This is a genomic window from Bradyrhizobium sp. A5, from assembly GCF_042076515.1.
Taxonomy (GTDB): Bacteria; Pseudomonadota; Alphaproteobacteria; order Rhizobiales; family Xanthobacteraceae; genus Bradyrhizobium; species Bradyrhizobium cosmicum.
The window spans coordinates 2601193-2657691 of record NZ_CP148990.1 but is presented as its reverse complement, the minus strand read 5'-3'; the positions used below and the strand labels follow the sequence as shown (position 1 = coordinate 2657691).

The following is a 56499-nucleotide window of genomic DNA, read 5'->3' as shown; positions in this document are numbered from 1 at the left end:
GCTTTAATTGCATTCGTTGCGACGAGCGCGTTCAGCGCAACCAGTGCCAACGCGGCGCAGTTCCGAACCTATGGCTGCGATACCGCCTTCTTCGAGGGCTGCGGTGTCCTGATCGAGATGCCGACCTCGCCTGGCAGAAGCCGCCCCAGTGTCATCCATCATGACACCTCGCCCGCCTACATGAAGCAGGCCGATCCGCGCTACAGCTCGTCGATGCGTGATGCCGGGGGCGGTGGTGGCGGAGGTGGTGGTGGCGGCGGCGGCGGCGGAGGAGGTCGCTGAGCCCACCTGAGAATTGAAATGAGCATGCCGCCGGTGCAACCCGGCGGCATGCTTCCTGTCTACGCAGTCAGGCTGCAGCTCAGCCCCGATGTTTCTTCTTGGGCTTCTTCCCCGGCGCGCCCTTCCCGGCCCACGGCGTGACTGACGGCTCTGCGTGTCCCGGCTTGTTCTTGTGCTTCTTTTTCTTCGCGAAAGAAGGAGCAGCCTCGAATTTCGGCGCGCGCTCGCCGTGCGCCTTGCCGCGTGGCTTGAATTCGCTCACCTCGCGCGGGCGATCGTCGCGGCGTTCGCGATGATCGCCCTCGTCGCTCTCGCGCCGAGGCGTGTGCGGCCGCTTCTCGGAAGGCGCCGGGCGCTGCGGCGCATCCGCCATCGCCTCGAGGCGGATATTGTCTTCCTTGTCCGGGCGCTTGATCTTGGCGGCGAAGGACTCCGCGACGCGCTCGGATATCTCGAACTCGGTCGTCATGTCCATGATTTTGATGGCGCCGATGTCGCCCTTGTCGATGCCGCCACGACGGCAGATCATCGGCAGCAGCCAGCGCGCTTCCGCATTCTTCCTTCGGCCGATGTTAGCGCGGAACCAGACGCTGCCATCCGCCATGCCGTGTTTCGACGACGATTTTCCGGATTTGGGCCGAGGCCTTTCGGGGCGATCATCGCCGCGCGAATTGCGGGCGTCGTCGCGCGGAGTCCGATCGTCGCGCGGCGTGCGGACATTGTCGCGACCGCGGTCCTCGCGCGGCCGGCTGCTTCGCTCGCCGGGATCGATGATGTCTTCGGGGGACGGCAACCGTGCGCGATAGAGCCGCGCCAGCGCGGCTGCGATATCCTCGGCCGACCGCTCGGCGAGCAACGCTTGCGCCAGCACCAGATCGTCGGCGGTCGTCTCCTCGGTGAACAGCACGTCCTTCATGCGCGCGTGATCGAGCTTGCGGATTTCGTCCGCCTGAGGCGCCGTGCCCCAGACCGCGTCGATGCCCGACAGATTGAGCAGCAGCTCCGCGCGCCGGCGGCGGGCGGGCACGACGATGAGGACGCTTGTCCCCTTGCGGCCCGCGCGCCCGGTGCGGCCGGAGCGATGCTGCATGACCTCGGCATCGTTGGGCAGATCGGCATGGATGACGAGATCGAGGCTCGGCAGGTCGATGCCGCGGGCGGCGACGTCGGTCGCCACGCAGACCCGGGCGCGCCCGTCGCGCAACGACTGCAGCGCCGTGGTTCGCTCGTTCTGCGTCAATTCGCCCGAGAGAGCGACGACGGAGAAACCGCGCTCCAGCAGCGCCGCCTGCAAATGCCTGACGCCGTCGCGGGTGCTGCAAAACACCAGCGCGCTCGGCGACTCATAGAAGCGGAGCACGTTGACGACGGCGTGCTCGACATCACCGGGGGCGACCCGGATGGCGCGATACTCGATGTCGGCGTGACCGCCTTCGTCACCCGCGACCTCGATCCGGAACGCCTGCTGCTGATACTGCTTGGCCAGCGCAACGATGCCGCGCGGAAACGTCGCCGAGAACAGCAGCGTCCGGCGTGTCTCCGGCGTGGTCTTGAGGATGAATTCCATGTCCTCGCGAAAGCCGAGATTGAGCATCTCGTCGGCCTCGTCGAGGACGACCACCTTCAATTCCGAGATGTCGAGACGGTTGCGGCGCAAATGATCGCACAGGCGGCCGGGCGTCCCGACGACGATGTGCGCGCCGGCTGCAAGCTCGCGCTGCTCGCGCCGCGGATCCATGCCGCCGACGCAGGAGACGACGCGTCCGTCCGCATGTTCATACAGCCACGCAAGTTCACGCTGAACCTGCAAGGCAAGCTCGCGGGTCGGCGCCACGATCAGGGCGAGCGGTGCGCCCGCCCGCTCGAACCGCTCGGCGTCGCCGAGCAGATCCTTGGCCATGGCGAGCCCGTAAGCGAGGGTCTTGCCGGAGCCGGTCTGGGCCGAGACCAGCAGGTCACGGTCGGCGGCCTCGCCGGTGAGCACGGCGAGTTGAACGGGGGTCGGACGGTCGTAGTTGCGCTCGGCCAAAGCTCGGGCGAGCGGCGGACTCATGGTCGGGAAAGACACGGGATAAACCTTGGTTGGTCCAGGCGCGGAACGTCGAGCCGCGCGACCTGAAGCTGCGTAGGCGGCAAAATGGTCCAGCCGCACGCGTGGTGATTTGATTTGGACGCTCTTTACGCCAAGCGCGGGCAAATCACCATGCCTATGATGCATGGCCTCGACGCCATCGAGAATAAGCTTACCGCCGGCCCGACCCACTACATCCAGCGTTTTCGGGGCCGTTTGCTGCATATAGCCGGATTTGGGGCCGAAGCGGAGGAATTTCGCGGCCAACCGGTCGCTTACAGCCCGCTCTCAGATCTCCGCGTAGATCTCCAGCAGATTGCCGTCTGGGTCACGAAAGAACAGCGTCCGATGTCCAAAGGACTGGTTCGTCGGCGGCGACAGCAGCGCAATGCCGTGCCGGACGAGCTCGTCGGCGCACGCATCGACTTCGGCTGCGGACACCTTGAAGGCCAGCTGCAGCGAGGCGCTGCCGGCCGGCGTCGGCACATCGGCCCCGGTTCGGCCCGGCTTGGCCAGCGCTAGGGTGTTGCCGCCCAGGCCATACTCGATCCAGTTCGGCGAGAGCTCGCGCAGCAACGGAAAGGCGAGAACGTACTCGTAAAAGCGGCGCATCGCCGCCATGTCGCGCACGAAGATGACGGTGTAGTCGATCGCGCGGATCGCGTTGAAGGGGGAACGGGCCCGCCGGGTTGGTTCGCTTGTTTCGTCCGTCATCGTGTCATTGATTCCATTGGCGTGACGCGTAGCCCGCATGAGCGTAGCGACATGCGGGAGAACTCCATCCGCGATGTCCCGGATGTCGCTGTGCTCATCCGGGCTGCGGACCACTTTAACGCAGCAAACCGCCACTATAACGCAGCTCGTAGAGCGGTGCGTCATCCTCTCGGCCGATGGTCTCGACGCCGTGAAAACGATCGAGCGCGCCTTGGACCTCGTTGCGGTAGACCATCCCAGCCTGCTCGAACAGGCGCGGTCCCCGATAAGGCTGCTCGACGCTCACGCCCAGCAGCGCCTGGCGCAGGAATTTGTAGATCGCAAGGAAGGTGACCCGGTCCGTGATGTCCGCGCGGGCGCCGCCGCTGTAGCTCATCGACCAGAGGACGCGGTCATCTCGCGACACGGTCTCCTGCCCGACGAAAAATCCCATCCCGAAATAGATATCGCGGTAGACGTAGGGCGCCGCGCGATGCTCGAGCTGTTTTGAGCCGGCGAGCAGCGGCGTGGCCACGGTGGCGTCGTCGTCCAGGCCGGCATAAGTGCGCCGCTTGGCTTCGACCAGGAACGCCGCGAGATCGTGCGGAATGGACGACACCATCTACTCCACCAGCTCCGGCCACGGCACAATCGTCGACTTCACCGTCTTCATTGCCATCGCATCCCTCACCGCCTGCGCGACGCCCGCATCGGTGAACGGATAGATCGTCTGCATCTTCAGCCACGGATATTTGTCACGCGTGCGGTAGAGCATCTCGACGCCGAGCGGCAGATCGTTGGCGGTAAAACCCCAGGAGCCGAGCAAGTTGAGGTCCTTGGTGCAGATGCGGTGCCATGACGTCTCGATCGAGCCGGCATCGGTGAATTGGCCCATCTCGACATAGGTGCCGCCGTCGCGCAGCATCTCGATGCCTTCGGGGCCAGCCGAGGGGTGGCCCGAGCAGTCCATCACCAGATCGGCGCCGAAGCCGCCGACGATCTCGCGGACACGCGCGATGCGCTGCTGCGGCGATTTCAGCTCCTCGATGTTCACCGTCGCCTCCGCGCCGAACTCGCGCGCAAGCTTGAGCCGCGGCTCCTCCGGCGCACCGACGCAGATCACGCGCCCTGCCCCCATCTCCTTCGCGGCTGCGACCGCTAGAATGCCGATCGGGCCCGAGCCCTGAATCACCACCGTGTCGCCCCAGGAAAAGCCGCCGGCGCGGCTGGCGCGGTTGAAGGCGCGGATGCAGGAGGTGAGCGGCTCCGACAGCGCGCCGAGCCGCAGCGACATGTCGTCGGGCAACTTGTAGATCTTGGTGCCCGGCAGCATGTCGAGATCGACATAGACATATTCGGCCCAGCCGCCCCACATGTGCGGCGCCTTGTCGAAGCCGAGATAGCGGCCGTAATAGACCGGCGTCAGGCATTTGTTGGCGGTTTGCGGATAATGGATGCAGTAATAGCAACGGCCGCACGGCATCAGCGGCGGGATCATCACTTTTGATCCAACCTTGAGCGGCTTGCTCATGAAGTCCTCGGTGAATTCGTCGCCGCATTCGACGATGATGCCGCCGAGCTCGTGGCCGAGCGTGAGCGGCCACGGCAGCGGCTTCGGCCAGTGACCTCTAAGGATGTGCAGATCGGTGCCACAGACGCCGCACGCGCCGATCTTGATCAGCGCGGCCTTGCGGCCGACCTTCGGCCACGGCACGGTGCGGATGACGGGCTCCGAGCCCGGCCCTGCGTGGGTGCAGACGCGGATCTGGTCCATGGCTGTTTCCTCGATGCCCGTCTGTTATGATGGCGGTGCGGGCTGAGGCGAAGCGTATGTGAGATGCGCAGTGCTGCCAAGGTGCGCCCTTGTAGCTGCTACGGGCGCTTGCGGCTCATCCTTCGAGGCTCGCTTCGCTCGCACCTCAGGATGACGGTGGAGTGTGTGGCGGCGGCGCATGGCTGATCTCCAAGCCCACCCAAATGCCTTGAGCGTCAACAGTTGAGCGTGTACGGACGGCTCAAGTCCTTTCAGGTGCCCCTTTGAACCCCCTTCCACAAAATCCCGCCGCTGCGTCCGGCTCGTTCGCGGCGATGAAGTCGGTGCCGTACCGCCTCCAGTTCATCGCCTACGTGCTGGCGATGATGGCCGACAATATCGAGCATGTGATCAGCTACTGGGTGGTGTTCCAGAAATTCCATTCGCCGACGCTGGGAGGGTTTGCCGTGCTGTCGCACTGGCTGCCGTTCCTTTTGTTCTCGGTCGCGGTCGGCGGGCTCGCCGACCGGTTCGACCCGCGCCGCATCATCCAGTGCGGCATGCTGCTGTTCATCGCGGCTTCGGCGGGCTGGGGCTTTTTCTTCATCACCGATACGATCGAGATGTGGCACGCCATGCTGCTGCTGGTGATCCACGGCTGCGCCGGCGTGCTGTGGCAGACGCCGAACCAGCTGCTGCTCTACGACCTCGTCGGCCCCGCCGATTTGCCGAGCGCGGTGCGGCTCAATGCGATGGCGCGCTATCTCGGCATCCTGGTCGGGCCGGCGGTCGGCGGCATCATCATGCTGACGCTTGGCACCTCGCACGGCATCATCTTCAACACGCTGTTCTACCTGCCGATGCTGATCTGGCTGTTCTGGGCGCCGGTGCGCGACAACAGCATCGCCATCAGGCGCTTCGCCGTGCGCGGCCTTGCCGACATCGTGCTGACCATCCGCTCGATCGGCACCCAGCCGGTGCTAACGGCGATGACCTGGCTTGCCGGCCTCACCTCCTTCATGATCGGCAACGCCTATCACGCGCAGATGCCGGGCTTTGCCGGCGATCTCGGCCATGGCGATCCCGGCGTCTCCTACAGCGTGCTGCTGGCGGCGGATGCCGGCGGCGCCCTGCTCGCCGGCCTCGCGCTGGAATCCTGGGGACGGCTGAAGGGCACGCCGCGCACCGCGATCACGCTCGCGATGCTGTGGAGCGTGGCGCTGCTTGGTTTCGCGTCGGTGCGGATCTATCCGGTTGCAATCGTGTTGCTGTTCTTCGCGGGCTTCTTCGAGCTGTCGTTTAACACCATGGCGCAGGCGCTGGTGCAGCTGAACGCGCCACACGACATTCGCGGCCGTGTCGTCGGGCTTTATAATATGGCCGGGCTCGGCATGCGGGCCTTCAGCGGCATCACCGTCGGGGTGTTCGGCGCGGCGATCGGCATTCACTGGTCGCTGGGGCTGTCGGCCGCCGTTCTGCTGGCGCTGCTGCTGTGGTTGTATCGTCGGGGAGCAGGCCTGGCCGGCCCGGTCTCGGCGCGCTGATCGTGCCAGACCGCCTGCCTGCCCGCCCCTTGATGTGGCTTTTCGCGCGTATTGCGTCTGTCCGTCATCGCCGCGCCCAATCCTAACGCGGCATTAACCCTGTACACCCTAGGGTCGTCCCGGACTCCGCCCGGGCGGGGGGTCGGGTGTTGAAAATGGCGTTGGCTAACAAAAAATTTCTTCCGGCCGCCGAGGAACGTCGGCGCTTCCAGCGGGTGAAAGTCCACCTGCTCGGCCGCTACATGCTGCCGGACCGCCGGGAATTCCCGTGCCAGGTGATCAACATGTCACCGGGCGGGCTTGCATTGCTCGCCCCCGGCATCGGCAATGTCGGCGACCGCGTGGTCGCCTATCTCGATCATATCGGCCGCGTCGAGGGCAAGATCACCCGGATCATCGACAATGGCTTCGCCATGACGGTCGGGGCGACGCCGCGCAAGCGCGACAAGCTCGCGGCACAGCTGACCTGGCTCGCCAACCGCGACATCCTCAATCTGCCGGAAGACCGCCGCCACGACCGTATCGTGCCGCGCAACCCGATCGCGGTGCTCACGCTCGAGGACGGCACCAAGATGACATGCCGCATTATCGACCTCTCGCTGTCCGGAGCCGCCATTGCCGCGGAGAACCGTCCGCCGCTGAAATCGACGGTTTTGCTCGGCCGGGTCCAGGGCCGCGTGGTCCGAAACCTCGAAGACGGCTTCGCGCTGGAGTTCTTGCACTCGCAGCCGATCGAGACACTCGAAGAGAGCGTTACCGCGCGGTAAAGCGCAAGAACGTCAAAACCACAGGATTTCCAGCCTCGAAGGCGGCCTCCGCGATGCCGATGCCGCCTTTTTTATGCCTGGTGGCGGGCCCCGCGCGCGTTAACGCGGGGCCCTTTGCGTGCGAAAATCGCGGTTCCGCCAGCGTTTCCGCGTTAACTCCTAAAATTTGAATCAATTGCAGTCATGTCAAATTTTATGCGTATTTGAATCAAGTATAGATCGTATTCGCCGCTCCTTTTACTTGTATTCGACTCGACTTGACTTGGCTGACTTAGCGGCAGCTCAAAAGCTCCATGCGCATTGTGGTCCCAACAAGAAACGGGGGCTGCAATGTTGGACTTCAGGGGACAGGGGAAGGGCTTGGCGCTGGCCGTCATGCTCTTCGGGATCGGCGCGACAGCGCAGGCCGGTGAAAGCCGCCTGCTCTACGCGAGCCTCGGCGACACCACGCGTGCGCCGATCGGCTGGGTCGAGTTCTGTGCGGACAATGCCGCGCAGTGCCAGGGCACACCGACGCAGCCGCGCGACATCGTGATGTCGCAGGCCGCATGGCGCGACCTCGTCAAGGTCAATCGCTGGGTCAACGAGACCGTCAAGCCTTTGACCGACCAGGAGCACTGGGGCGTGATCGAGAAGTGGTCGCTGCCGACCGACGGTTACGGCGACTGTGAAGACTACGTGTTGTTGAAGCGCAAGATGCTGATCGATGCCGGATGGCCGCGCGAGGCCCTGCTCATCACCGTCGTGCGCGACAAGAAGGGCGAAGGGCACGCGGTGCTGACGGTGAAGACCGACAAGGGCGAGTTCGTTCTCGACAATCAGAACGAGAGCGTCGTTGCCTGGACGGAGACCGGCTACCGCTTCGTCAAGCGCCAGTCACAGAGCGATCCCAACGTCTGGGTCTCGCTGGGCGATACCAGGCCGGCGGTTTCCACCGCCAGCGCAAGAGATCAGTAGGAACGAGACAACAGGTTACGCGACCCGGTCACATCCCCACCCCTCCCCGTCCCAGACCGGTTCGCGCGCGGCCAGGCTTCCCCCAAAGCCTGGCCGCAACTTTTTTGTGGATGCGCGGTCAGCCCTGTGACGACCACGGCACGCGCGCGGCGGTGAAATCGCGCCATGTGCCTCGCAAGGCAGGCTGCACACCCACCGATGCGCGCGCCTGCCAGCCAGCGATCGCCGCCGCCGCGATGGCGCTGTCAGGCCCGGCGACGAGCCCGTCGAGCAACGATGCCGTGACCGCCATGTCGTTGAAGGCGCCGAGTTCCTCCTGCAAAGCGGCAAGCCGGCGCGAGAATTTCCTCGCGGACTTGCGATCGGCGAACAGCGGCAGCAGGAACTCGCTGAGATAGCGCAGCCGCTTGGTCGCGAGCCGCACCCGGTGCAGCTCCGCCGCCGGAAGCGACTTGAAGCGGCGGCCGCGCTTGAGCACCTTCGCGTATTGCTCCGACAGGATGCGCTGCGCGAAGTTGACGGCGGGCTCGGAGAGCTGGCCGAGATCTTCGGCGGCAACGTCGTTGCGCCAGCCCCGCGTCTCGATCCATCCGCCGAGGCCGATCAGGAACATGGCGCAGCGGCGATCGCCGAGCGCATCATGCGCCTTGCGATAGGCATCGGACTGTCGACTGGCCGCGGCCCGGCCGAGCGCATCGAAGCCGGCGACCGCAGGACAGGCTCTTGCGATCGTCGGCAAGGTTTCGAGCTGGAACACGTCCCAGTCACGCGCGGCGGAGAGGTCCTGCGCCAGCCATTTGGCTTCCGATCGCAGCGCGTCGAGATTGCTCAGTGCACCCACCGATCGCATCAGATCGAGCGCCGATCGCAGCCGGCGCAGCGAAACACGCAGTTGATGCACGCCTTCCGGATTGCGGCCATCCTCGGCCGCAGGCAGTGACTGCAGCAGATGGAGGAAGCAGGAGCGCAGGATCGTCGAGAAGGCCTCATCGAGCGTCACGGACGGATCAAGGCGAAGCTTGCCCGGACGGCGGGCCGATGGCGGCGTATCGGCAGCGAGGTCGAAGCCACGCGCCGACTTGGTCCGGATCGACGGTTTCAGCGCCCCGTGCTCCGCCAGCCGCAACGCGATCTCGTAGATCGTGCTGGCGCTGCCGCTCTTCAATTCGAGCTCGATCTCGCTCACCGGCACGGAGCGATCGCCGGCGGTCAGCACGCCGTGGTCGAAGGCGATCTCGACGCTGCCCGCCGGGAGGTCGATCATCCGCGCGTGACGATGGACGTCGGCCGTGAAGACGGCTTCGAGCGGCTGCGTTTCAAGACGACCGCGAAGCTTCTCCGGAATGAAGGGCATCGCCAAAGCGAGATCGGGCGCGAGCGAGGCAACGCTCGCCTCCCACTCGCCGCGGCGCAACGGATCATCGGCAACGTCGGTCTTCACGGTCTGCACGAAGCGCGCGCCGCTCTGGCGCACGCGCAGGCTCAGACCGTTGCGCCGCAGCGCGCGGTCCGGCGTGTCGTAGTAGACGGACTTGAGATGTTTTCGCGAGCCCTTGTTGCGCGCGTTGCTCGCGATGACGGGCGCGGCGTTGAAATGTGCCATGCGATCGGCATCGACGAGAAGCTTGAGCTCGATTTCACCGGCGGGCCGCGCGGCGGCGTTCGACCGGGCCTTCTCAGGTGCAGCCGGCGCATCTTGCGATGGCGTCTGATCAACCACGGCACTCTCGAGGATCGCAGATTCCGCGTCAGATTCGGCCGGTTCAATCTGCCTGAGGAAGCCGGCGACGACTTGCGTCCTCTTGTTGTCCCTGGCGACAAGGTTCCCTTCCGGCGCGCTCTGGGTTTTGCGAGCCGGGCTTGCGTCTGATTTCAGCATTTCTGGTGACATGACAGTTCAATGACAGAGCCACATCCTATAGCCGGTGCGGCCGGCAAGGAATAGTCACGTTACGCCGCGGCGTATCATCGTCCACATGCGACACGTCGGCAGCAAACCTCGAAGCGGACTGTCATAATTCGGCTCGGCGTTACGGATAAAATTGCGGCGACCTGCAGCAAGTGATCGAATTACCAGCGAATCTTGCCGTTCTCGAAGCCGAGATGAATGCGTCAGCGAGTTTGACACATGCTAGCCGAGAAATTCTTTCTGGTTCTGGAGACGCTTAGAAGTCACGCCTCCGATGACAGACCAGAAATTGTGACAAGCCCGGTTGTCACAAGTCCTGTGCCACCTCCTGCGGTCCCGAAGGCCGAGTCGGGTTTGCGGCGCGCGGAGGAACGGCACCAAGCCTGATCCAAGAGATCGCAACGAGCACGCGACGCGATCACGCGCCCAGCACGTCCGCGAGCCGCAACTCGTCGGCGGCGGGAGCCTTCAGGAACAGCTCGGCCTCGATCTCGCGAAGATGCGACAGCATTTGCGCGCGTGCAGCCTGCTTGTCGCGCTTGCGGATCGCGCTGACGATGCTGGCATGATGATCGGTGCCGCAGGCCGGCGTGTCGTGACGGCGGTAGAGCAGGATGATGAGCGAGGAGCGCGCGATCAGCTCTTTCAGGAAGCCAAGATAGATGCTGTGGCCGCTCATCTCGGCGACGAGACGATGAAACTCGCCGGAGAGCCGGACCGAGGCGCGCGCGTCGCCGCGCAGCTCGGCGTCGCGCTCCTCGGTGAGATGGCGCTGGAGCCGATCGATCCAGGCCGGCGATACCGCGTCGACGGCATGGTCGACGATGGCGGGCTCGATCAGGCGGCGCGCCTCGAACACTTCGCGGGCATCGGCCGGCGTCGGCCGCGCCACGAAGGCGCCGCGGTTCTTCTCGATGTGGACGATGCCCTCGTGCGTCAGCTGCTGCAGCGCCGTGCGGACCAGCGTGCGGCTCGCGCCATAGATTTCACCGATCTCGTCCTCGCCGAGCTTGGTGCCCGGCAGCAGGCGATGCTCGAGGATCGCCGCGGTCACGCCTTCCCTGATCCGGCTGACGCGATCGCTCACGTCTGGGGCTTCGGATTTCGGTCGGGTCTTGGCGGCCATCAGTTTGAGAGGTTGGGTTTGAGGGCTCGATCGGCGAAGATCGCGCCGAATGTTAGTCGACGAGCTGTATCCAATCACAGGCGAAACATTATACAATCTGCGCCCGTTTTGTGTGCAGACCAGTGCTGACGCGGCAAGCCGCCTCGATGCGCCGGATTCGATCTAACAATCTGACTCCGCTTCACAGTTTTGGAATTTCAGCGGCCAAGGACGGTTGGCACGGACCTTGCGGAGAGAGGCGGGACGCATCGCCCTCGCCTCGGACACGCCATGGCCACTCCCGCCGCCCTCGAACTGGTCGCCGTCACCAAGCGCTACGATACGACGCTGGCGGTCGACACCGTCAATTTGAAGATTCCAGCCGGCACCTATTGCTGCCTGCTCGGCCCCTCCGGCTGCGGCAAGACCTCGACCCTGCGCATGATCGCGGGCCACGAGGCGGTCAGCGAGGGCGACATCATCCTCGGCGCGCAGAACGTCACCGATCTCGAGCCCGCCGAGCGCGGCACGGCGATGATGTTCCAGTCCTACGCCCTGTTTCCGCACCTGACGGTGCTCGACAACGTCGCGTTTGCCCTGAAAATGCGCGGCGTCGATCGCGCGACGAGGCACAAGCGCGCCGGCGAATTGCTCGAGCTGGTGGCGATGACGCCCTATGCGGCCCGGCTCCCGGCGCAGCTCTCCGGCGGCCAGCAGCAGCGCGTGGCGCTCGCCCGCGCGCTGATCACCGAGCCGCAGATCCTGCTGCTGGACGAACCGCTCTCCGCGCTCGACCCGTTCCTGCGGGTGAAGATGCGCGGCGAGCTGAAGCGGCTGCAGCGCGAGCTCGGCATCAGCTTCATCCAGGTCACCCACGGCCAGGAAGAGGCGATGGCCCTCGCCGACCACATCGTGGTAATGAACCAAGGCAGGATCGAGCAGCAGGGTACCGCGCGCGAGATCTTCCACCACCCCCGCACCGAATTCGTGGCGCGCTTCATCGGCGGCCACAACGTCCTCAGCGACGCCGGCAAACTCATCGCCGTGCGCGCCGATCAGCTCGGCATCGTGCCGTTCGTTGACGGCGCGTATGGCGCACCGGCGCTGCTGACCCAGACCGAGTACCAGGGCTCCTATATCGCCGTCTCGCTCACGCTGGACGACGGCACCGCCCTGTTCTCCCACCTCCCCGAGGCCGCTTTCGACGTTCACCCGTTCCGTCCGGGCGACCGCGTGCTGGCCACCTGGGATCCCGCCAAGGCGCAGCGCCTGCAATAGCGCCGTCATCTTAGAAAATGCGCAACACAGAGGAGTGAGCGATATGACCGAGACGACCAAGACGACCGGCGTCAGCCGCCGCACGCTATTGAAGAGCACTGCGGGTCTCGCTGGCCTCGCCGCCGGCTCCGGCGCGATCACCGGCTTTCCCTATGTTAAGTCGGCGGAGACCAAGGTGCTGCGCTATCTCGGCACCGCCGTGAACGAGGGCGACGACATCTCCAAGCAGTGCCTGAAGGACACCGGCATCAAGATCGAATACATCACCGCGACCACCGACGATGTCACCAAGCGCGTGATGACCCAGCCGAACTCCTTCGACGTGCTGGACACCGAATATTTCTCGCTGAAGAAGATCGTACCGTCGGGCAACATCCTTGCGCTCGATGCCAGGAAGATCAAGGAGTTCGGCAACATCACGCCCGTCTTCACCAAGGGTGAGACGCCCGGCGGCAAGAAGATCGGTGGCCAGGGCACCGCGCCCTGGAAGGTGCTCTATCTAGAAGGCAAGGACTCCAAGAAGTTCGCGACGTCGGCGACCGAATTCGTCACGCTGATCCCGACGGTCTACAACGCCGACACGCTCGGCATCCGCCCCGACCTGATCAAGCGTCCGATCAGCTCGTGGTCGGAACTGCTCAATCCTGAATTCAAGGGCAAGGCCTCGATCCTCAACATTCCCTCGATCGGCATCATGGATGCCGCGATGGTCGTGGAAGCCTCCGGCAAGTACAAATATGCCGACAAGGGCAACATGACCAAGGAAGAGATCGATCTCACCATGAAGGTGATGACCGAAGCCAAGAAGGCCGGCCAGTTCCGCGCGTTCTGGAAGGATTTTAATGAGAGCGTCAACCTGATGGCATCAGGTGAAACTGTCATTCAGTCGATGTGGTCGCCCGCGGTGACGAAAGTGCGCTCGATGGGGATTCCCTGCACCTTCCAGCCGCTCAAGGAAGGCTACCGCTCCTGGGCCTCGGGCTTCTGCGTCTCCAAGGGCGTGTCGGGTCCGAAGCTCGAATGGGCCTATGAGTTCGTCAACTGGTTCCTGTCTGGCTATGCCGGCGCCTATCTCAACCGCCAAGGCTACTACTCCGCCGTGCTCTCGACCGCGAAGGCGCACATGGAGCCCTACGAGTGGGCGTACTGGATGGAAGGCAAGCCCGCCGAGAAGGACATCAAGGCGCCCGACGGCTCGCTGCTGGAGAAGGCCGGCGCCGTGCGTGACGGCGGATCCTACGAGGACCGCATGGGCGGCGTCGCCTGCTGGAACGCCGTGATGGACGAGAACGACTACATGGTCCGCAAGTGGAATGAGTTCATTGCGGCGTGATGGACATGTCGGAAGAAGTTCTGCAACAGGCATCCCCGGGATTGATCCCGGGGTCGGGCACGGCGCGCGCCGCAAAGCCGACGCACCTGTCGCCATCCATCATCTCCTGGCTCCAGTCCGGGCCGATGATGCTGGTGTTTCTCGCCTTCTTCCTCATTCCGCTCGTCTTCGTCATCATCGTCTCCTTCTGGGACTACAACGAATACCAGCTGTTGCCGGCTTTCTCCGGCCGCGGCTACACCGATACATTCGAGGGCTGCATCGACAAGCTGCCCGAGCTCTGCACGATCGGCCGTACCTATGTGATGACGCTGAAGCTGTGCTTCATGGTCTGGGCCATCACCCTCTTCATCGGCTTCTGGGTCGCCTACTTCCTCGCCTTCCACGTCAAGTCCAAGACCTGGCAGATGGGATTGTCGCTGCTCTGCACGATCCCGTTCTGGACCTCCAACGTGATCCGCATGATCGCCTGGATCCCGCTGCTGGGGCGCAACGGCCTCGTAAACTCAGGACTGGTCAAGAGCGGATTGATCAACCAGCCGCTGGAATGGCTGCTGTTCTCCGAATTCTCCGTGGTGCTGGCGCTGGTCCACCTCTTCACATTCTTCATGGTGGTGCCGATCTTCAATTCGATGGTGCGCATCGACAAGTCGCTGATCGAGGCCGCCTACGACGCCGGCGCGACCGGCTTCCAGACGCTGGTCAACGTCATCATTCCACTCGCAAAACCAGGCATCGTGATCGGCTCGATCTTCGTCATCACCATCGTGATGGGCGACTTCATCACCATCGGCGTGATGGGCGGCCAGCAGATCGCGGCCGCGGGCAAGATCATCGAGACGCGGGTGAACGCGCTGCAATTCCCGGCCGCAGCCGCCAACGCCGTGATCCTGCTCGCCATCACCTTCCTGATCATCTCCATGATGTCGCGCATCGTCGACATCAAGAAGGAGCTCTAGAGCATGAAGGAAGGACGCCCGCGCTCGTTCTACGTGCTCGCGATCTTCTTCGCGGCCTATGTGCTGTTCCTCTACGGGCCGATGATCGCGATCTATGTGCTGTCGTTCCAGGGACCGCAGGGCGGCCTCACCTTCCCGATGAACGGCGTGTCGACGTTCTGGATCGCCAAACTGTTCCAGGGCACCGGCATCGTCGATCTCGGCGCGGCGTTCCGACGCTCGCTGCTGCTCGGCATCATCGTGATGATCGTCACCGTCGTGCTGTCGGTCGCCGCCGGCATGGCCTTCCGCCGCAAGTTCAGGGCGCAGAGCATCCTGTTCTACTCGGCGATAGCGAGCCTGATCGTGCCCTCGATCATCACGTCGCTCGGCATCTCGCTCGAATTCCGCATCATCGACGACCTGATCAAGGCGCACTGGAACGAAAATTTCGAGACCTCGATGGGCCTGCTCACCTCGGGCCTCGGCGCGCATCTGACCTGGACGCTGCCGTTCGGCCTTCTCATCATGTTCGCGATCTTCAACCGCTTCGACCCTCGGCTCGAGGAAGCCGCGCGCGATCTCGGCGCGACGCCGTGGCAGGCCTTCCGTGATGTCGTGCTGCCGATCATCCTGCCCTCGGTGATCGGTATCGGCCTGTTCGGCTTCACGCTGTCCTGGGACGAGCTCGCGCGCTCCAGCCAGGCGATCGGGGCCGTGAATACATTGCCGCTGGATCTGCAGGGCCTCACCACCACCGTGACGAACCCCGACATCTATGCGCTCGGCACCGTGATTTCGGCCGTCTCGTTCACGGTGATCACGCTTGCGCTCGGCACCATCCACGTGCTGAACAAGCGGCAGGCGGCCAAAGGCTCGGACGCCGGCAAGGGACTTGTCTGATCGCGATGCGACTTCACGTCGTCAATCCCAACACCACCGCGTCGATGACGGCGAAGATCGCCGCTGCGGCGCGTAGCGTCGCGCTGCCCGACACCGTGATCGACGCGCGCCAGCCTGCGATGGGCCCGGTCTCGATCGAGGGCTTTTACGACGAGGCCTTTGCCGTCCCCGGCATGCTCGGCTGCATCCGTGACGCCGACCGCGACGGCGCGGACGCCCACATCATCGCCTGCTTCGACGACACCGGCCTCGATGCCGCACGCGCCGCCGCGAAGGCGCCGGTGATCGGCATTGGCGAGGCCGGCTTCCACATGGCGAGCCTGATCGCAGCGCGCTTTGCGGTGGTGACCACGCTCGGGGTCTCCGTCGTGCCGATCGAGCATAATCTGCGGAAATACGGTCTTGCCGAGCGCTGCGCCCGCGTCCGCGCCGCCGACGTCCCGGTGCTCGCGCTCGAGGAGCGCAACACCGATGCGCTCGCAAAGATCTCCGCGGAGATCACGGCCGCGATCCGCGACGACCGCGCGGAAGCCATCGTGCTCGGCTGCGCCGGCATGGCCGATCTCGCCGCCGAGCTTGCCGCCAGTCACGGCCTACCCGTGGTCGACGGCGTCGCCGCAGCCGTGACGCTGGCGGAATCGCTGGTGCGGCTCGGACTGACGACGTCGCGGCTCGGGCCCTACGCGGCGCCGCGGTCGAAGACTTACTCCGGAATGTTGTCGAGCTTCGAGCCGTAAGCGTTGCACACAGTGCTGCTCTACGCGGGAGCGGCGTGTCTTGTCGGCAACATCTGGATCCTTTTGCGGCTGCGAGTTCCGCGATTGTTGCAGCCGATACCGTGAACTGCGAGCTTGCCGTAATTGATTTGCAGATTCGGGGCGCGCGGTGGGGCTGAACGCGGTGAAATACTTGATCTCGACGGTTGCCGGGACACTGGCATGGGCCGCTTTGGCGGGTTCGGCGCTGGCCGCGGACATGGCGACGAAAGCGCCGCCGGCGGTGCCGTCATGGTCTGGATTCTACGCCGGCGTTTCGCTCGGCGCGCGCTGGGCAGCCAGCGACTGGCAGACATCCGACATCGCCCCGAGTTTCGGCGCCGGCGCGTTCGTACCGACGGCCGGCACCGGTGGCGCAATCGAAAGCGTCGCGGCCAGGTTCGGAGGCTATCTCGGCTACAACGCACAGATCTCGAGATCCTGGGTCGCCGGCGTCGAGGCCGATTTCGGGTGGGCCGACAACAAGAAGACGACGAATCCTGTACCGGGGACGGCTGGGCTCTTCTTCGGCGCCCCTTTAGTCGGCCTTCCATCCGGCACCGCGAAGGAAACATGGGACGGCAGCCTCCGTGGCCGTCTCGGCTATCTCGTCGGGCCCGCCACACTGGTCTACGGCTCTGGCGGCGTAGCGTGGCACCGCCTTGAGCTGAACGCCAATTGCACCGTGGTTCCCGGAAACTCCTTCTGCTTCGGCAGTGCTCACAATGAAACCTATGCATCGACCAGAGTCGGCTGGACCCTCGGCGGCGGTGTCGAGCACATGATTGGCGGCAATTGGCTTGCGCGCGTCGATTACCGCTATGCCGATTTCGGGACTTGGACCCAGACTTTCTTCACCGCAGGGGGAGTAGGGATCGGGTTCGACGACCGCTTCACCGCCCGCGTCAAGGACCGCACACACACCGCGACGGTCGGCATCGCCTACCGATTCTGATTCGGATCACTGCCTGGCGCGGCCTTGATCGATCAGGCTGGCACCGCTTCCCCGGATAGGGCGCCAGCGATCCGGCTTGAGCCGGACACGGCGCTAGAGGTAGTAAAAAACCTCTTTTTCCGCTCATTGCGTAGATCTGGGCAAACCAGCCTCTTTTTGGTCCCAATTGTTGCCGAACAGTAACGCTTTCGGGACGCCCCGGCGGCTTTCGGCTTGCCGGTCTTCGCCACTCACCAAGTTTCAATTTGGGTTTTGTCAGCGATGATCGATCTCGCAGAGGACTCACGATCCCACCCCCTCCTTCGCCTTGGCGCCCAGCCCATCGCGCTGACCGCCGCCGCCCTTCTCCTGCTGATCGCCGGCGTGACCTCGATCGCGATCTGGCGTGCCTACACTGGTGCAGTTCCTGAGCCTGATCGGGTGGTGGCGTCGCGGCAGCTTCAGGCTCGCACCGCACAGGCCTCCGAGCAGCTGGTCGAGAAGACCAAGGGACTTGAGGCGACCCAGCAGGAATCGATCGACCAGCTGCAGGTCGTGCAGGACCAGCTCCAGACGATGAAGCGGCTGATGGCGGCGCAGCAAGCCGACACCAAGCGCCTATCCGAGCAGGTCACCACGCTGAATGAGTCCATCGACAATCTGCGGCAGTCATTTGCCAGCGCCAGGGCGACCGAGGTAGAAACTCCCTCGGTTACCCGCAGGAAACCTGCTCGGCATCAGGCTAGCGTGCGAAAACGCGGCAAATCGCGCAGCTGACCGGACATCGACGCAATTGGACTATTATTTTCGCCGCTTGTGAACTGGATCACATTTGCCCGTATGATTCCGCGCGATGGTAGTGGTTACCGGATGGCGTGAGCCGATTTCAATGTCCGGGGCTGGCAAGGTCGTTGACGGTATATTGCGTCAACGGCCTTGTTTTTTAACGGCCTGGCCCGGCGTCGCTACTACTCGCAAACATCCACGCGACGGTATCGCCAGCCTGACGGCGTCATGACGCGCTTCCGCACCACGTAGCAGCCACCATAGCCGCCATCGTCATAGCCGGTACCGTAGTAATAGGGGCCGCCGTAACCATAGCCGTAGCCGTAATAGCCGCCGTAGTAGCCGGCGCCGGCGATACCTGCCCCGATCGCGAGCCCAGGCCAGAAACCACGGCCACGCCATCCGCCACCGTGCCAGCCGCCACCGCCGTGCCAGCCCCCGCCGCCGTGGAAGCCGCCACCATGCCCGAAACCACCCCGAGCCTGGGCCGCCTGCGGCGCCGACAGCCCGACCGCGGTGACGGCCAGAGCCGCCATCATCACCTTGCGTAACATACTCGATCCTCCGCGTGGACACGCTCCACGCCTCAAAGCAGGGAGCAAGCTAGCCCTATCAGGGCATTCCTGACAGCCAAGCTGCCTCACTTCCGCGCGAGCATCAGCAGCCGCGGCAGATGCTCTTCAGCTTCTTGTCGAGGACGCGGTTTTCGGCATTGACCGCGGCGTCAGTGGGTCCCACCTGTGCCGGCGCCGGTGGTGCCACCGGGAGACACACCGGACGATTGGGCCGTGCCAAGGCTGTTGGTGCCAGGCGCGGGTGCGGGAGAGTTTGCGACGCCTCCGGCCGATCCGCTCGAGCCGGATGCACCGTCGGTTGCTTGTGCGAACGACACCGCCGGCATCGCCGCGAGACTGAGGATCACGATCAACGTCTTCGTTGAAACGGTTGCAGGCGAATTGGCCATCGGAAATTCTCCTTTGGCAGTCAACGGCCCGGATCACGACCCGTTCCTGAACAAATGCCGCCGCATCAGCTTGAGCCAAGGGAGGCTGGCACGATCATGCGCAAACTGATCGCGTTCGACGAGGACACGTTCGACAAGCTGAAGCAATTGGGACGCGACAGGATGGGGACGCTGCAGGAGCTCGCCGACGAAGCCTTCGCCGACCTCTTGAAGAAGCACGGCATCCCCGTCGATCTCAGTGACGCCCTGCGCAAGAGCGCCCGGCTCGGCGGCGACGCCAAGACGACGGCGCGTCCCAAAACCAGAAAGGCCAGATCACGATGACCGACCGCGATCCTTTTGCAGAGGGCGAACGCGCCGCGCGCGACGGCATTCCGGCCGAGGCCAATCCTTATTCAGGCGGCAGCGACGAGCATGCGCTGTGGTCGGCCGGACACGAGAAGGTCGCAGGCGCAATCGAAGCGGGCGAGTCCGAAGGCAGCTGAGTTCAGCCGATCCGCTTCAGGCCCTTCTTGAAGCGCGGACCGTTGGCGACGTAGAACCTCGCCGCGCTTCCCATCTTCTGCACCTGCGCGTCGTCGAGCGTGCGGATCACGCGCGCGGGCGAGCCGATGATCAGGGAGCGCTCGGGAAACTCCTTGCCCTCGGTGATGACGGAGCCGGCGCCGACGATGCTGTTGCGGCCGATCTTCGCGCCGTTCATCACGATCGAGCCCATGCCGATCAGCGCGCCCTCCTCGATGGTGCAACCGTGCAGGATGACGTTGTGGCCGACGGTGCAGTTCCTGCCGATGACCAGGGGAAAGCCGAGATCGGTGTGGCAGGTCGAGCCGTCCTGCACGTTGGCGCCCTCGCCGATCTCGATCCACTCATTGTCGCCGCGCAGCACCGCGCCGAACCAGACGCTCGCGCCCGGTTTCAGGCGCACACGGCCGATCACGGTGGCGGTCTCCGCGATGAAGTAATCGCCGTCGGCGGGAAGATCGGGCGCCTGCCCGTCGAGCTCATAGATCGCCATGGAGGTCTCCTGTCATTTTGACCCCAGCCATAGCGAAACGGTGGCCCTGAAGCAAAGGGCCCGGCCCGGATGCCCGCGTCAGCCCAGCACGCCGGTCGCGCGCAGCGTCATCAGGAAGAAGGTCCCGCTCATCATGCTCCAGAAGCCGGCGATGACGGTCGCCATCATCACGAATTCCACGCGGCGGCTTTCCACCTGCATGCCGCGCAGCGTGTTGCGCATGATGATGAAGGGCGCCGCGAACACCAGGAACGGAACCGCGGCAAAGGTCTTCGGCGCCACGCCATCCTGCAACAGGGCGAACCCGGCGGGCCGCTGTGCGAGCGCCTGGTATCCGTTCACGAGCGCGCCCGCGAGCGCGAAACCGATGCAGATCGAGAAGAAGGTATTGAGAGCTTCAGGTGTCATCGGAACGGTCCGCCCTTACGCAACGCCGGAGCCTTCCTGTGACAAATAGTGCCGGTTAACGCTACCTTATCCTTAAGCGAAGGTTAACGCCGCCACCCCATCCGCGCAGGGCCCTCCCCCATGCCCACAGCCGGGAATGCTCCGCGAAATCGCCGCCGCATGGCATATTCGCCGCTGATTCGTCGGCCATCGGCCGACCTCCGGCTGCTCGCGCAACTCATGACGGTGTTTTCGGCAACCTCTTCCCGGTCCTCCAGGACGCGCCCCCGGGCGCATGTCGTCCCGATTGTGCTCGGCGGCGCTGCCGCGGTGTGCGCGGTCGCGCTCGTCGCCTACCTGCTGTGGCCGACCTGGGGCGCGGGCGGCGCGAACGCGCCGGACAAGCTGCCGGTCAGCGTCGGCGGCACACTGTTCAACCTGCCGGCGGCCGCGATCCGGATGAAGATCCAGCGGCACTCCGGACCGCAGGAGCGCATCGACCTCGATTTCCTGTATCCCTCGCTGGAGCCGCCTGGCGTACCGAAGCATGTCACCGCCGACAGCGTCGACGCGACGATGCAGCCGATCGATCGCATCTTCCTGTCGATCGCAGCGCATCACGATACGCTGGCGCCCGAGCAGCGCACGGCCACGATCTATCCGCGCTATTTCGACCAGGCCGCAACGATGCCCGCCGACGGGCTGACGATGCGGATGTTCCGCGGCGACACGCCCTATGGCAGCGAGGATTTCTATTCCGCTGCAAGCCCTGCCCTGACCGCGCGCTGCACGCGCGATGCGGCCACGCCGGGCATGTGCCTGTCGGACCGCCGCGTCGGCGGCGCCGACCTCACCTTCCGCTTTCCGCGGAGCTGGCTGTCGCAATGGCACGACGTTGCGGACGCGATGGAGAAGCTGACGGCGCAGTTGCGCGGGCCGAAGGGCTGAGCGCAGCGTCTCTGTCCTCTCCGATGTCGGCTTGCAGCGATGGGCTGGAGCCTCCCGACTAAAAAATCGAAAACAACCCCATGCACAGTAGCGAAGTATCGGCAGTATTTAATGTTTCGTCTTTTTCGAAATTCGACTTGACCCGTCGGGCAAAACAGGCGCATGATGCCATCATGGGACGATCGACTTGAACGAGGCGGCAAGCCATATCCCACCCGGCGCCCAATTGCTGGGACGCGAATGGCTCGGCTTTGACGAGAGCGGGCGTTCGCTGATCCGCTTCCAGGCCCAGCCGGCTTTCACCAACAGGCACGGGACGATCCAGGGCGGATTTCTGGCGGCGATGCTGGATTCTGCCACCGGGATCTGTGCGCTGGCCGCGCTCTCATCCGGGCTGACCGTCGTCACGAGTAGTCTGGATACACGGTTCCTGAAGCCCGCGGCGGTCGGCCCCATCACGGCACGTGCGCGCATCGTCGAACAGACGGATCGCGAGATCGTCGTGCAAGCCGACCTCGTCGATGCCAGCGGCATCACTGTCGCTGATGCCACAGCGCGGCTGCGCGTTCTTGCGAAGAGATAGAGTTACGAGGCCGCGGCGCCAGCCGCGGAAATGGCATCCGTCAGTGCGAGCGGTGTGGAGCAATCCAGCCTGCTTCCGCGGAGGGACTCTGGATTGCTCGCTTCGCTCGCAATGACGAAAGAATTATTCCTGATCGACGAGATCGTCTTCGAGGATCGCCATCTGGAACTGGAACGAGCGATCATCGTCCTCGTCGTCGACGAAGAGCACACCGATGAATTCCTCGCCGATATAGACCTCGGCGGAATCATCCTTCTTCGGCCGCGGCACGACGCGGATCTTGGGATTGCCGAATACGCGCTTCAGATACGCATCTAGCTTTCTGACTTCTTTGACGTCCACGGCAAGTCTCCGATCGAAATTGGTCGGCGGGTTTTAGGACGAGACGCGACGAACCGCCAGCATGAATTGCCAAAGAATTTGGGGACGAAAAGAGCTGGAGATTCCGGCCCTCAACTCACGAGATCAAATCCCCATCCTAGAGTCCCGTGGCGTTGATCATCTGATCCATGGTGCGCGACGGCTCCGCGCAGCCGGCTTCGCCGACGATCTTGGCGGGCACGCCGGCAACGGTGACGTTGTGCGGCACCGGCTTGACCACGACCGAGCCCGCGGCGATGCGTGCGCAATGGCCGATCTCGATGTTGCCGAGAATCTTCGCGCCGGCGCCGATCAGCACGCCGTGGCGAATCTTCGGATGACGGTCCTCGTTCTCCTTGCCGGTGCCGCCGAGCGTGACGCCGTGCAGGATCGAGACGTCGTCCTCGATCACCGCCGTCTCGCCGCAGACGAATCCGGTGGCGTGGTCGAGGAAGATGCCGCGGCCGATGCGCGCGGCGGGATTGATGTCGGTCTGGAACACCGCGGATGCGCGGCTCTGGAGATAATACGCGAAATCCTTGCGGCCCTTCAGCCAGAGCCAGTGCGCGAGGCGATGGGTCTGGATCGCGTGAAAGCCCTTGAAGTAGAGCAAGGGATCGATGAAGCGCGAGGTCGCGGGATCGCGATCGTAGACGGCGACGAGATCGGCGCGGAAGGCGTTGCCGAGATCGGGATCGTCGCGCAGCGCCTCGTCATAGGTCTGGCGCACCAGATCGCCCGACAGCGCTGAGTGATCGAGCCGGTCGGCGACACGATGGATCACCGAATCTTCCAGGCGGCCGTGATGCAGCACCGTCGAATAGATGAAGGTCGCAAGCTCGGGCTCGCGGTGGACGATGTCTTCCGCCTCGCCGCGAATCCGATCCCAGATCGGATCGAGGGACGCGAGCTTTCCTCCCGGATTGACCTGATGCACTGCCATGGGTTTTCTCTCTGGGATCTGCTCTTTCGAATGGGCTCGTTTTGCGGGCTCTATAACACAGTCTAGGCGACAAAGTCCTGACGGGCTTGCCTGAGAGTGAACAGTGCCTTGCCCCGCGAAAGCATGCCAACGCCTTGAAACACAATAGCTTCTTCTGACGCCCCCAGGCGGCAAGGTCGGCTCAAAATGGTCAGGGTTTTGGCAAATTCAAGCCATGCGGCCTCAAACTATTGGTGAATTCTATTCCAGCGGCTATTGCGGACATGGTCCGGAAGAGGACGGAGCGGATTTGACCACCACCACCGATCATTGGCCCGGCCTCGCCGCGGGCTCGTTCTGGCCGCGGCTGGCGGCGGTGGCGTTGCCCCTCCTCATGATCGCGCCGGCATTCTGGAACGGCTATCCGCTACTGCAATGGGATACCGGCGGCTATCTGGCGCGCTGGTACGAAGGTTATCTCGTCCCCAGCCGCTCCACCGTGTTCGGCCTCTATCTGCATTATGGCGAGAGTTTCGGCTTCTGGATCAACATCGCCATCCAGTCGCTGGCGACGCTGTGGCTGTTGCAGTTCACCTTGCGCGTGCTCGGCCTGATGCAGACCTTTCGCTTCGTCGCGATCAGCCTCCTGCTGATCCTGTCGACCGCGCTGCCCTGGCTCGCCAGCATGCTGCTCACCGACATTTTTGCCGGACTCTCGATTCTGTCGCTATTCCTGCTGGTCGTCGGCGCAAGCCGAACCTCGGCACTCGAAAAGATCGCGCTGTTCGTCTTCACGGCCTTTGCCGCCGCGACCCACAGCGCCACGCTCGGCGTGCTGCTCGGGCTCTGCCTCGCCGGCTGGATGGCGCGGCCGTTCCTCGGGCGCCGTCTCCCGATCGCCGGACTGGCGCAGGCGAGCCTGACGATCGTCGCCGGCGGCCTGATGCTGGTGTCGGCGAACCACGCACTGTCGGGCAAATGGGCCTGGACCCCCGGCGGCACCGGCGTCGCCTTCGGCCGCATGATGCAGGACGGCATCGTCGCGCGCTTTCTTGGCGACCACTGCCCGCGCGAACACTTCAAGCTCTGTCCCTATCGCAACGAACTGCCGGCGACCGCCGACCAGTTCCTGTGGGGCAACAGCATGTTCAACACGCTCGGCCGCTTCGAAGGCATGGACGACGAGATGGGCACCATCGTCGTGGAGTCGCTGAAGGACTATCCGGCATGGCAGGCCGCCGAGGCCTTGCGCGCGATGGGCCAGCAATTGCTGCATGTGGCGACCGGCGAAGGCACCACCGTCTGGATTCCGCACACCTACGGCATCATCGAGCGTTACATTCCCTCGCAGACCGCGCCGATGCGCGCCGCGCGCCAGCAGAACTGGGAGCTCAACTTTGACGTCATCAACCGGCTGCACGTTCCTGTCGCACTGATCTCGATGCTGGGACTGGTGGCCCTGCTCGCGCATTCGCTCGCGCGCCGCCGGCTGGACGATCTGACGCTGCTGGCGGCCACCGTCGCACTGGCGCTGCTCGGCAACGCCTTCATCTGCGCCGCGATATCGGGCCCTCACGACCGCTACGGCGCGCGGATGGTGTGGGTCGCGACTTTCGTGGTGCTGATGGCGCTGGCGCGGCGGTTTGGGGACGATGTCAGAGCGCGATGAGACTGGGATGGAGTATCGGAAATCTTCCAAAGATCGACAATCTCTTGCCTGGCTACCTCACGTCTAGGCACACACTCTCAATTCCCCCACGCCTGCGAAGTCAGTTCGTGCCCCGGCGCTGACAATCAGTCTGCCCAATTCATTTTGTGAATTGCGTTCTTAAAGTTCTGCCGGTCGCGGGATCGAGCCAGACGGCATAGCAACTCATACTATTGGCCCGGACTAGGTCGCCATCCAGCCTGACCGCAACAAAGCAGTCGCTCGGATCATTTGTAGGAAGTTTGGCCCTCCACCTGACGCGCCCATCGGGTTCCAAGCACACCAAATTCTCATCTGGTCCCGAGCCCTTCTCCCAATCAAAGACAACCAAGCGGCCAGCGATGTTAGGGAGATCAACAGACGTGTAAATGTCTCGCATATCCGAAAGCCTAGCCCTCAGTTGGCGGTCTATCAAGGCAAGCTAGCATTGTCTCTTGTTGCCCTTTGCCGACGTTCCCACCCGCTTCGATCTGAGCGCGTAGGATGGGTAGAGCGCCAGCGAAACCCATCAATCCGTTCGACGCTGGAGAAGCATGATGGGTTTCGCAAAGGGCTCAACCCATCCTACTCAGACTACTGGCCCATAGCTGGCCTACAGCCGCGCTCGGGCCAACGTCCGCAAGTGACCCTGGCTGTGTGAAAACGCCATTGCGCTGCTATGATTCTCTCGATGATTCTCGGGAGAGAATTGATGAGGCGCTTCATTGAAGAGGCGGATCGTGGGCAGTCGACGCTGCTGCCCGAATGCCTCGATGATTTCATTGACGAAGGCAACCCGGTTCGCGTGATCGACGTGTTTGTCGATGCGCTCGATTTGGCGGAAATGGGCTTCGATGGGGTGGCCCCGGCGGCGACCGGACGGCCGTCGTACCATCCTTCGGTGCTCCTGAAGCTTTACATCTACGGTTATCTAAACCGGGTTCAGTCGAGCCGGCGGTTGGAGCGAGAGGCCGGCCGCAATGTCGAGGTGATGTGGTTGCTGGGCCGGCTCGTGCCTGATCACAAGACGATCGCGGACTTCCGCAAGGACAACAGCCTGGGGCTACGCAAGGTATGTGCGCGCTTCGTTGAGCTTTGTCGTGAGATGGGCCTTCTCGCGACGGCGAGTGTTGCCATCGATGGCAGCAAGTTCAAGGCCGTTAACAACCGGGACAGGAACTTCACGCGGGCAAAGGTGGAGCGGCGGCGTGCCCAACTGGAGGAGAGCGTCGCCCGCTATCTGAGCCAGCTTGACACCACCGACCGGCAGGAGCCGACCGAAGCGCTGGCCGCGAAGGTGACAAGGCTCAAGGAGAAGCTGGCGAAGGTGAAAGAGCAAATGGGCAAGCTTGCCGTCTACGAGAAGCAGATGCTGGCTTCGCCCGACCAGCAGATATCTCTGACAGATCCCGACAGCCGCTCGATGGCAACCAGCGGCCGCGGCTCGGGCGTCGTCGGCTACAACGTGCAGGTCGCTGTGGATACCGATCATCACCTGATCATTACCCATGAGGTGACGAACAGCGGCTCGGATCGGGCGCAACTCGCCAATATGGCCAGGCAGGCAAAGACTGTACTGCAGACCGAGACCCTCGAGGCCGTTGCCGACCGCGGCTACTTCAGCAGCCCGGAGATCCTCGCCTGCCACGAGGCCGGCATCACGGTAACCCTGCCCAAGCCGATGACTTCGGGCGCCAAGTCGGACGGACGCTTCGGCAAGCAGGACTTTGTCTATTTGCCGGAGGACGACGCCTATCGTTGTCCGGCCGGGGAGCGGTTGCCGTATCGCTATACAAACGAAGAAGCCGACAAGATGCTGCGGCGCTACTGGACCAACGCCTGCAAGAATTGTTCGATCAAAACCCAGTGCACGCCCGGGTCCGAGCGACGGATCACGCGATGGGAACACGAGCATCTGCTCGACGCCGTGCAGCAGCGGCTCGATGCGAACCCGCTCGCCATGCGACTACGTCGCGAGACCGTCGAGCATCCGTTCGGCACCATGAAGGCGCGCATGGGTGCGACCCACTTCCTGACCAAAACCCTCCCAAAAGTAGCCGCCGAAATGGCCCTCTCGGTTCTGGCCTACAATCTGACCCGGGTTATGAACATCGTTGGGACCAAGCCGTTGATGGCCGCGATCGTGGCCTGACGCCGAACCGGTCCGGCTTTCTCCCCGGCTTTCCCGGGATGGAGTTTTTACACGGCCAAGACCCTTAGCTGACTTCGTTGGATGGCGGCCTGATCCAACAGATTTCGCGAACGACAATCGCCAGCGCCGAGGAGCGATAGTAAGCGGCTCTTGCCCGATAGTTGCCCGGCCGTAACGTCAGGGCCTCATGGTTGCTGCGCAACCCTCGATCCGATGCATCTATCAGCCACATCGCACCGGACGCGCCTGTCTCAAATTCAAGCCGCTCGGCGTTTGGGCTCTCCAACTGGTCCCGCAGTTCTGGCGTGTGCAACGCAGGCTCGATGAGTCGTTCGTCATCGACGCCAAGCCATTGAACGAGAAAGCCTCTGTCAACTTGGCCATCGGAGAACCATGCTATGTCGCCCTGATCGCCAGATAACACAACGGCGTTGCCTTGGTGACAGGGGATTGATCCCAGCCAAGTTGTTATTCTGCACGCACGAGCATAGTCACTTTGGTCAGTCTGATCCCTTTGATCTCGCCATCGCTCTATACCCTGCCAAAAAGGCAGTTGTTCGTCAGCAATCAGCAGATGAGGACCGCCGGTTGTCGCTATCCACGTGTGGGTTCGCATCATGCGTCGGACGATAGCAGATATTTCTCCTATTGGGCCCTTAGCCGACGTTCCCACCCGCTTCGATTTGAGGTCCCATAGCCGCCCCTTAGCGGACTCCAGATTTCTGCGATTGAAGGAGTGGATGACTCCCCGAAAGGAGTGGACGCCCCTCTGTGATGCAGGGCTATCGCATGTGGTGTGCACCATGCGGCAACATCGGCAGTTGGCTCCCTCCTCCGCTTGCGGGAGAGGGTTGGGGAGAGGGTGTCTCCGCGTCGGGATTGTCGAGAATTGCGGAGGATGTCCCTGTGTGGTGAGAACCCTCACCCGCCGCGCGCGGGACGATGCTTCGCATCGCCCGGGGCGCGTCGGCCTCTCCCGCAGGCGGGAGAGGCGGAGCAAGCCCCCCGGTCCTCGTGAAATCCATATGCGATTGCCTTGCCTCGTGATGGGACATTCAAGACAAGCCGCCGACAATCTCATCGCCTCAGACAACGGGCCTCAGCCGCGGCGTGACAGGAAGTCGAGCACGCCTGATTTATACACCTTGTCGCCGACCGCGCGCATGTGGTCGCGATTGGGGATGTCGAGCACTTCCGAGCCCGGAATGATCGCACCGAGCGCGCTAGCGGAGCCCGCGACGTCGTCGGTCGAGCCGACCGCAATCAGCACGGGCACGTCGATGCGCGCGGCCTGCTCTTTCGTCATGAGGTCGCGCGTGCCGCGCAGGCAGGCGGCCAGCGCCTTGCGGTCGGAACGGGTCTGATCGGCAAAGGCGCGAAAGGTGCGGCCGACGGGATCGGTGACGTCGTCGAGCGAGGGCGCTTCCAGCGCCTTCGCGACGTTCTCGCCGGGCCCGGAGCCCTCGATCAGGCCGCCGATGCCGATGCCGCCGAGGATGGCCGAGCGCAGGCGCTGCGGCTGGTTGAGACCGAGCCAGGCCGTCATGCGTCCGCCCATCGAATATCCCATGATGTCGGCCTGCGGGATCGCGAGATGGTCCATCAGCGCGAGCACGTCGCCGGCCATGGTCGGGATCGAATATTGCGCGGGGTCGTAGAGCTTCGCACTTTCACCGTGGCCGCGATTGTCCAGCGCGATGACGCGGCGGCCGTTCTTGCGCAGTTCCGAGACCCAGGTCGGGTAGACCCAGTTCACGTTCTTGCTGGAGGCAAAGCCGTGCACCAGGACGATCGGGTCGCCCTCGCCTTCGTCGAGATAGGCAATTTCAACGGCGCCGTTGTGAAAGCTCGGCATCATCAGTTCCGGTATTGAGGGGAGAGATTGATCCTAGGCGGTCAGCGCCGCGTTCGCCAGAGCGGCTTCAGTGGCGATCTGCGCCCGGCGCAGCCGCCGCGCCCGCCTGCGATCGCACCAGGCCTGGGTGACGCGCTCGGTGGTCGCCTTGATCGACGACACCAGGCCGAACAGCGTCAGGGCCGCGCCGAACAGCCAGAGCGCCAGGTCGAACGCGCCGCCGACGAGCAGCAGCGCGCCGCGGCCGAGCAGCTTCATGATCGCGCGGGTCTTGCCGCCCTGCGCTTCCGCAAGCCGTGCCGCGCGCGCGACATCCTTCGGGCCTTCGGCGATGCGCAAGCTGTCCATGGCGCCGCGCGTGCCGGTCTTCTCGGCAACGCGCGTGACGTCCTTGCCGAGCCGGACCAGCGCGCCGGCCTTCTCGGCTCGGAACGCGGCCTTGATCGCACTGACGGTCTCGCCCGGACGGAACACCGAACCCCTGGCGACCGCGCTCTGCAGCATGGGCGTGTCGACGACCTCGCGCGCGGACCGGCCCGCCCACACGGCGAGCCCTTCACCGAGCCGCCCGACTTTCCGCGCATCCTTCACCAGCGTCAGACCGGCGCGCACCGGCGCCGCGCCACCGACCGACACGTAGGTCACGGCCGTCACCGCAAGGCCCGCAGTCGCAAGGCCGAGCACGAGGTGGTCGGTGTCCTCGCCCATCGCGAGGTGCTTGCCCTCGCGCACGACGTCCCTGACATCGCCGATCACAAAGAGATCGCCGGCCACCGTCCCTGACAGGCTCGCGACATCGTCGGCATTTCCGGTGACGAGGCCGGTGGCAAACCGTTTGGCAAAATGCGCGGTGGAATTCTCGGCCTTGACCGCATCGCTCACGCGGCTCAGCAGATCGTCTGAAAGCGCGATATTGCGGTCACGCGCCAGCGCCACGAAGCTGTCGGCGAGGTCGGCATCACCAGCAGCGAGCGCGGCCTCGATATTGTCCTGCACCAGATGGTCGCCCTGCCGCAGCAGCGCGTCGAGCTTGAGCTCGGACAACGCGGCCGGATCGTCCTGGGCAGCGAAAATCGCGCCGGCCTCGCGGGCATGCGGCGCCACCTGCGCGAGCAGGAAGCCGCAGGCTGCAATCCCGGTCAACGCTGTGCTGATTCGCAGCCACTTCATGCAGAGAGCCTGGATGCTTGCCTGTGGTTGGTCTTTCGTCGCAATCCCGCTTGTCCACAGACATAGTATGCCAAAATTGCGACACAACGTCCCCGACGAAAGAAGGGCTTCTCTCAAGCCGCAAGATTGTGTCGAATTTGCATGAGCAAATGAGCATGGGGCGATTGCGAACCTTTCGGTTCCGCTGGACTAGCAATCAGCTGCACCCGCCAGTATGGTCCGCGGCGCCTCAAAGATGCCGCGTCAGTTCTCGATTGTGTCTGCCGCCATTGCCACTCCAGGATGAACTACGATGTCCGACCATGTCGTCCCGCACTTCCACAACGATGCCGGTGTTCCCGTCATCGAGATCGGCTCGCAAGAGTTCATGTGCGTCGGCGCCAACCCTCCGTTCGACCATCCGCACGTCTTCCTGGACCTCGGCAACGACAACGAGATCATCTGCCCCTACTGCTCGACGCTGTACCGCTTCGCCGCCGACCTGAAGCCGGGTGAAGCCCGTCCGCCGGAATGCGTGCTGAAGGACAAGGTGGCCTGACCGCCCGCATCGGTCAGGGGTGGCGCTCTCCCGCACGATTGTCGTCGCCGGTGCCGGCATCGGTGGACTGACGGCCGCGCTTACTCTCGCTGCCCGTGGCTTCCGCATCGTGGTGCTGGAAAAGGCCGAGCGGCTCGAGGAAGTCGGCGCCGGCCTGCAACTCTCTCCCAATGCCAGCCGCGTGCTGGTCGAACTCGGCCTGACCGAGCGGCTCGAGCTGCGCGCCGTCACGCCCGAGGCGCTCTGCATCATGAGCGCGCGGGCGGGCGGCGAATTGCTGCGCATGCCGCTGGGCGAAGCCGCGTCCGCGCGCGCGGGTGCCCCCTACTGGGTGGTGCACCGCGCCGACCTGCAATCGGCACTGGCCGGCGCGGTGTCCGATCATCCCGATATCGACCTGAAGCTGGGCGCGACCTTCGAGGATGTCGCGCCCCACGCCAGGGGGCTGACGGTCGTCCACCGCAGCGGCACGATCCGCCGCAGCGATCTTGCGAGCGCGTTGATCGGCGCCGACGGCATCTGGTCGACGGTGCGCCAGCATCTGTTCCCCGAAGTGCAGCCGCGCTTCTCCGGGCTGATCGCCTGGCGCGGCACGCTGGACGCGACGCAACTGCCGAAGGATTTCACCGCGCGGCGGGTGCAGCTCTGGATGGGGCCGAACGCCCATCTCGTCGCCTACCCGATCGCGGGCGGACGCCAGATCAACGTGGTCGCGGTGCTGCCGGGCACCTGGAACAGGCCGGGCTGGAGCACGCCGGGCGATCCGTTCGAGGTGATGGACGCCTTCGCCGCGCCACGCTGGCCGCCGGCGGCGCGCATGATGCTCGCCGCGGTCGACAGCTGGCGCAAATGGGCGCTGTTCGGCGTGCCCGATGGCTGCCCGTGGAGCAACGGCCCGGTCGCGCTGCTTGGCGATGCCGTGCATGCGATGCTGCCATTCGCGGCTCAGGGCGCCGGCATGGCGATCGAGGATGCCGCCGTGCTGGCCCGGCATTTGAGCGCTGAGGCCGCCGGGAGCACAGCCGGCATCACAGCCGCGCTGAAGCAATATGGCCGCGCGCGCCAGGCGCGGGTGCGGCGCGTGCAGCGGACCGCGCGGCAGCAGGGCCGCATCTATCATTTGGGCGGGCCGCTCGCGATCGCGCGCGATCTTGCGATCCCGCGCTCGGCCCGGAGCGGATGCTGGCGCGGCAGGACTGGATCTACGGCTGGCGCCCCTGAGGCGGAATTCGGCTCAGCGAACGGCGCGACCGGATGGCGGCGCCGGCTTGATGTCCGGCCGCTGCGGCGCCGAGGTCACCGATGGCGCACCAGGCGGGGTTTCCCGGCACCTGTTGCGCCGCCAGGCGTCTTCGGCGAGCTGCGCCTGCCCACGCACCGCAACGTAGTCGTTGCGATAGGCAAGCTCGGACACGACCGCACCACCGGTCCCCGTCTCAGCCTTGTCCATCAGCCTCTGCAAATCCGTCGTGCGGATGGCGAGCGCCTTGCGCTCCGCCTCGAGCTGCTTGCAGTCGTACAATTCGTATTTGGCAGGGTCGGCGAAAGCCGGAGCGATCGTCTCGCTCATACCCGCGCAGCCGGACAGCACGAAACCGGCCGCGAGGAACGCGGCAGCCGCGCAACATGAGCGCAGGCGGAAGGAAAACGAAGCAGGCATGCCGGGAAGATAGTCCTTTTGAATTGAGAATGCCTAAAGCAGGGCCAGATGTCCGGATTGAGGCTTTGCCTTGCGCGGTCGCCTCGCTTAAGGAAGAACCATCCATCCGGCCCGCGACGCGCGCCAATTCCAAACGGCCGGAGGTGGACTTAAGTATTTGATCTCGTTGGATCAAGCGGGCATGGCGGAATTGGTAGACGCAAGGGACTTAAAATCCCTCGGTGCGCAAGCGCTGTGCCGGTTCGACCCCGGCTGCCCGCACCAACAGAACTGACGGCGTAAGCCGACGCGCGAGCCGGAAGCTCATCCGTCCAGTGACACGCGCCACCGACGCAATGATTCATTTGCCAACACCGCCCTCCACGTCCGGAACTCGAGTTGCGCGGCCGGCATTTACACATCCTTAGATTGTTACCCCAATAAAGCGAGCCATGTCTGCCGCCAATCGATGCTGACCCGGAACCATGCAGGGCCTGGCGCGGCGGGCTGCGAAGGTGAGAGCTCCGATGGACGCGCGCGAGAATTGGTCCGGGTCCGGGATTGGCGCAGCGCCCGCGGCAATCGGACGTCTCCCGGATGGGCTCGAAGCCTACGTCTTCCTGATCGCCTTCCTCGGCGTGTTCTATCTGTCGAACGCGCCGCTCATGCTCGGCCATTATGACCTCGGCTGGCATCTTGCCGCCGGCGACCTGATCCGGGAGCGAGGCGAAGTCCCGCTCCAGGATCCCTGGGCGTTCACCCTCGGCGACAAGCGCTGGTACAATCTGTCATGGCTCTGGGACGTGATCGCCAGCGTGCTGTATCAGCACACGGGCTTTGCCGGCATCGTACTGATGGTCGTCGCCGCCGGCGCGGTCATTGCCGGATACCTCGCCTTCTGCGGCTTGCGCAGCGGCGCATCGGCGCCTGCGGTCTGCATCGCGGTCTTCGCCGCCTGCCTGCTCTATCCCTGCTACGAAGCGTCGCCGAACATGTATCTGGCGGCATCGCCGAACATCGCGACCATGCTGTTCGCGGTCGTCTTCTACGGGGAATGCCTGCACCGGCGTGGATGGTTCCTGTTGCCGCCGCTGATGGTGCTCTGGGTCAATCTGCACGGCGGCTTCGTGCTGGCCTTTCCCATCATCGGTGTCTTTTGCGCCGGCGCCCTGCTGCGGCGGGACTGGGCCAACTTCCGGAATGACTGCCTCGCAGGCGCCGGATGTGTCCTCGCGATCTTCGTCAATCCGCTGGGATGGCATGTCTATGACGGCGTGACGGCGACGCTCGGTCATTTCGTCCAGGCCGATATCGGCGAATGGCGCCCCTATTTGCACAACATGGCGATGCCGGGAAGCCTTCCCGGCATCGTCTATGCGTCGGCGTTCGTCGTGCTGGAGCTGTGGTACCGCAACACGACGCGGATCCCCCCCGACGCGCGCGCGCTGGCGTGGCTGTTCCTCGCTCTCGGTCTCTATCAGTTCAGGTACACCGCGTTCTTCTTCATCTTCTCGAGCGTCCCGATGGCGCTTCACATCGACCGTCTCTTGCCCAAACGCCGTTCGAGCTTCAAGATCCAACGCGCCATGCTGGCGGCAGGCGTGATCGGCGTGCTGCTTCTGCCGTTGACTCTCATGCATGTGAGACCAGCGCTGGCATTGCCCGACATGCTGTCGGACGAGGATGCCAATTTTCTCAAGGCGCATTGCGCGCATGCACGTGTCCTGAACCACTGGAACGTCGGCGGGCTGCTGATCTTCCGGACGCAGGGATCAGTGCCCGTGTTCGTGGACGGCCGCGCGGCAACCGCCTATCCGGATGATCTGCTGCACGACTATCGCAAGCTGGTGCGGTGGGAAATCGACGCGGCGACGTGGGACAGGGCGATCAGCAAATACAAGATCGACGCCGTGCTCTGGCTCAGAGGACACGAAGAGCTGAGGCGGTTCCTCGTTGGCGAGCGGGGTTGGAAAGAGGACTACACCGGCGCTTATGTGAGCCTCTACACCAGGCAACAGTCTTCCTCGCGCGAGGAGTTCAAAGAGCCCGTGTCCCGGTAGGGTCACGCGCCGCGCCGTTCACGCCCACGTCCCGGCGGACGGAGCGACATTCATGCATCCGCAGCCTGCTGATCGAGGCGTTTCGGCTCCGCCCGAAAATCGAGCAGCAGGATCCAGAAGCATGCCGTCGCGGCAAAGAGCAGCAGATAACTGCCCTCGATCGAATGTCCCACCAGTGAGTTCAACGAGGGAACGAGCAGGCCGACGGTGAGAACGGCAGCGAGTGCCGTCGCCGGAAGATCGGCAAGCAGGATCGCGGCATAGAGCGCGAGCTCGAAGAAGGCATATTCCTTGAGACGCGGCGAGCAGAGATAGAGCGCAAACATGGCCAGCACCGTGATGCGCATGGCCGCGCGGGGACGATCGATCAGCCAGCGATCCAGTCGCGCAAGAAGCGTTTCTCCTTCCCGCAATGGCCGGCTTGCGACCGCCCGGAAGACGGACAGTGCGAACGGCATCAGCACGAGCGCGAGGGCTCCGAATGCATAAACCGCGAGGATGGCCGGCTTGCTGTCACCGAGGCCGGCATGGGTCATGAGGTCCCGCACCAGCAGCAGCAGCGACGGATTGAGCTCGAAGAGATCGAGGACGTGCTGGTCGGGGATCTTTCCGGCCATCGCAAGCTGCCAGCTGGCGAACAGATCGGGGTATCCCAGCCACGATATCAGGATCGGCAATGCGAAGCTGAACGCCGCCACCGCCATCAACACCAGCTTGCGGCCGCGCGGCAGCGGCAGGAAATACAGCGCAGCCAGCACGGGGAAGAACACCAGCTTGAACGACATCACGAGGCCGAGCAGCGCAGCGCCGGCCAGATGCAGCGGAGAGCTGCGGTGCTCCGGCGTTCGGGAGGGAGGCTGAGAAAGCAGGAGCCTCAGCGCGATCGCGGTCAGGACGCCGCTCAGAATCGCGAAATTGCCCGACGCCTGCACCCATTCGAAACCGACGAACGCGCCGAGCGCGCAGAACACCCTGAGCCCGACATCGCGTGCGCGCGGGCGCCCGCGGCCGAGACCGGGCAAGAGCAGCCCGCAGAGCACGGCGAGAGCGAAAAAGGCGCCTCTATAGTGACCGACCAGAACGCCGCCCGCGCACAGAGGACGGAAAACATCCAGCGTCACCGGCAGATAGGGATAGGAAAGCCGGGTGCCTTTCAGATTCTTGACGACGTAGGGATCAAGTCCGGCGACATGCGCATCGACCGCCGCGCAATTGACCCGGACGTCCCAGCCATATTTGACATCGAGCACGGCATCGTTGGCGAGATTGCCGAACACCAGCAGCGCGGTCAGAGCGATCAGGCAGGCGAGCCAGATGTTCCGTCGCGGCGCCATGTCGGCCGCGGGCTCCAGCCATCGTGCTGCACCGGTGAGATCGGACACAATCGGATACCTTGTCTGGCGGGGTTTCTCCGGGCGCCAACGCGGCGCCTGGCCCGGCCACAATGGACAGGATGGGTTGCGGATTCATCTCCCCGATGCCTTGCCGTCGCGCTTATGGTGAATCGCTGGTTGCCAGCACTCCGCCTGGACGGTTGCGGAACCGACCGCCGTCGTCGCAGCCGTCAACACAGCCCCGCGGCGTCTAGCGCTGCGCGCGAGCGGCGAGCCATCTATCGAGCGCCTCGCGCGTGTCCTGTGTCGCCGCCATGCGCGCGAACTGCTCGCTCTCGACGGCGAGACCTTCCGAAATCGAGACGTTGAGGCCGCGCGTGGCGGCGGTGATAATTCGGGCCACCGCCAGGTGTGAATGCCGCGTGATGCGATCCGCCAGCGCGAAGGCTGCGTCCAGCAGTTGCTCGTGAGGCACGATGCGGTTGACCAGTCCCATCTCCAGGGCTCGCTGTGGTGAAAAAGAATCTCCGGTCAACAGGTGCTCCAGCGCCCGCTTGCGGCCCGCGAGCCGCGGCAGGCGCTGCGTCCCGCCGAAGGTCGGCGTGATGCCGATGGCAATCTCGGGCTTGGCAAAAGTCGCCCGCTGGCTCGCAACGGCCAGATGCACGGCTTCCGTGATCTCGCAGCCGCCGCCGAAGGCTATGCCGTTGACGGCGGCGATGATCGGCTTTGGAAACGCTTCCAAGCGCGCCGTCATCCCCTGCCCGCGCCGCACGAATTGCTTCACCGCGACATCCGGCCCGCACCTCACGCTGTCCGAGAATTCGGCAATGTCGGCACCGGCCGAGAAGGCGCGATCGCCCGCGCCTGTCAGCACGACCGCCCGGATATTTGCGTCGTCCTCGATGCGGTCGAGCACCGCCATCAGGCGGTCGATGAGGGCGTAACTCAGCGCATTGAGCTTGTTCGGGCGGTTGAACGTCAACAGCGCGACGGCGCCGCGCGTCTCGGAGAGTACCAGGTCGGACAAGTCGCAGCTCCTTCCAGATCGGACAGGAAAGGGAGTCAGCCACAGCGGCCGCATTGTGTATACTCACTAGGCGGTATACATTGCGCGGATGTCAGGGAAAGGCGACACCACCCGCGATCAGATCGTCGTTGCGGCGACGCGCCTGTTCTATGGCGAAGGCATCCGGGCGGCGAGCATGGACGCCATCGCCGAGAAGGCGGGCGTCACCAAGAAGACGCTGTACTATCACTTCACCAGCAAGGACGAGCTCGTCGCCGCAACCATCGCGGCCAGGGACCAGCCGACGCTGGAGCTCTACAGGCGCTGGTTCGCGGAGACGGACGGTGGTGTGGCCGACAAGGTCCGCGGTCTCTTCACAAAACTCGGTCGCTCCGTGGATACGCCGCGATGGCGCGGCTGCGGCTTCCTGCGCACGATCGCCGAACTCGCAAACACGCCGGCACATCCGGCGGTCAAGGCGGGCGCGGCACACAAGAAGCGTTTTGAGGCATGGCTTGCAACGGAGTTGCGCGATCACGGCGTTGCCGGTGCGACGGCGCTCGCACGCCAGCTCGTGATCCTGCTCGACGGCGCCACCACCGTGATGCTGATCCACCGCGATCTCGCCTATGTCGAGACCGCAGGGCAATTGGCGCTCGGCCTGGTCGCAGCAGCTCAAAAGACCCGTCGCGCTTAAGCCGCGCTTAACCCCGACACATCGCAGGCCCAGGCCGCAACCTCACCAACTCGTGTCCGCCACCGCCCCGCCTGACAGCCATCCCGAAACATGGGTTGTGCAACGCAGCATAGACGATAGAAAAGCCCCTGAATTTCAGAGGTGAGCTGCTTGTCCGACGTCAACGCCGACGATTGGGTGTCCTCGGGACACCGTCCTATGGGTTTTCCGGAATTCGTTGTCGTGATCGCGTCCATCATGGCGCTGAATCCGCTCGCAATGGACATGATGCTGCCGGCGCTGCCCAATATCGGGGCAGCCTTCAAAATTCCGAACGCCAACCATCTCCAGCTCGTGCTGTCGATCTTCCTGATCGGCTTCGGCGCCGGCCAGTTCATCATGGGACCGCTGTCCGACCGGTTTGGACGACGCCCGGTGCTGCTCGGCGGCATGACGGTCTATGCAGTGGCGAGCTTGCTGGCGATCGCCGCGCCCTCGTTCGAAACATTATTGCTGGCGCGCGCACTGCAGGGGTTTGGCACCGCTGCGACGCGCGTGATCGCGACCTCGATCGTGCGCGATTGCTATGTCGGCCGCAGGATGGCGAGCGTGATGTCGCTTGCGATGATGGTGTTCATCGCGGTGCCGGTGGTCGCGCCGTCGTTCGGACAAGCGGTGCTGCTGGTGTCGCAATGGCGGGGCATCTTCATCGTGCTGGCGCTCTATGGGCTGCTTGCCCTCGCCTGGAGCGTGCTGCGGCTGCCGGAGACCCTGCCGGATTCCGAACGCAGGTCGCTTGCACCCGCCGATGTGCTCGCCGCCTTCCGGCAAACCCTGACCAACCGCCAGACCATCGGCTACGCGGTGGCCGCAGGCAGCGTCATGGGCGCGCTGTTCGCCTACGTGTTCTCGGCGCAGCAGGTCTTCACCGAGATCTACCATCTCGGCCATTATTTCCCCCTCGCCTTCGCTGCGATCGCGACCGGCGTCGCCATTGCGGGCTTCCTCAATGCGCGACTCGTTGGACGGCTCGGCATGCGCGTGATCTCACACGGCGCGCTGACGCTCTATGCCGTCGTGGCTTCCGTCCTGCTCATCACGGAAAGCCTGAATGTGCTGCCGCTCGCGCTGTTCATGGCGCTGTCGGCGCTGATGATGTTCTCGTTCGGCATGATGGTTGCGAACTTCACGGCGCTCGCACTGGAGCCGCAGGGCCACATCGCCGGCACGGCCTCGTCGCTCTACGGCTCCATCACCACCCTGATCGGCATCGCGATCGGCATGGCCATCGGGCAAAGCTTCGACGGCACGCTGATGCCGTTCGCGGTCGGCTTCTTCCTGTCGACCGTCACGGCACTCGCGATCGTGCTGGTGGTGGAAAAAGGACGGATGTTCAAGCCGCATCACCGCCCCATCGCCTGAGGAACTTGCCGGCGGCCTCGATGTTGTCCTGCAGCAATTCGAAAGGCCGCCGCCATGGAACCCGAACTCCGCGAAGACCATCACGCCCTGGAGCCGACGGAAACGAAACGTCCGACCCCACAGCCGAAGCACCCCGCGTTCACAGCGCCTTTCGCGAGCGAAGGCCTGGAGGGTGTGCGCGACAGCCATTGCTGAGTGCAAGGCCTAGTCGGTCGCACGCCTGCTGGCGCTGAAATCTTCCGCTGCATTCTCGGGCATCGTGCTTCCTGCGCGCGGCGGTACCATCATCACGACCACATCCCGCGTCAGACCGGGCTGCCCCCACAGCCTCGCCTGCACGGTGAACTCGCGCCGGACGACATGTCCAGCGCGTCCCGACACCCATTCCATCCACCGGTTGCAATAGTCCTGGCCGCGGAAGCACAGCGCGGCCCAGCCGCGGTCCAGCGTCGTCTTGCGCGGCAGGCCCCAGCTGTATTGGAATTCGAAGGGCCGCACGTATTGTGGATGATCCGGACTGTAGAACGCCGCGGCGAAAGCGAGCGCATCGTCGCCGCTGACGACGCTCAGCGGCTCGCCGGTGAGTTCGTGCCACTCGCGGGTCAGTCCGCTCGCGGCCTGGGCGTAGAGATTCCGCCCCTCTTCATAACCATGGGTGTTGCGATAGACGGCATGGATCGGTGCCGCGACCAGGACGGTGGCGAGCGCGACGCCGGCCGTGATCGCCGTGACGTTGACCGTGTAGAAGCGCTCGATCGGATAGCGCGTGCCGCAGACGATCAACACGACGAACAGGAACAGCCCCTGCAACGCCCACAGCGACGGCAGGTCCGTGCCCATCCCCAGCGACGTCACGACCGGCAGCACGATCGTGCCGATCGCGACGTAGAACAGAAGCCGCAGGCCCGGACTCATGGCGGCGAAGTCGGCCCGAAACTGTTTCAGGCGCGTGCCTGCGATGAGCACCCACAGCGCGGCTGACACGCTCATCGCCGCAGCCAGCCCCAGCAGAAAGTTCTTCACCTCGCCAAGCGAGCTCGCGGAATCGCCGTTGGCGTGGTTCATCGCATAGGTGAAGGTCGAAGCCCCCGTCATCGCGAGCCAATAGATGTGCGGCGACAGCACCGCAAGCCCGGTGACGACCGAAATCCAGGGCGAAGCCGAGGTGAAATAGGCGCGCCGCGCAGGATGCGCCAGTGCGGCAAACGCAAAACTGGCGACGAGGAAGATCGAATAATACTTGCCGACCATCGCCAGCGCCGTCGTGCAGCCCACCGCGACCGCCCACGACGCCTTGCGGGTTTCGAAGGCGCGCAGAAAGCACCAGGTCGCGAGCGGCCAGATCGCGAGCAGCACCGCATTGGCATTGAAGCGCTGCGCATGGAATTGATAGGCAGGCGTCAGCATCAACAGCAGCAGCACCAGGATGCGCTTGTGCCCGGTCACGAATTGCCGCGCGACCAGGTCGACGCAGAACAGCGCGAGCCCGGCATTGACCATCGCCATCAATTGCAGCGACCAGTCGCTCAGCGGAAGGACGAAGGTCCAGCTTGCGGCAATCCACCCCATCAGCGGCGGGTGCTTGTGATAGCCCCACGCGAAATTCCGCCCCAGCGTCCAGGCCTCGAGCGTATCGGGGTGCAGGCCGCCGCCGGCATAGGCGATAGCCAGATACACCGTCCAGATCACGACGAAGCAGACCAGAAGCAGCGGCACGGCCCAGCCCGCCTCGACGCCGTCGAGCCAGCGCAAGAAAGGCCTGCGCCATCGCGACGGCGCGCGATCGGACCTTTCGGCCATCGCCTGAAGTGCAAAATCGATTGGCGCGCGAATCAAATCGGGGAAGGAAAGTGATGAGTGAGAAAATCATCTAGTTCAGAACAGAAACAAATAGCAACAACTGGAGGCTGGAAGAACTCAAAGCTCCACACTCCTAAGCTGACGCGAAGCTGACAAACGAAAGCGGCGCCGCTGATGACAGCGGCGCCGCTCGTTTGCATGAAAGGCGCGAAAAGCACCCTTTCGCATACTCGGTTTTGTCCTACTCCGACTTGTCCATATTCCAGAACACCGGCGTTGCCGGGCCGTCGATCACGCCGCTGATCGACTTCCGCCATGCGCTCGGGATCTGGAACTGACCGAGCGGCATGTAGAGCACCTGATCGTAGGCTTCCTTCTGGATCTCGGCCGCGATCTTCTTCTGATCGTCGAGCGAAGTCGCGTGGACGAAAGCGTCCTTGAGCTGCTCGACCTTGGCATCCTCCGCCCAGCCGAACCAGCCGCCCGTCTTGCCCTGCCCGCCGACGGCAACGTTGGAGATCGGGTTGGACGCGTCGGCGCTCACCCAGTTGGTGATGAACATGTTCCAGCCGCCCTCCTTCGGGGGCTTCATGCTGGCGCGCCGGCTCACTACCGTCTGCCAGTCGGTCGCCTGAAAATCGACCTTGAAGCCGGCGTCGCGCAGTTGCTGGGCCACCACGATCGGCTGCGCCTTCAGTGTCAGCACATCGCCCGGCGCCATCAGCACGACGGGTGTCCCGTCGTAGCCGGATTCGGCGAGCGCCTTCCTGGCCGCGGCCATGTCGCCGCCCTTCGCTAGGGTCTCGCCGCCAACGTCCGTCGCGAACGGCGTGTCGCAGATGAAGGCCGCAGCGCAGGTCTTGTAGAACTTGGGATTGCCGATCAGCGCGTCCAGCACGTCCTTCTGTTTCATCGCGAGGAATGCCGCGCGGCGGACCTTGACGTTGTCGAATGGCGGATGAAGGAAGTTCATCCGCGCGCCCGTCTGGAAGCCGAACTTGTTCAGGATGTCGACCTTGAGCCCCTTGTCGGCTTCGATGGTGGGCAACATGTCGAGGGCGAGATTCTCCATGAAATCGACGTCGCCCGACTGCAGCGCGTTCAATGCCGTCTGCGAGTCAGGCATGGTGATCCATTCGACGCGATCGACCTTCACCACCTTGCCGCCGGCGGTCCAGCTCGCCGGCTCCTTGCGCGGCACGTAGTCGGTGTTCTTGACGTAGATCGACTTTACGCCGGGCTGGAATTCGCCCTGCACGAACTTGAACGGGCCGGAGCCGATCTGCTCGGGGATCTGCTTGTCCACCGGCGTCTCGGCAAGACGCTTCGGCATCATGAAGGCGACCCGCGAGGACGGCTTGCCGATCGAGTCCAGCACGAGCGCGTAGGGCTCCTTCAGCTTCAGCGTGATGGTCTTGGGATCGGTCGCCTCGATGCTCGCGGTGAACAGCATCATCTGCTGTCCCATCCCGTCGACGGCGGCCCAGCGCTTCAGCGAAGCAACGCAATCTTCCGCGGTGACGGGCGTACCGTCATGCCATTTCAGGCCATCCCGCAGCGTAAAGGTGTAGGTCAGCTTGTCGTCGGAGATCTTCCAGTCCGCCATCTGCGGCTGGACCTTGAAGTTCGAATCCGTCGCGAGCAGCGTGTCGTAGACCATGTAACCATGGTCACGGGAGATATAGGCGCTGGTAAAGATCGGATCGAGGACGCGCAGATCCGAATGCATCACGGCGGTAATGGTCTTGCCCGCGGCAAGAACTGGCGAGACCAGTGCCGAAAGCGCGACGACTGAGATCGCAAGTGTGGAGGCGAAAGACCGACGTCCCCGGCACGTGAATTGGATCACTGAAGCTCTCCTGAGAAGTTTCTGCTCGGAAGTTCTTTGGCGAGCGGCGCCGCTGATGACAGCGGCGCCGCGTGGTGGTCGATACGGAAGGCGCGCTCACGCGCCCTCGCCTTACTCGCTCTTGTCCATGTTCCAGAACACCGGGGTTGCCGGGCCGTCGAGCACGCCGGTCAACGACTTCCGCCACGCGCTCGGAGCCAGATACTGGCCGAGCGGGATGTAGATCACCTGGTCGTAGGCTTCCTTCTGGATCTCGGTCGCGATCTTCTTCTGATCGTCGAGCGAGGCGGCGCGGACGAAGTCGTCCTTGAGCTTCTCGATCTTGGCGTTCTCCGCCCAGCCGAACCAGCCGCCCTTCTTGCCCTGGCCGCCGATCGAGAGGTTCGAGATCGGGTTGGAGACGTCGGCGCTGACCCAGTTGGTGAAGAACATGTTCCAGCCGCCCTCCTTCGGGGGCTTCTGGCTGGCTCTGCGGCTCACCACCGTCTGCCAGTCGGTCGCCTGCGCGTCGACCTTGAAGCCGGCCTCGCGGAGCAGCTGCACCGCGACCGTCGGCTGCGCCTTCAGCGTCACGACGTCGCCGGGCACCATGACCACGACGGGCGTGCCGTCATAGCCGGACTCGGCGAGCAGCTTCTTGGCCTCCGCCATGCCGTTGCCCTTGACCAGCGATTCCGAGCCGACGTCGCTCGCGAAAGGCGTGTCGCAGATGAAGAACGCGCCGCAGATCTTGTAATATTTGGGATTGCCGACGAGCGCGTCGAGGACGTCCTTCTGGTTCATCGCCAGAAGCGCCGCGCGACGGATCTTCGGATTGTCGAAGGGCGGATAGAGGAAGTTCATGCGCCCAAGGGTCTGATAGCCGAACTTGTTCAGCACCTCGACCTTGAGGTCCGCATTGCCTTCAAGCATCGGCAGCAGGTCCCACGGCGGCACTTCCATGAAGTCGATGTCGCCCGATTGCAGCGCATTCACCGCGGTCTGCGAGTCCGGCATGGTGATCCACTCGACGCGATCGACCTTCACGACCTTGGCGCCGGCGGTCCAACTCGCCGGCTCCTTGCGCGGCACGTAGTCGGTGTTCTTGACGTAGACCGCCTTCACGCCGGGCTGGAATTCGCCCTGCACGAACTTGAACGGACCGGAGCCGATCTGCTCGGGGATCTGCTTGTCCGGCGGCGTTTCGGCCAGACGCTTCGGCATCATGAAGGGCACGCGGGAAGACGGCTTGCCGATCGATTCGAGGACGAGGCCGTAGGGCTCCTTCAGCTTCAGCGTGATGGTCTTGGGATCGGTCGCCTCGATGCTGGCCGTGAAGGTCATCATCTGCTGGCCCATGCCGTCGACCGCGGCCCAGCGCTTGAGCGAGGCGACGCAGTCTTCCGCCGTTACCGGCGTGCCGTCATGCCACTTCAGGCCGTCGCGCAGCGTGAAGGTGTAGGTCAGCTTGTCGTCGGAGATTTTCCAGTCCGCCATCTGCGGCTGGATCTTGAAATTCGAATCCGTCGTGATCAGCGTGTCGTAGACCATGTAGCCATGGTCACGCGTGATGTAGGCGGTGGTGAAGATCGGATCGATGACGCGCAGATCCGAATGCATCACCGCGGTGATGGTCTTGCCGGCGGCAAATACCGGCGAGGCCATTGCGGTCGAAAGCGCGACGACCGACAGCGCAAGTGTGGAGGCGAACGCGCGACGCCCCCGGCGCATCAAGCTCAGCATAGAAGTCTCTCCTGACGTGAAACTATTCAAAGGCAGGTTATTGGTTGAGCATTCGGTTCGTTCCTTAGGCGAACTAACCTCATGCAATGCCTTTATCTTTTCGAGACTTGCAGACAGCGTTGTGCGCGTCAATCCGGTTTAGCTGCAAGCCCAAGCGGCGCGCGTACGGGCTCCACAAAGATCGGTTTGGCTCTACAACACTCCCCGCTCGTCCTGCCCAGCGCAATGCAATGCGCGTTCCATCTTTCGAAGCTTGAGAGACATTAAGATGAATCCAGCCAATCTTCCCTTCGATTCCGAGGCCATGCTCGAAGGCCTGCGCACCTGGGTCGACTGCGAGAGCCCGACCTGGGACGCCGGTGCCGTTAACCGCATGCTCGATATCGCAGCGCGGGATATGGCAATCATGGGTGCGACGATCGAACGCATCGCCGGCCGCCAGGGCTTTGGCGGCGTCATCCGGGCACGCTTCCCGCATCCGAAGCAAGGTGAGCCGGGCATCCTGATCGCCGGCCACATGGACACCGTCCACCCGGTCGGCACCATCGAGAAGCTGAAATGGCGGCGCGAGGGCAACAAGTGCTACGGCCCCGGCATCTACGACATGAAGGGCGGCAACTATCTCTCGCTGGAAGCGATCCGGCAGCTGGCGCGGGCCTCCTACCACGCCGCTGCCGATCACCGTGCTGTTCACGCCGGACGAGGAAGTCGGCACGCCCTCGACCCGCGACATCATCGAGGCCGAGGCGGCGCGCAACAAATATGTGCTGGTGCCCGAGCCGGGCCGCGCCGACAACGGCGTGACCACCGGGCGTTACGCCATCGCGCGCTTCAATCTCGAGGCGACGGGCCGGCCGAGCCACGCCGGCGCGACGTTGTCGGCGGGACGCTCGGCGATCCGCGAAATGGCGCGGCAGATCCTCGCGATCGACGCGATGACGACGGCGGATTGCACTTTCTCCGTCGGCGTCGTGCATGGCGGACAATGGGTGAACTGCGTTGCCACGACCGCCACCGGCGAAGCACTGTCGATGGCCAAGCGCCAGGCCGATCTCGATCGCGGCGTCGAGCGCATGCTGGCCCTGTCGGGCACGGCCAACGACGTATCCTTCAAGGTGACTCGCGGCGTCACCCGGCCCGTGTGGGAGCCGGATGCGGGCACGATGGCGCTGTATGAAAAGGCACGCAGCATCGCCAAATCGCTCGGCGCCGAGCTGCCGCATGCGAGCTCCGGCGGCGGCTCCGACGGCAATTTCACCGGTGCGATGGGCATCCCGACGCTCGACGGCCTTGGCGTGCGCGGCGGCAATGGCCACACGCTCGAGGAGTTCATCGAGGTCGACAGCCTGGTCGAGCGCGGCCGGCTGATGGCGGGTTTGCTGGCGACGCTCGAGTAAATTGAACCAACTTTGCACTGCACAATACGTTGGCAGTCACGGTTGAAATTTAGCCTTGTCTAAAAATGAGGCGCATCGTACTGCTCGATGGTCCACGCGACGATGCGGGAGAGATCGCAACGAAGGCTTCCAGCCTTCTTTGCGGCGCCGACGGAGCAACCGCCCCGGAAACTCTCAGGCAAAAGGACTGTATCGTCAGGACGATCTGGAGAGAGACGGCACGATTTGAAAGTCGTGACGTCCACCGAAGGGGATAGGCCGGAGCTGACCTCACGGGGTCTGCGCCGGGTCAAGCTCTCAGGTAACCGTGACAGATGGGGCGCCGCCAACGGCTTTACGGCCAGCGGTTAGCCGACTCTAACTCACGGGAGCCCCGAACCTGCCATGACTCATATCGCCATCATCGGCGCCGGCATCACCGGCGTAACGACCGCCTATGCCCTGCTGGAACGCGGCTACAGGGTGACGGTGCTCGACAAGCACCGTTACGCCGCGATGGAGACCTCCTTCGCCAATGGCGGACAGCTCTCCGCCAGCAATGCCGAGGTCTGGAATAGCACCGCAACGATCCTCAAAGGCCTGCGCTGGATGTTCCGGCGCGACGCGCCGCTGCTGATGAACCCGCGGCCGAACTGGCACAAATATTCGTGGATGAGCGAGTTCGTCGCCAACATCGGCAACTACCGCGCCAACACGATTCAAACCACGCGCCTTGCGATCGAAGCCCGCAAGCATCTGTTCGAGATCGCAGCACGCGAGGGCATCGACTTCGATCTCGAACGCCGCGGCATCCTCCACATCTATCACGACAAGAAGGGTTTTGAGTCCGGCCTGCGCGTCAACGCGCTGCTGCAGGAAGGCGGCCTCGACCGCCGTCCGGTGACACCGGAGGAAATCCGCGCCATCGAGCCGACGCTGCGCAAGGACTATTACGGCGGCTTCTACACCCCGTCGGATGCGACCGGCGATATCCACAAGTTTACCCGCGGGCTTGCCGAGGCCTGCAAGCGACGGGCCGCCACCTTCATCCACGAGGCCAACATCGATTCGATCGCTCGCGCCGGCGCCGGCTTTGTCATCGGCTGGGCCGATCTGTCCGCAAGCGATGCGGTCGCATCCGCGCGCGGCATGCTGAAGGTGGACGGCGTCGTGGTCTGCGCAGGTGTGGCGAGCCGTCACTTCGCCACCCTGCTCGACGAGCGCGTCAACGTCTATCCGGTGAAGGGCTACTCGATCACCGTACAGCTCGACACCGCCGCGAGCCGCAACGCAACGCCGACCGTCAGCCTGCTCGACGAAGCCGCCAAGATCGTCACCAGCCGGCTCGGTGCCGATCGCTTCCGCGTCGCCGGCACCGCCGAATTCAACGACTTCAACCGCGACATTCGCGCCGACCGGGTGCAGCCGCTGGTCGACTGGGTGCGCAGCAACTTCCCCGACGTCGAAACGTCGCGTGTCGTTCCGTGGGCCGGGCTACGGCCGATGATGCCGAACATGATGCCGGTGGTGCGCGCAGGGCGGATACCGGGCGTGTTCTTCAACACCGGCCACGGCCATCTCGGCTGGACCCTGTCGGCCGCGACCGCGCAGATGATCGCCGGGACCATCGACGGCTGGCGCGGGCTCAATGCACCGCCGAGCGTCCCCTCACTCAAGGTTGAGGCCGAGCTGCGTCATGCATCCTGAGTGGTTCCGGCCGGCGCAGGGCGGCCCCTTGATACCGCCCTGCCCTTGGCACACAATTTGCCCCGCAAGGTCGGCATCTCCGGCCGGCTTTCCAGCCCGAATGACAGGCGCGCATGATAGACACGACAGCTTCCACCGGTGCCCCAGGGCGCCACACGTTCCGCAGCCGGAGATAGGTGCATGCTAGGTTATCTCATTCGCCGCGTTCTGGCGGCGGTCCCCGTGATGGGTGTCGTCGCGCTGTTCGTGTTTCTGCTGCTGCGGCTGACCCCCGGCGACCCCGCCGCGATTCTCGCCGGTGACAACGCGACACCTGAACGGCTGGAGCGCATCCGCGACTCCCTCGGCCTCAACGAGCCGTTGATCGTGCAGTTCATCACCTGGGTGAACAAGCTGCTGCACGGCGACCTCGGAACGTCGCTGATCTCCAATTTGCCGGTCATCAAGATGATCAGCCAGCGTGTCGAGCCGTCGATCTCGATCGCGCTCTCGACCATCATCCTCGCGGTCATCGTCGCCGTCCCCCTGGGCGTGATCGCGGCATGGAAGCATGGCACCTGGATCGACCGCTTCGTGATGGGTCTCTCCGTGCTGGGCTTCTCGGTGCCCGTGTTTGTGGTCGGCTATCTCCTGATCCAGGTGTTCGCGATCGACCTGCGCTGGGTGCCGGTGCAGGGCTTCCGCAGCATCTTCAACGGCTTCGGACCGTTCTTCGAGCGCATCATCCTGCCGACCTGCGCGCTCTCCTTCATCTACGTCGCGCTGATCGCGCGCATGACGCGGGCGGCGATGCTCGACGTGCTCGGCGAGGATTACGTACGAACGGCGCGCGCGAAGGGCATCAACGAGGTCGCAGTGATGATGCGGCATGCGCTGCGCAATGCCGCTGTGCCCGTGATCACCGTGATCGGCACCGGCTTTGCACTGCTGATCTCCGGCGTCGTCGTCACCGAGAGCGTGTTCAACATCCCCGGCATCGGCCGCCTCACCGTGGACGCGGTGCTGGCGCGCGACTATCCGGTGATCCAGGCGATGATCCTGCTGACCTCGCTGATCTACGTCGTCGTCAATCTCCTGATCGACGTCGCCTACACGCTGCTCGATCCCCGGATCCGGTACTAGGGCTAAGGATAACAACAACAATGTCGGTCGATAGCCTTCCTCAATCGTCCATTCCGATCACGACGCCGCTGCGGCCGCGTTTCGGATTCCTCACCTCGACGCCGATCATCGCGGCGGCCACGGTCTGCCTTGCGCTGATCGTGCTGGTCTCGATCCTGGCGCCGCTGATCGCGCCGCATGATCCGATCCAGTTGGCCCCCTCGCAACGGCTGAAGCCGGCCTCGGCGCAGTTCCTGCTCGGTACCGACGCCTATGGCCGCGACCTGCTGTCACGCGTGATTTATGGCGGGCGCATCTCGCTTCTGATCGGTATCGGCTCGGCGATCCTTTCGATCGTCATCGGCCTTTCGATCGGCCTCGTCTCCGGCTTCTTCAAGCTGGTCGATTCCGTGCTGATGCGCGTCATGGACGGCCTGATGGCGATGCCGAGCATCCTGCTCGCGATCGCCGTGGTGTCACTGTCCGGCGCCAGCATCTGGACCGTGCTGGTGGCGATTACCATCCCCGAAGTTCCGCGCGTGGCGCGCCTGGTGCGCTCGGTCGTGCTGTCCGCCCGCGAGGAGCCTTACGTGGAAGCCGCGATCTCGGTCGGCTCGTCGCTCCCGAAGATCATGTGGCGACATCTGATGCCGAATACGATCGCACCACTGATCGTCCAGGGCAGCTATGTCTGCGCCTCCGCGATCCTGACCGAGGCCATCCTGTCCTTCCTCGGCGCCGGCATCTCGCCGGAGACGCCGACCTGGGGCAACATCATGGCCGAGGGCCGCCAGTATTTTCAGCTCAAGCCGACGCTGATCTTCTGGCCGGGCCTGCTGCTCTCGATCGCCATCCTCAGCATCAATCTGATCGGCGACGCCGCCCGCGACGCACTCGATCCGCGCATGAAGCAGCGGGAAGGCAAGTGATGACGGATCAAGCGATGACCAACCCCATCCTCGACATCAACAACCTCGTCGTCTCCATCGGCAAGAAGCCGAAGGGCGCCAACATCATCGACGGCATCTCGATCCAGGTGCACAAGGGCGAGACGCTGTGCCTCGTCGGCGAAAGCGGATCGGGCAAGTCGGTGACCTCGCTGACCACGATGGGCCTGCTGCCGAAGGGCACGCTGGTTCCGACCGGCGGCAGCGTCAAGCTGGTCGGTGAGGAGATTCTCACCGCGACCGACCGCCGCCTGCGGCAGCTGCGCGCGACGCAGATGGCGATGATCTTCCAGGAGCCGATGACCGCGCTCAATCCGGTGGTGCCGGTCGGCCGCCAGATCGACGAGGTGCTGCGCGCCCATACCAATCTCGACGCGAAGGCGCGCAAGAAGCGCATCCTCGACATGATGGAGCAGGTCCGCCTGCCCCAGGTCGAGCGCATCTTCGCCTCCTACCCGCACCGCCTCTCCGGCGGCCAGCGCCAGCGCATCATGATCGCGATGGCATTGGTGCTGGAGCCGAAGCTGCTGATCGCGGACGAGCCGACCACCGCGCTCGACGTCACCACGCAGAAGCAGATCCTGACCCTGATCCGCGACCTCCAGCGCGACCACGGCACGGCCGTGCTGTTCATCACCCACGACATGGGCGTGGTCGCCGAGATCGCCGACCGCGTCGCGGTGATGCGGCAGGGCCGGCTGGTCGAAACCGGTCCGCTCGAGACCGTGCTGCGCAACCCGACCATGGAATACACCCGCAACCTGCTCTCGGCGGTGCCGAGCCTGGTGCCGCGCGCCCCGCGCGAGGAGAGCCACGAGCCGGTGGTGCTGGAGGCCAACGACCTCAGCAAGGTCTACAAGGAACGCTCTTTCTTCGGCAAAGGCCGCGAGGTCGTCGCCGCCGACAAGGTCACGCTGACGCTGCGCAAGGGCCGCACGCTCGGCATCGTCGGCGAAAGCGGCTCGGGCAAGTCGACGGTGGCGCGCTGCATCGTCCGCCTGATCGACCCGACCTCCGGTGGCGTGCGCCTCGCCGGCCGCGAGATCTCCGACATCTCGCGTCGCCTGCTCCAGCCGCACCGGAAGAAGATCCAGATCGTCTTCCAGGATCCCTACCGCTCGCTCAACCCGCGCGTCACCGTCGGCGAGAGCATCGCCGAAGGCCCGATCAATTACGGCACCTCGCATGCCGATGCGATGAAGCGCGCCCGCGAGCTGCTCGAGCTGGTCGGCCTGCCCGCGGACGCCGTGACGCGCTATCCGCACCAGTTCTCCGGCGGCCAGCGCCAGCGCATCGCCATCGCGCGGGCGCTCGCGCTCGATCCGGACGTGCTGGTCGCCGACGAAGCGGTCTCCGCACTCGACGTCTCGGTGCAGGCGCAGGTGCTGGAACTGCTCGACGAAATCCAGAATCGGCTCGGCATTGCCATCCTGTTCATCACCCACGATCTGCGCGTCGCAGCCCAGATCTGCGACGAGGTCGTGGTGATGCAGCACGGCCGCGTCGTCGAACAGGGCCCCGCCGCCGAGGTGCTGACGCATCCGAAAGAGGACTATACAAGGGCTTTGCTGGAAGCAGCGCCTGGCCGGGGCTGGGATTTCGCGAACTTCCGGCCGGTGTCGGAAGGTATGGCGGCGAGCGCGTAAATCTCTCTGTTGTCATTCCGGGGCATCGCGAAGCGATGAGCCCGGAATCCATCGAACTACAGAGTTTGCTGCACCATGGATTCTCAGGTGCGCAATTGCGCACCGTAGCTCGCGCCCAGTGGCGCGCCCCGGAATGACGGCGGGCCAGCATTCCCAAAACGTCTTGAACCTATGCACGGCGCGAGTGCGTCCCGCCTTGCTCTCTCCGCAAGGCCAAGGCTAACGTCCCCCCTCTTTGCTCACTGGACCAGAATTGATGACACGTATCGCCGTCGGCGGCTTCCTGCACGAGACCAACACCTTCGCTCCGACGAAGGCGACATTCGCGGACTTCCAGCACGGCGGCGGCTGGCCGGCGATGACTGAAGGGCCCGACGTGCTGAAGGTGATGCGGCGCATCAATGTCGGCCTCGCCGGCTTCGTCGACAGCGCCGAAGCCAACGGCTGGGAACTGGTTCCGACCATCGCCTGCGGTGCGAGCCCGTCGGCGCATGTCACCAGGGATGCGTTCGAGCGCATCGTGAAGGTGATGGTCGACGGCATCGCGGCCGCCGGCCCGCTGGATGCGGTCTATCTCGACCTGCACGGCGCCATGGTGACGGAGCACCTCGACGACGGCGAAGGCGAGATCCTGGCGCGCGTGCGCCGCGTCATCGGCAAGAACGTTCCGCTGGTCGCCAGCCTCGACCTGCATGCGAACGTCACGCCCGAGATGATGGAACATGCGGACGCGCTGATCGCCTACCGCACCTATCCCCATGTCGACATGGCCGAGACCGGCCGCGCCTCGGCGAAGCACCTCGCGCTGCTCCTGAACACGAAACAACGTCTCGCAAAGTCGTTCCGCCAATTGCCATTCCTGATCGCGATCAGCTGGCAATGCACGAACGATTTTCCCACGAAGGGCATCTACGAACAGCTCGCCGCGCTCGAGGGCGATGCGGTTCCGACGCTCTCGTTCGCGCCGGGCTTCCCCGCCGCCGATTTCCGCGACTGCGGCCCGAGCGTGTTCGCCTATGGCAAGACGCAGGAAGATGCCGACCGCGCGGCCGATGCCGTCGTGAAGCTGATCGAAAGCCACGAGGACGATTTCGACGGCAAGATCTGGTCACCCGACGACGGCGTGCGTCATGCCATGGAACTCTCGAAGAACGCCAGCAAGCCGATCATCATCGCCGATACCCAGGACAATCCCGGCGCCGGCGGCGATTCCGATACCACCGGCATGCTGCGCGCGCTGGTCCGCAACAAGGCCAGTGCCGCAACCGGCGCGATCTACGATCCGGAATCGGCCAAAGCCGCGCATGCGGCGGGCGTCGGCGCCACGGTCACGCTGTCGCTCGGCGGCAAGTCCGGCATTCCCGGCGACGAGCCCTATCGCGAGACCTTTGTGGTCGAAAAACTCTCCGACGGCCGCTTCATCGCGCCCGGCCCCTATTACGGCGGCCGCGAGATGGAGATGGGCCCCTCGGCAGCCTTGCGCATCGGCGACGTCCGAATCGTCGTCTCCTCGCACAAGGCCCAGCTCGCCGACCAGGCGATGTATCGCTATGTCGGCATCGAACCGACCGAACAGAAGATTCTGGTGAACAAGAGCTCGGTGCATTTCCGCGCCGATTTCGAGCCGATCGCGGAAAAGCTGATGATCTGCGCCGCGCCCGGCGCGATGCCGGCCGACACCGCTTCACTCCCCTGGACGCGCCTGCGTCCGGGCATCCGCATCAAGCCGAACGGCCCCGTTTTCAATCCCCCTTCACGCTAACCGGACAGGAACACATGCCCACGATCGACCGCATCGACGGCTATGCCGACGAACTCACTGCTATCAGGCGCGACCTTCATGCCCATCCCGAGATCGGCTTCGAGGAAGTGCGCACCTCCGGCATCGTCGCCGACAAGCTGACGAGCTGGGGCATCGAGGTGCATCGCGGTCTCGGCGGCACCGGCGTGATCGGCGTCATCAAGGGCAAGGGCTCGGGCGGCAAGCGCATCGGCCTGCGTGCCGACATGGACGCGCTGCCGATGGAGGAGAACACCAATCTGAAATGGAGTTCGAAGATCCCCGGCCGCTTCCACGGCTGCGGCCATGACGGCCACACCACCATGCTGCTCGGCACCGCACGCTACCTCGCCGAGACCAGGAACTTCGACGGCACCGTGCACCTGATCTTCCAGCCGGCCGAGGAAGGCCTTGGCGGCGCCCGCGCCATGATCAAGGACGGGCTGTTCGAGAAGTTTCCGTGCGACGAGCTCTACGGCCTGCACAACGCGCCCGACCTCAACCACGGCGAGATCGCGATCCTGCCCGGCCCGGCAATGGCCAGCGCCGACTTCTTCGACCTCCGCATCACCGGCTATGGCGCGCATGGCGCGATGCCGGAACGCTCCAAGGACGCGGTGATCATCGCGACCACGCTGGCGCAGGCGATCCAGACCATCGTCAGCCGCAACGTCGAGCCGCTGCAGGCCGCCGTCATCTCGATCACGCAGATTCACGCCGGATCCGCCTACAACGTCATCCCCGGCGACGCGCATCTTTGCGGCACCATCCGCACTTTCTCGAAGGAAGTCCGCACCCTGATCAGCGAGCGCATTCGCACGATCAGCGCCGGCATTGCCAGCGCCTATCAGTGCGTGATCGACGTCGACATCCGCGACACCTTCGATGTGCTGGTCAACCAGGTCGAACAGTCCAAGGTGGTCGAGGAGGTCGCGCGCACAATCGTCGACCCCGCCAACGTGATCACCCGCACCCAGCCGAAGATGGGCAGCGAGGATTTCGCCGACATGCTGCAAACCATTCCCGGCGCCTATTTCTGGGTCGGCCATGACGGCTCGGTGCCCGTGCACAATCCGGGCTTCGTGCTCGACGACAAGATCCTGCCGATCGGCGCCAGCATGTTCGCCCGCATCATCGAAACGCGCATGCCGGTGGGCTAGCAATGCAGAAAAAGCGCGTCGAAGAGGCGGTCACCTCGCTGCACGATCTGTCCGCGATCGATCTGATCGCGGGCTATCGGGCCAAGCAATTCTCACCGAGCGAGGTGCTGGAGGACTTGCTCGCGCACGTCGCCGCGTGGGAACCGCATCTGAAGGCGCTCTATGCGTTCGATCCCGACCGCGCGCGTGAGGCCGCAAAGGCCTCGACTGCGCGCTGGTCCGGGGGCGAGCCCTCGGGCGCGCTCGACGGCGTCCCTGTGACTGTGAAGGACAACATCGCGACCAAGGGCGTGCCGGTGCCACTGGGCGCCGCGAGCGTCAAGCTGGTGCCGGCCGAGAAGGATGCCCCGCCCGCCGCGCGCCTGCGCGAGGCAGGCTCCATCATCTTCGCCAAGACCACCATGCCCGATTACGGCATGCTGTCCTCGGGGCTCTCCAGCTTCCATGCGCTGGCGCGCAATCCCTGGGACCTCTCCAAGAATCCCGGTGGCTCCAGCGCGGGTGCTGGCGCAGCCGCGGCCGCCGGTTACGGTCCGCTGCATCTCGGCACCGATATTGGCGGCTCGGTCCGCCTGCCCGCGGGCTGGTGCGGCCTCGTCGGCCTGAAGCCGAGCTTTGGCCGCGTGCCGATCGACCCCACCTATGTCGGCCGCGTCGCGGGTCCCATGACCCGCACCGTCGACGATTGTGCGCTGATGATGAGCGTGATCGCAAAGCCCGACCGGCGCGACGGCATGAGTCTGCCGGCCGAGCCGCTCAACTGGAAGGGGCTGGAGAAATCACCGCGCAAGCTCCGCATCGGCCTGATGCTCGATCCCGGCTGCGGCCTGGCGCTGGAGAAGCCGGTGCGAGACGTCGCGGTGAAGGCCGCAAAGGCGTTCGAATCCGCAGGCAGCGTCATCACCGAAGTCGACGGCATCCTCACGCGCGAGATGCTCGACGGCCTCGACAATTTCTGGCGCGCGCGGATGTGGGACGATCTGTCGAAGCTGACGCCGGCCGAACAGGCAAAGGTGCTGCCCTACATTTTCAAATGGGGTGAGTCCGGCGCGAAGCTGTCGGGCGTCGACGTGATCCGCGGCTTCAACCAGACGATGGCGATCCGCGCAGCCGCCGCGAAACTGTTCTGCGAGCTCGATTACGTGATCTCGCCGACCGCGCCGAACGTGAACTACCCCGCGGACTGGGCCTCGCCCACCAACGATCCGATGAAGCCGTTCGAGCACATCGCCTATACCGTGCCGTGGAATATGTCGGAGAATCCCGCCATCTCCATCAATGGCGGCTTCGATGCCAAGGGTTTTCCCATCGGCATGCAGATCGTCGGCCGCCGCTTCGACGATATCGGCGTGCTCGGCATGGCCAAGGCGTTCGAGAGCCTGCGCGGCCCGCAGCGGCCCTGGCCGAAGCCGCCGGCGCATTGAGGCTTCGGTACCGCTAGACTGCGACATGGCCGGGCTTGCCCCGGCCGTTATCGTATGGGTACTCAAGGAGAAGCACATGCCCAGTCCGCGCAAGACGGACGGTGGCGCGCATGCATGACGTCAATTCAAGACTGCGTTCAAGAAGGAAGGAAACCACCCATGGCGTATGAGACCATCAAATACGAGGTCGCCGAGCAGATCCTCACCATCACACTGAACCGGCCCGACAAGCTCAACGCCTTCAACGCGCAGATGCAGGCCGAGCTGATCGAGGCGTTCGACGCCGCCGACAAGGACGACAACGTCCGCGCCATCATCGTCACCGGCGCCGGCCGCGGTTTTTGCGCGGGCGCTGATCTTTCGTCGGGCGCCGACACCTTCGATCGCGACGCGCGGCGCGGCCCGGTGAAGCGCTTCGCCGACGGCAAGGTCGACTACAGCGATCCGCAGGTGCGCGACGGCGGCGGCCAGGTGACGTTGCGCATCTTCAAATGCCTGAAGCCTGTGATCGCGCCGTCAACGGCCCCGCCGTCGGCATCGGTGTCACCATGCAGCTGGCCATGGACATCCGCATCGCGTCCGATGCTGCGCGCTTCGGCTTCGTGTTCTCCCAGCGCGGCATCGTGCCGGAGGCTGCCTCGAGCTGGTTCCTGCCGCGCATCGTCGGCATCTCGCAGGCGCTTGAATGGTGTTATTCCGGCCGCGTCTTCCCCGCGCAGGAAGCGCTCGCCGGCCGCCTCGTCAGCAAGGTCGTCGCGCCGGATGATCTGCTGCCGACCGCCCGCGCGCTCGCCAAGGAGTTCGCAGCCAAGACAGCGCCGGTCTCGGTGGCGCTGATCCGCCAGATGATGTGGCGCATGATGGGTGCCGACGATCCCATGGAGGCCCACAAGGTCGACAGCCGCGGCATCTATGCCCGCGGCCGCTCGAACGATGTGAAGGAAGGCGTGGTGTCGTTCCTGGAGAAGCGACCGGCGCAGTTCAAGGACAAGGTGACGAGCGATATGCCGGATTATTTTCCGTGGTGGACGGAGCGAGAGTATAAGTAGAACTTCGCAGGGTGGGCAAAGGCGCTCTTGCGCCGTGCCCACCATCTATCAGCCATGACGGAAGTGGTGGACACGCTTCGCTTTGCCCACCCTACGGAGCCGCCGCTACGGCACCCTCACTCCATCACCAGCGCCACGCGCCCGATCGCCTTGCGGTCGAGCAACAGCCGCATCGCCTTGGCGTAATCCTCCAGCGGCAGGCGGTG

Annotated in this window: 49 protein-coding genes, 1 tRNA gene, 4 pseudogenes and 2 riboswitches (2 of these 56 cut by a window edge); of the genes and pseudogenes, 32 read left to right on the top strand and 22 right to left on the bottom strand. The window is 64.4% G+C overall.

What is annotated here, in order from left to right:
• Positions 1 to 282, top strand: partial view of a hypothetical protein gene (locus WHZ77_RS12635; RefSeq protein WP_375313951.1) — the 3' portion only. The gene continues 24 nt to the left of window position 1, outside the view; the window shows 282 of its 306 coding nt (coding positions 25-306); the start codon falls outside the window, past its left edge; it ends in the stop codon at positions 280 to 282.
• 79 nt (positions 283 to 361) lie between these two features.
• Here WHZ77_RS12635 and WHZ77_RS12630 read toward each other — a convergent pair whose 3' ends face one another.
• From WHZ77_RS12630 to WHZ77_RS12615, 4 genes are all read right to left on the bottom strand, one after another.
• Positions 362 to 2335: a DEAD/DEAH box helicase gene (locus tag WHZ77_RS12630; protein ID WP_375314715.1), complete on the bottom strand. Its 1974-nt coding sequence runs from the start codon at positions 2333 to 2335 to the stop codon at positions 362 to 364.
• Positions 2336 to 2641: 306 nt separating this feature from the next.
• Positions 2642 to 3067 (bottom strand): VOC family protein, encoded by a 426-nt coding sequence (locus WHZ77_RS12625; RefSeq protein ID WP_375314714.1) that lies wholly within the window; start codon positions 3065 to 3067, stop codon positions 2642 to 2644.
• Positions 3068 to 3182: 115 nt separating this feature from the next.
• Entirely contained in the window at positions 3183 to 3668 is a 486-nt protein-coding gene (locus WHZ77_RS12620) for a DUF5680 domain-containing protein (protein WP_375313950.1), read from the bottom strand.
• Complete coding sequence (locus WHZ77_RS12615) at positions 3669 to 4820, bottom strand: zinc-binding dehydrogenase (RefSeq protein WP_375313949.1); 1152 nt, start codon at positions 4818 to 4820, stop codon at positions 3669 to 3671.
• A gap of 314 nt (positions 4821 to 5134) precedes the next feature.
• Here WHZ77_RS12615 and WHZ77_RS12610 point away from each other — a divergent pair, with 314 nt between their 5' ends.
• The 3 genes from WHZ77_RS12610 (at position 5135) to WHZ77_RS12600 (ending at position 8067) form a co-directional block, all read left to right on the top strand.
• On the top strand, positions 5135 to 6343 hold the full coding sequence (locus WHZ77_RS12610) for an MFS transporter (RefSeq protein ID WP_375314713.1): 1209 nt from the start codon (positions 5135 to 5137) through the stop codon (positions 6341 to 6343).
• Between the two features lie 155 nt (positions 6344 to 6498).
• On the top strand, positions 6499 to 7110 hold the full coding sequence (locus WHZ77_RS12605; protein WP_027536189.1) for a PilZ domain-containing protein: 612 nt from the start codon (positions 6499 to 6501) through the stop codon (positions 7108 to 7110).
• A 330-nt stretch (positions 7111 to 7440) separates the two neighbouring features.
• A complete protein-coding gene (locus WHZ77_RS12600) occupies positions 7441 to 8067 on the top strand; it encodes a transglutaminase-like cysteine peptidase (protein ID WP_375313948.1) in 627 nt (208 codons plus the stop codon).
• Between the two features lie 118 nt (positions 8068 to 8185).
• Here the strand turns inward: WHZ77_RS12600 and WHZ77_RS12595 are convergent, their stop codons facing one another.
• Entirely contained in the window at positions 8186 to 9946 is a 1761-nt protein-coding gene (locus WHZ77_RS12595) for a CHAD domain-containing protein (protein ID WP_375313947.1), read from the bottom strand.
• Positions 9947 to 10394: 448 nt separating this feature from the next.
• Complete coding sequence (locus tag WHZ77_RS12590) at positions 10395 to 11102, bottom strand: GntR family transcriptional regulator (RefSeq protein WP_375313946.1); 708 nt, start codon at positions 11100 to 11102, stop codon at positions 10395 to 10397.
• A gap of 270 nt (positions 11103 to 11372) precedes the next feature.
• On the opposite strand from WHZ77_RS12590, the gene WHZ77_RS12585 reads away from it, so the two are divergent.
• From WHZ77_RS12585 to WHZ77_RS12555, 7 genes are all read left to right on the top strand, one after another.
• Positions 11373 to 12359, top strand: a complete 987-nt coding sequence (locus WHZ77_RS12585; RefSeq protein ID WP_375313945.1) for an ABC transporter ATP-binding protein — start codon at positions 11373 to 11375, stop codon at positions 12357 to 12359.
• 43 nt (positions 12360 to 12402) lie between these two features.
• Complete coding sequence (locus WHZ77_RS12580; protein WP_375313944.1) at positions 12403 to 13692, top strand: PotD/PotF family extracellular solute-binding protein; 1290 nt, start codon at positions 12403 to 12405, stop codon at positions 13690 to 13692.
• Entirely contained in the window at positions 13692 to 14651 is a 960-nt protein-coding gene (locus WHZ77_RS12575) for an ABC transporter permease (protein ID WP_375314712.1), read from the top strand. Before WHZ77_RS12580 ends, WHZ77_RS12575 begins: the two co-directional genes overlap by 1 nt.
• Positions 14652 to 14654: 3 nt before the next feature.
• On the top strand, positions 14655 to 15533 hold the full coding sequence (locus WHZ77_RS12570) for an ABC transporter permease (protein WP_375313943.1): 879 nt from the start codon (positions 14655 to 14657) through the stop codon (positions 15531 to 15533).
• Between the two features lie 5 nt (positions 15534 to 15538).
• On the top strand, positions 15539 to 16270 hold the full coding sequence (locus WHZ77_RS12565; RefSeq protein ID WP_375313942.1) for an aspartate/glutamate racemase family protein: 732 nt from the start codon (positions 15539 to 15541) through the stop codon (positions 16268 to 16270).
• A 172-nt stretch (positions 16271 to 16442) separates the two neighbouring features.
• Positions 16443 to 17243: an outer membrane protein gene (locus tag WHZ77_RS12560; RefSeq protein WP_375313941.1), complete on the top strand. Its 801-nt coding sequence runs from the start codon at positions 16443 to 16445 to the stop codon at positions 17241 to 17243.
• A 261-nt stretch (positions 17244 to 17504) separates the two neighbouring features.
• Complete coding sequence (locus WHZ77_RS12555; protein WP_375313940.1) at positions 17505 to 17999, top strand: hypothetical protein; 495 nt, start codon at positions 17505 to 17507, stop codon at positions 17997 to 17999.
• 191 nt (positions 18000 to 18190) lie between these two features.
• Here the strand turns inward: WHZ77_RS12555 and WHZ77_RS12550 are convergent, their stop codons facing one another.
• Both WHZ77_RS12550 and WHZ77_RS12545 read right to left on the bottom strand, forming a co-directional pair.
• Positions 18191 to 18562 (bottom strand): hypothetical protein, encoded by a 372-nt coding sequence (locus WHZ77_RS12550; RefSeq protein ID WP_375313939.1) that lies wholly within the window; start codon positions 18560 to 18562, stop codon positions 18191 to 18193.
• 103 nt (positions 18563 to 18665) lie between these two features.
• Positions 18666 to 18972, bottom strand: a pseudogene (locus tag WHZ77_RS12545) (hypothetical protein).
• A gap of 96 nt (positions 18973 to 19068) precedes the next feature.
• Here WHZ77_RS12545 and WHZ77_RS12540 point away from each other — a divergent pair.
• Positions 19069 to 19296: a hypothetical protein gene (locus WHZ77_RS12540; RefSeq protein ID WP_375313938.1), complete on the top strand. Its 228-nt coding sequence runs from the start codon at positions 19069 to 19071 to the stop codon at positions 19294 to 19296.
• Positions 19293 to 19457 carry a hypothetical protein gene (locus WHZ77_RS12535; protein WP_375313937.1) on the top strand — a complete coding sequence of 55 codons (165 nt, stop codon included), beginning with the start codon at positions 19293 to 19295 and terminating at the stop codon, positions 19455 to 19457. The genes WHZ77_RS12540 and WHZ77_RS12535 overlap by 4 nt, the downstream gene beginning before the upstream one ends.
• Before the next feature lie 2 nt (positions 19458 to 19459).
• Here WHZ77_RS12535 and WHZ77_RS12530 read toward each other — a convergent pair whose 3' ends face one another.
• Both WHZ77_RS12530 and WHZ77_RS12525 read right to left on the bottom strand, forming a co-directional pair.
• Complete coding sequence (locus WHZ77_RS12530; RefSeq protein WP_375313936.1) at positions 19460 to 19990, bottom strand: gamma carbonic anhydrase family protein; 531 nt, start codon at positions 19988 to 19990, stop codon at positions 19460 to 19462.
• A 78-nt stretch (positions 19991 to 20068) separates the two neighbouring features.
• Positions 20069 to 20398 (bottom strand): hypothetical protein, encoded by a 330-nt coding sequence (locus WHZ77_RS12525; RefSeq protein ID WP_375313935.1) that lies wholly within the window; start codon positions 20396 to 20398, stop codon positions 20069 to 20071.
• A gap of 219 nt (positions 20399 to 20617) precedes the next feature.
• Here WHZ77_RS12525 and WHZ77_RS12520 point away from each other — a divergent pair, with 219 nt between their 5' ends.
• Together WHZ77_RS12520 and WHZ77_RS12515 are read left to right on the top strand one after the other, a co-directional pair.
• Positions 20618 to 21325 carry a hypothetical protein gene (locus WHZ77_RS12520; protein WP_375314711.1) on the top strand — a complete coding sequence of 236 codons (708 nt, stop codon included), beginning with the start codon at positions 20618 to 20620 and terminating at the stop codon, positions 21323 to 21325.
• Positions 21326 to 21512: 187 nt separating this feature from the next.
• A complete protein-coding gene (locus WHZ77_RS12515) occupies positions 21513 to 21908 on the top strand; it encodes a PaaI family thioesterase (RefSeq protein ID WP_375313934.1) in 396 nt (131 codons plus the stop codon).
• A 123-nt stretch (positions 21909 to 22031) separates the two neighbouring features.
• Here WHZ77_RS12515 and WHZ77_RS12510 read toward each other — a convergent pair whose 3' ends face one another.
• Both WHZ77_RS12510 and cysE read right to left on the bottom strand, forming a co-directional pair.
• On the bottom strand, positions 22032 to 22250 hold the full coding sequence (locus tag WHZ77_RS12510; RefSeq protein ID WP_007602550.1) for a DUF3126 family protein: 219 nt from the start codon (positions 22248 to 22250) through the stop codon (positions 22032 to 22034).
• Positions 22251 to 22386: 136 nt separating this feature from the next.
• A complete protein-coding gene (gene cysE / locus WHZ77_RS12505; RefSeq protein WP_015685202.1) occupies positions 22387 to 23211 on the bottom strand; it encodes a serine O-acetyltransferase in 825 nt (274 codons plus the stop codon).
• A 289-nt stretch (positions 23212 to 23500) separates the two neighbouring features.
• Between cysE and WHZ77_RS12500 the strand changes: the two genes are divergently transcribed.
• Both WHZ77_RS12500 and WHZ77_RS12495 read left to right on the top strand, forming a co-directional pair.
• Entirely contained in the window at positions 23501 to 24859 is a 1359-nt protein-coding gene (locus WHZ77_RS12500; protein WP_375313933.1) for a hypothetical protein, read from the top strand.
• A 730-nt stretch (positions 24860 to 25589) separates the two neighbouring features.
• Positions 25590 to 27029 carry an IS1182 family transposase gene (locus tag WHZ77_RS12495; protein WP_375311387.1) on the top strand — a complete coding sequence of 480 codons (1440 nt, stop codon included), beginning with the start codon at positions 25590 to 25592 and terminating at the stop codon, positions 27027 to 27029.
• A 64-nt stretch (positions 27030 to 27093) separates the two neighbouring features.
• Here the strand turns inward: WHZ77_RS12495 and WHZ77_RS12490 are convergent, their stop codons facing one another.
• The 3 genes from WHZ77_RS12490 to WHZ77_RS12480 all read right to left on the bottom strand — a co-directional run bounded on the left by WHZ77_RS12490 (position 27094) and on the right by WHZ77_RS12480 (position 30054).
• Positions 27094 to 27645 (bottom strand): Imm21 family immunity protein, encoded by a 552-nt coding sequence (locus tag WHZ77_RS12490; protein ID WP_375314710.1) that lies wholly within the window; start codon positions 27643 to 27645, stop codon positions 27094 to 27096.
• A 483-nt stretch (positions 27646 to 28128) separates the two neighbouring features.
• Positions 28129 to 28884 (bottom strand): alpha/beta fold hydrolase, encoded by a 756-nt coding sequence (locus WHZ77_RS12485; RefSeq protein ID WP_375313932.1) that lies wholly within the window; start codon positions 28882 to 28884, stop codon positions 28129 to 28131.
• A gap of 33 nt (positions 28885 to 28917) precedes the next feature.
• Positions 28918 to 30054 carry a hypothetical protein gene (locus WHZ77_RS12480; RefSeq protein ID WP_375313931.1) on the bottom strand — a complete coding sequence of 379 codons (1137 nt, stop codon included), beginning with the start codon at positions 30052 to 30054 and terminating at the stop codon, positions 28918 to 28920.
• Between the two features lie 292 nt (positions 30055 to 30346).
• Here WHZ77_RS12480 and WHZ77_RS12475 point away from each other — a divergent pair, with 292 nt between their 5' ends.
• Both WHZ77_RS12475 and WHZ77_RS12470 read left to right on the top strand, forming a co-directional pair.
• Complete coding sequence (locus WHZ77_RS12475; RefSeq protein ID WP_008562814.1) at positions 30347 to 30592, top strand: zinc-finger domain-containing protein; 246 nt, start codon at positions 30347 to 30349, stop codon at positions 30590 to 30592.
• A gap of 19 nt (positions 30593 to 30611) precedes the next feature.
• Positions 30612 to 31813 (top strand): annotated as a pseudogene (locus WHZ77_RS12470) (FAD-dependent monooxygenase).
• A 13-nt stretch (positions 31814 to 31826) separates the two neighbouring features.
• On the opposite strand, the gene WHZ77_RS12465 reads toward WHZ77_RS12470, so the two are convergent.
• Positions 31827 to 32252: a twin-arginine translocation pathway signal gene (locus tag WHZ77_RS12465; protein WP_375313930.1), complete on the bottom strand. Its 426-nt coding sequence runs from the start codon at positions 32250 to 32252 to the stop codon at positions 31827 to 31829.
• A gap of 175 nt (positions 32253 to 32427) precedes the next feature.
• Here WHZ77_RS12465 and WHZ77_RS12460 point away from each other — a divergent pair.
• Positions 32428 to 32516: transfer RNA gene (locus WHZ77_RS12460), tRNA-Leu, on the top strand.
• A gap of 242 nt (positions 32517 to 32758) precedes the next feature.
• On the top strand, positions 32759 to 34291 hold the full coding sequence (locus tag WHZ77_RS12455) for a hypothetical protein (protein WP_375313929.1): 1533 nt from the start codon (positions 32759 to 32761) through the stop codon (positions 34289 to 34291).
• Between the two features lie 50 nt (positions 34292 to 34341).
• Here WHZ77_RS12455 and WHZ77_RS12450 read toward each other — a convergent pair whose 3' ends face one another.
• Both WHZ77_RS12450 and WHZ77_RS12445 read right to left on the bottom strand, forming a co-directional pair.
• Positions 34342 to 35673, bottom strand: a complete 1332-nt coding sequence (locus tag WHZ77_RS12450) for a hypothetical protein (RefSeq protein WP_375313928.1) — start codon at positions 35671 to 35673, stop codon at positions 34342 to 34344.
• 202 nt (positions 35674 to 35875) lie between these two features.
• Complete coding sequence (locus WHZ77_RS12445) at positions 35876 to 36655, bottom strand: crotonase/enoyl-CoA hydratase family protein (RefSeq protein ID WP_375313927.1); 780 nt, start codon at positions 36653 to 36655, stop codon at positions 35876 to 35878.
• Positions 36656 to 36743: 88 nt separating this feature from the next.
• Here WHZ77_RS12445 and WHZ77_RS12440 point away from each other — a divergent pair, with 88 nt between their 5' ends.
• The gene (locus tag WHZ77_RS12440; protein ID WP_375313926.1) at positions 36744 to 37331 is read left to right on the top strand and encodes a TetR/AcrR family transcriptional regulator; all 588 of its coding nucleotides are present in this window, start codon (positions 36744 to 36746) and stop codon (positions 37329 to 37331) included.
• Between the two features lie 150 nt (positions 37332 to 37481).
• Positions 37482 to 38732 (top strand): multidrug effflux MFS transporter, encoded by a 1251-nt coding sequence (locus WHZ77_RS12435; protein ID WP_375313925.1) that lies wholly within the window; start codon positions 37482 to 37484, stop codon positions 38730 to 38732.
• A gap of 204 nt (positions 38733 to 38936) precedes the next feature.
• Here WHZ77_RS12435 and WHZ77_RS12430 read toward each other — a convergent pair whose 3' ends face one another.
• The 3 genes from WHZ77_RS12430 to WHZ77_RS12420 form a co-directional block, all read right to left on the bottom strand.
• On the bottom strand, positions 38937 to 40532 hold the full coding sequence (locus WHZ77_RS12430) for a glycosyltransferase family 39 protein (protein WP_375313924.1): 1596 nt from the start codon (positions 40530 to 40532) through the stop codon (positions 38937 to 38939).
• A 241-nt stretch (positions 40533 to 40773) separates the two neighbouring features.
• Positions 40774 to 42261, bottom strand: a complete 1488-nt coding sequence (locus WHZ77_RS12425) for an ABC transporter substrate-binding protein (RefSeq protein WP_375314709.1) — start codon at positions 42259 to 42261, stop codon at positions 40774 to 40776.
• A 231-nt stretch (positions 42262 to 42492) separates the two neighbouring features.
• Complete coding sequence (locus WHZ77_RS12420; protein ID WP_375313923.1) at positions 42493 to 44103, bottom strand: ABC transporter substrate-binding protein; 1611 nt, start codon at positions 44101 to 44103, stop codon at positions 42493 to 42495.
• Positions 44104 to 44371: 268 nt separating this feature from the next.
• Here WHZ77_RS12420 and WHZ77_RS12415 point away from each other — a divergent pair.
• From WHZ77_RS12415 to WHZ77_RS12375, 9 genes and pseudogenes are all read left to right on the top strand, one after another.
• A pseudogene (locus tag WHZ77_RS12415) lies at positions 44372 to 45500 on the top strand (M20/M25/M40 family metallo-hydrolase).
• Positions 45501 to 45595: 95 nt separating this feature from the next.
• A riboswitch (glycine riboswitch) is annotated at positions 45596 to 45700 on the top strand.
• Between the two features lie 3 nt (positions 45701 to 45703).
• Positions 45704 to 45816: riboswitch (glycine riboswitch) on the top strand.
• 68 nt (positions 45817 to 45884) lie between these two features.
• Complete coding sequence (locus WHZ77_RS12410; RefSeq protein ID WP_375313922.1) at positions 45885 to 47186, top strand: D-amino acid dehydrogenase; 1302 nt, start codon at positions 45885 to 45887, stop codon at positions 47184 to 47186.
• A 180-nt stretch (positions 47187 to 47366) separates the two neighbouring features.
• Positions 47367 to 48308: an ABC transporter permease gene (locus WHZ77_RS12405; protein WP_375313921.1), complete on the top strand. Its 942-nt coding sequence runs from the start codon at positions 47367 to 47369 to the stop codon at positions 48306 to 48308.
• A 20-nt stretch (positions 48309 to 48328) separates the two neighbouring features.
• The gene (locus WHZ77_RS12400) at positions 48329 to 49216 is read left to right on the top strand and encodes an ABC transporter permease (protein WP_375313920.1); all 888 of its coding nucleotides are present in this window, start codon (positions 48329 to 48331) and stop codon (positions 49214 to 49216) included.
• Between the two features lie 14 nt (positions 49217 to 49230).
• Positions 49231 to 50880, top strand: a complete 1650-nt coding sequence (locus WHZ77_RS12395; RefSeq protein WP_375313919.1) for an ABC transporter ATP-binding protein — start codon at positions 49231 to 49233, stop codon at positions 50878 to 50880.
• 256 nt (positions 50881 to 51136) lie between these two features.
• Positions 51137 to 52642, top strand: coding sequence for a M81 family metallopeptidase (locus WHZ77_RS12390; RefSeq protein ID WP_375313918.1), 1506 nt, complete (start codon positions 51137 to 51139; stop codon positions 52640 to 52642).
• 14 nt (positions 52643 to 52656) lie between these two features.
• Positions 52657 to 53820 (top strand): M20 aminoacylase family protein, encoded by a 1164-nt coding sequence (locus WHZ77_RS12385; RefSeq protein ID WP_375313917.1) that lies wholly within the window; start codon positions 52657 to 52659, stop codon positions 53818 to 53820.
• Positions 53821 to 53822: 2 nt separating this feature from the next.
• Positions 53823 to 55244 carry an amidase gene (locus WHZ77_RS12380; RefSeq protein WP_375313916.1) on the top strand — a complete coding sequence of 474 codons (1422 nt, stop codon included), beginning with the start codon at positions 53823 to 53825 and terminating at the stop codon, positions 55242 to 55244.
• A gap of 159 nt (positions 55245 to 55403) precedes the next feature.
• Positions 55404 to 56293: pseudogene (locus WHZ77_RS12375) on the top strand (crotonase/enoyl-CoA hydratase family protein).
• Between the two features lie 116 nt (positions 56294 to 56409).
• Here the strand turns inward: WHZ77_RS12375 and WHZ77_RS12370 are convergent.
• Positions 56410 to 56499, bottom strand: partial view of an NADPH:quinone oxidoreductase family protein gene (locus WHZ77_RS12370; RefSeq protein WP_375313915.1) — the end only. It continues 888 nt past the right edge of the window; the window shows 90 of its 978 coding nt (coding positions 889-978); its start codon lies beyond the right edge, outside the window; the stop codon is at positions 56410 to 56412.

Excerpts from the sequence above, each read along its gene's own strand:
- WHZ77_RS12455 (WP_375313929.1), top strand. The coding sequence starts at position 32,759 with ATGGACGCGCGCGAGAATTGGTCCGGGTCCGGGATTGGCGCAGCGCCC.
- WHZ77_RS12540 (WP_375313938.1), top strand. The coding sequence starts at position 19,069 with ATGCGCAAACTGATCGCGTTCGACGAGGACACGTTCGACAAGCTGAAG.
- WHZ77_RS12485 (WP_375313932.1), bottom strand. The coding sequence starts at position 28,884 with ATGCCGAGCTTTCACAACGGCGCCGTTGAAATTGCCTATCTCGACGAA.
- WHZ77_RS12410 (WP_375313922.1), top strand. The coding sequence starts at position 45,885 with ATGACTCATATCGCCATCATCGGCGCCGGCATCACCGGCGTAACGACC.
- WHZ77_RS12530 (WP_375313936.1), bottom strand. The coding sequence starts at position 19,990 with ATGGCGATCTATGAGCTCGACGGGCAGGCGCCCGATCTTCCCGCCGAC.
- WHZ77_RS12480 (WP_375313931.1), bottom strand. The coding sequence starts at position 30,054 with ATGAAGTGGCTGCGAATCAGCACAGCGTTGACCGGGATTGCAGCCTGC.
- WHZ77_RS12535 (WP_375313937.1), top strand. The coding sequence starts at position 19,293 with ATGACCGACCGCGATCCTTTTGCAGAGGGCGAACGCGCCGCGCGCGAC.
- WHZ77_RS12590 (WP_375313946.1), bottom strand. The coding sequence starts at position 11,102 with ATGGCCGCCAAGACCCGACCGAAATCCGAAGCCCCAGACGTGAGCGAT.
- WHZ77_RS12580 (WP_375313944.1), top strand. The coding sequence starts at position 12,403 with ATGACCGAGACGACCAAGACGACCGGCGTCAGCCGCCGCACGCTATTG.
- WHZ77_RS12495 (WP_375311387.1), top strand. The coding sequence starts at position 25,590 with ATGAGGCGCTTCATTGAAGAGGCGGATCGTGGGCAGTCGACGCTGCTG.
- WHZ77_RS12565 (WP_375313942.1), top strand. The coding sequence starts at position 15,539 with ATGCGACTTCACGTCGTCAATCCCAACACCACCGCGTCGATGACGGCG.
- WHZ77_RS12595 (WP_375313947.1), bottom strand. The coding sequence starts at position 9,946 with ATGCTGAAATCAGACGCAAGCCCGGCTCGCAAAACCCAGAGCGCGCCG.
- WHZ77_RS12625 (WP_375314714.1), bottom strand. The coding sequence starts at position 3,067 with ATGACGGACGAAACAAGCGAACCAACCCGGCGGGCCCGTTCCCCCTTC.
- WHZ77_RS12570 (WP_375313943.1), top strand. The coding sequence starts at position 14,655 with ATGAAGGAAGGACGCCCGCGCTCGTTCTACGTGCTCGCGATCTTCTTC.
- WHZ77_RS12430 (WP_375313924.1), bottom strand. The coding sequence starts at position 40,532 with ATGGCCGAAAGGTCCGATCGCGCGCCGTCGCGATGGCGCAGGCCTTTC.
- WHZ77_RS12555 (WP_375313940.1), top strand. The coding sequence starts at position 17,505 with ATGATCGATCTCGCAGAGGACTCACGATCCCACCCCCTCCTTCGCCTT.
- WHZ77_RS12475 (WP_008562814.1), top strand. The coding sequence starts at position 30,347 with ATGTCCGACCATGTCGTCCCGCACTTCCACAACGATGCCGGTGTTCCC.
- WHZ77_RS12605 (WP_027536189.1), top strand. The coding sequence starts at position 6,499 with ATGGCGTTGGCTAACAAAAAATTTCTTCCGGCCGCCGAGGAACGTCGG.
- WHZ77_RS12390 (WP_375313918.1), top strand. The coding sequence starts at position 51,137 with ATGACACGTATCGCCGTCGGCGGCTTCCTGCACGAGACCAACACCTTC.
- WHZ77_RS12425 (WP_375314709.1), bottom strand. The coding sequence starts at position 42,261 with ATGCATTCGGATCTGCGCGTCCTCGATCCGATCTTTACCAGCGCCTAT.
- WHZ77_RS12615 (WP_375313949.1), bottom strand. The coding sequence starts at position 4,820 with ATGGACCAGATCCGCGTCTGCACCCACGCAGGGCCGGGCTCGGAGCCC.
- WHZ77_RS12550 (WP_375313939.1), bottom strand. The coding sequence starts at position 18,562 with ATGTTACGCAAGGTGATGATGGCGGCTCTGGCCGTCACCGCGGTCGGG.
- WHZ77_RS12630 (WP_375314715.1), bottom strand. The coding sequence starts at position 2,335 with ATGAGTCCGCCGCTCGCCCGAGCTTTGGCCGAGCGCAACTACGACCGT.
- WHZ77_RS12520 (WP_375314711.1), top strand. The coding sequence starts at position 20,618 with ATGACGGTGTTTTCGGCAACCTCTTCCCGGTCCTCCAGGACGCGCCCC.
- WHZ77_RS12575 (WP_375314712.1), top strand. The coding sequence starts at position 13,692 with ATGGACATGTCGGAAGAAGTTCTGCAACAGGCATCCCCGGGATTGATC.
- WHZ77_RS12400 (WP_375313920.1), top strand. The coding sequence starts at position 48,329 with ATGTCGGTCGATAGCCTTCCTCAATCGTCCATTCCGATCACGACGCCG.
- WHZ77_RS12465 (WP_375313930.1), bottom strand. The coding sequence starts at position 32,252 with ATGCCTGCTTCGTTTTCCTTCCGCCTGCGCTCATGTTGCGCGGCTGCC.
- WHZ77_RS12525 (WP_375313935.1), bottom strand. The coding sequence starts at position 20,398 with ATGACACCTGAAGCTCTCAATACCTTCTTCTCGATCTGCATCGGTTTC.
- cysE (WP_015685202.1), bottom strand. The coding sequence starts at position 23,211 with ATGGCAGTGCATCAGGTCAATCCGGGAGGAAAGCTCGCGTCCCTCGAT.
- WHZ77_RS12380 (WP_375313916.1), top strand. The coding sequence starts at position 53,823 with ATGCAGAAAAAGCGCGTCGAAGAGGCGGTCACCTCGCTGCACGATCTG.
- WHZ77_RS12620 (WP_375313950.1), bottom strand. The coding sequence starts at position 3,668 with ATGGTGTCGTCCATTCCGCACGATCTCGCGGCGTTCCTGGTCGAAGCC.
- WHZ77_RS12420 (WP_375313923.1), bottom strand. The coding sequence starts at position 44,103 with ATGCTGAGCTTGATGCGCCGGGGGCGTCGCGCGTTCGCCTCCACACTT.
- WHZ77_RS12490 (WP_375314710.1), bottom strand. The coding sequence starts at position 27,645 with ATGCGAACCCACACGTGGATAGCGACAACCGGCGGTCCTCATCTGCTG.
- WHZ77_RS12385 (WP_375313917.1), top strand. The coding sequence starts at position 52,657 with ATGCCCACGATCGACCGCATCGACGGCTATGCCGACGAACTCACTGCT.
- WHZ77_RS12600 (WP_375313948.1), top strand. The coding sequence starts at position 7,441 with ATGTTGGACTTCAGGGGACAGGGGAAGGGCTTGGCGCTGGCCGTCATG.
- WHZ77_RS12405 (WP_375313921.1), top strand. The coding sequence starts at position 47,367 with ATGCTAGGTTATCTCATTCGCCGCGTTCTGGCGGCGGTCCCCGTGATG.
- WHZ77_RS12585 (WP_375313945.1), top strand. The coding sequence starts at position 11,373 with ATGGCCACTCCCGCCGCCCTCGAACTGGTCGCCGTCACCAAGCGCTAC.
- WHZ77_RS12395 (WP_375313919.1), top strand. The coding sequence starts at position 49,231 with ATGACCAACCCCATCCTCGACATCAACAACCTCGTCGTCTCCATCGGC.
- WHZ77_RS12610 (WP_375314713.1), top strand. The coding sequence starts at position 5,135 with ATGAAGTCGGTGCCGTACCGCCTCCAGTTCATCGCCTACGTGCTGGCG.
- WHZ77_RS12440 (WP_375313926.1), top strand. The coding sequence starts at position 36,744 with ATGTCAGGGAAAGGCGACACCACCCGCGATCAGATCGTCGTTGCGGCG.